The organism is Flavobacterium sp., assembly GCF_046153165.1.
Taxonomy (GTDB): Bacteria; Bacteroidota; Bacteroidia; order Flavobacteriales; family Flavobacteriaceae; genus Flavobacterium.
This window is the reverse complement of sequence record NZ_JBJXEN010000010.1, coordinates 1-57,671: the sequence shown is the minus strand read 5'-3', so window position 1 is coordinate 57,671 and position 57,671 is coordinate 1. Positions and strand designations below refer to the sequence as shown.

Annotated in this window: 52 protein-coding genes (1 of these 52 running past the window's edge); 27 read left to right on the top strand and 25 right to left on the bottom strand. The window is 31.5% G+C overall.

The window, feature by feature from the left end; translation table 11 throughout:
- The 14 genes from ACKVOV_RS01545 to sucD form a co-directional block, all read left to right on the top strand.
- On the top strand, positions 1 to 1,517 hold the final stretch of the coding sequence (locus ACKVOV_RS01545) for a translocation/assembly module TamB domain-containing protein (RefSeq protein WP_409205016.1). Its footprint begins 3,007 nt before the window's first position; the window shows 1,517 of its 4,524 coding nt (coding positions 3,008–4,524); its start codon lies beyond the left edge, outside the window; the stop codon is at positions 1,515 to 1,517.
- 126 nt (positions 1,518 to 1,643) lie between these two features.
- Positions 1,644 to 2,630: a 6-phosphofructokinase gene (gene pfkA, locus ACKVOV_RS01540; RefSeq protein WP_409205015.1), complete on the top strand. Its 987-nt coding sequence runs from the start codon at positions 1,644 to 1,646 to the stop codon at positions 2,628 to 2,630.
- Between the two features lie 51 nt (positions 2,631 to 2,681).
- Positions 2,682 to 3,686 carry a type I glyceraldehyde-3-phosphate dehydrogenase gene (gene gap, locus ACKVOV_RS01535; protein ID WP_409205014.1) on the top strand — a complete coding sequence of 335 codons (1,005 nt, stop codon included), beginning with the start codon at positions 2,682 to 2,684 and terminating at the stop codon, positions 3,684 to 3,686.
- A gap of 230 nt (positions 3,687 to 3,916) precedes the next feature.
- The gene (locus ACKVOV_RS01530; protein ID WP_409205013.1) at positions 3,917 to 4,768 is read left to right on the top strand and encodes a BadF/BadG/BcrA/BcrD ATPase family protein; all 852 of its coding nucleotides are present in this window, start codon (positions 3,917 to 3,919) and stop codon (positions 4,766 to 4,768) included.
- A gap of 3 nt (positions 4,769 to 4,771) precedes the next feature.
- Positions 4,772 to 5,140: a methylglyoxal synthase gene (locus tag ACKVOV_RS01525; protein ID WP_348075237.1), complete on the top strand. Its 369-nt coding sequence runs from the start codon at positions 4,772 to 4,774 to the stop codon at positions 5,138 to 5,140.
- A gap of 74 nt (positions 5,141 to 5,214) precedes the next feature.
- Positions 5,215 to 5,832 (top strand): hypothetical protein, encoded by a 618-nt coding sequence (locus tag ACKVOV_RS01520; RefSeq protein WP_409205012.1) that lies wholly within the window; start codon positions 5,215 to 5,217, stop codon positions 5,830 to 5,832.
- 113 nt (positions 5,833 to 5,945) lie between these two features.
- Complete coding sequence (locus ACKVOV_RS01515) at positions 5,946 to 7,181, top strand: HD domain-containing protein (protein ID WP_409205033.1); 1,236 nt, start codon at positions 5,946 to 5,948, stop codon at positions 7,179 to 7,181.
- 33 nt (positions 7,182 to 7,214) lie between these two features.
- Positions 7,215 to 8,234 carry a UDP-3-O-(3-hydroxymyristoyl)glucosamine N-acyltransferase gene (gene lpxD / locus ACKVOV_RS01510; RefSeq protein ID WP_409205011.1) on the top strand — a complete coding sequence of 340 codons (1,020 nt, stop codon included), beginning with the start codon at positions 7,215 to 7,217 and terminating at the stop codon, positions 8,232 to 8,234.
- A gap of 2 nt (positions 8,235 to 8,236) precedes the next feature.
- Complete coding sequence (locus ACKVOV_RS01505; protein ID WP_409205010.1) at positions 8,237 to 9,625, top strand: bifunctional UDP-3-O-[3-hydroxymyristoyl] N-acetylglucosamine deacetylase/3-hydroxyacyl-ACP dehydratase; 1,389 nt, start codon at positions 8,237 to 8,239, stop codon at positions 9,623 to 9,625.
- A 4-nt stretch (positions 9,626 to 9,629) separates the two neighbouring features.
- The gene (gene lpxA / locus ACKVOV_RS01500; protein WP_409205009.1) at positions 9,630 to 10,412 is read left to right on the top strand and encodes an acyl-ACP--UDP-N-acetylglucosamine O-acyltransferase; all 783 of its coding nucleotides are present in this window, start codon (positions 9,630 to 9,632) and stop codon (positions 10,410 to 10,412) included.
- Between the two features lie 87 nt (positions 10,413 to 10,499).
- Positions 10,500 to 11,063 carry an elongation factor P gene (gene efp, locus ACKVOV_RS01495; RefSeq protein WP_409205008.1) on the top strand — a complete coding sequence of 188 codons (564 nt, stop codon included), beginning with the start codon at positions 10,500 to 10,502 and terminating at the stop codon, positions 11,061 to 11,063.
- A 6-nt stretch (positions 11,064 to 11,069) separates the two neighbouring features.
- Positions 11,070 to 11,999 (top strand): UDP-3-O-(3-hydroxymyristoyl)glucosamine N-acyltransferase, encoded by a 930-nt coding sequence (locus ACKVOV_RS01490; protein ID WP_409205007.1) that lies wholly within the window; start codon positions 11,070 to 11,072, stop codon positions 11,997 to 11,999.
- A complete protein-coding gene (locus ACKVOV_RS01485) occupies positions 11,996 to 12,364 on the top strand; it encodes a nuclear transport factor 2 family protein (protein ID WP_409205006.1) in 369 nt (122 codons plus the stop codon). The genes ACKVOV_RS01490 and ACKVOV_RS01485 overlap by 4 nt, the downstream gene beginning before the upstream one ends.
- A 111-nt stretch (positions 12,365 to 12,475) precedes the next feature.
- On the top strand, positions 12,476 to 13,348 hold the full coding sequence (sucD, locus tag ACKVOV_RS01480) for a succinate--CoA ligase subunit alpha (protein WP_409205005.1): 873 nt from the start codon (positions 12,476 to 12,478) through the stop codon (positions 13,346 to 13,348).
- 68 nt (positions 13,349 to 13,416) lie between these two features.
- On the opposite strand, the gene ACKVOV_RS01475 is transcribed toward sucD, so the two are convergent.
- Positions 13,417 to 13,737, bottom strand: a complete 321-nt coding sequence (locus tag ACKVOV_RS01475; RefSeq protein ID WP_409205004.1) for a YbaB/EbfC family nucleoid-associated protein — start codon at positions 13,735 to 13,737, stop codon at positions 13,417 to 13,419.
- 144 nt (positions 13,738 to 13,881) lie between these two features.
- On the opposite strand from ACKVOV_RS01475, the gene ACKVOV_RS01470 reads away from it, so the two are divergent.
- Both ACKVOV_RS01470 and ACKVOV_RS01465 read left to right on the top strand, forming a co-directional pair.
- Entirely contained in the window at positions 13,882 to 15,942 is a 2,061-nt protein-coding gene (locus tag ACKVOV_RS01470; RefSeq protein WP_409205032.1) for a S9 family peptidase, read from the top strand.
- Between the two features lie 76 nt (positions 15,943 to 16,018).
- On the top strand, positions 16,019 to 17,059 hold the full coding sequence (locus tag ACKVOV_RS01465) for a PLP-dependent cysteine synthase family protein (protein WP_409205003.1): 1,041 nt from the start codon (positions 16,019 to 16,021) through the stop codon (positions 17,057 to 17,059).
- A gap of 49 nt (positions 17,060 to 17,108) precedes the next feature.
- On the opposite strand, the gene ACKVOV_RS01460 is transcribed toward ACKVOV_RS01465, so the two are convergent.
- The 3 genes from ACKVOV_RS01460 to ACKVOV_RS01450 form a co-directional block, all read right to left on the bottom strand.
- Complete coding sequence (locus tag ACKVOV_RS01460) at positions 17,109 to 17,582, bottom strand: hypothetical protein (protein ID WP_409205002.1); 474 nt, start codon at positions 17,580 to 17,582, stop codon at positions 17,109 to 17,111.
- 14 nt (positions 17,583 to 17,596) lie between these two features.
- Complete coding sequence (locus tag ACKVOV_RS01455) at positions 17,597 to 19,381, bottom strand: ABC transporter ATP-binding protein (protein WP_409205001.1); 1,785 nt, start codon at positions 19,379 to 19,381, stop codon at positions 17,597 to 17,599.
- 130 nt (positions 19,382 to 19,511) lie between these two features.
- Complete coding sequence (locus tag ACKVOV_RS01450; protein WP_409205000.1) at positions 19,512 to 20,639, bottom strand: cysteine desulfurase family protein; 1,128 nt, start codon at positions 20,637 to 20,639, stop codon at positions 19,512 to 19,514.
- Positions 20,640 to 20,707: 68 nt separating this feature from the next.
- On the opposite strand from ACKVOV_RS01450, the gene ACKVOV_RS01445 reads away from it, so the two are divergent.
- Entirely contained in the window at positions 20,708 to 21,202 is a 495-nt protein-coding gene (locus ACKVOV_RS01445) for a metallophosphoesterase family protein (protein ID WP_409204999.1), read from the top strand.
- Between the two features lies 1 nt (position 21,203).
- Here the strand turns inward: ACKVOV_RS01445 and ACKVOV_RS01440 are convergent, their stop codons facing one another.
- From ACKVOV_RS01440 to ACKVOV_RS01425, 4 genes are all read right to left on the bottom strand, one after another.
- Complete coding sequence (locus ACKVOV_RS01440; protein ID WP_409204998.1) at positions 21,204 to 22,895, bottom strand: ATP-binding protein; 1,692 nt, start codon at positions 22,893 to 22,895, stop codon at positions 21,204 to 21,206.
- Positions 22,896 to 22,968: 73 nt separating this feature from the next.
- Entirely contained in the window at positions 22,969 to 23,253 is a 285-nt protein-coding gene (locus ACKVOV_RS01435) for a hypothetical protein (RefSeq protein ID WP_409204997.1), read from the bottom strand.
- Positions 23,254 to 23,272: 19 nt separating this feature from the next.
- Positions 23,273 to 23,941 (bottom strand): response regulator, encoded by a 669-nt coding sequence (locus ACKVOV_RS01430; RefSeq protein ID WP_409204996.1) that lies wholly within the window; start codon positions 23,939 to 23,941, stop codon positions 23,273 to 23,275.
- A 159-nt stretch (positions 23,942 to 24,100) separates the two neighbouring features.
- Complete coding sequence (locus ACKVOV_RS01425) at positions 24,101 to 24,511, bottom strand: DUF4293 family protein (RefSeq protein ID WP_409204995.1); 411 nt, start codon at positions 24,509 to 24,511, stop codon at positions 24,101 to 24,103.
- Positions 24,512 to 24,690: 179 nt separating this feature from the next.
- On the opposite strand from ACKVOV_RS01425, the gene rho reads away from it, so the two are divergent.
- On the top strand, positions 24,691 to 26,412 hold the full coding sequence (rho, locus tag ACKVOV_RS01420; protein WP_409204994.1) for a transcription termination factor Rho: 1,722 nt from the start codon (positions 24,691 to 24,693) through the stop codon (positions 26,410 to 26,412).
- Between the two features lie 52 nt (positions 26,413 to 26,464).
- Here the strand turns inward: rho and ACKVOV_RS01415 are convergent, their stop codons facing one another.
- The 12 genes from ACKVOV_RS01415 to ACKVOV_RS01360 all read right to left on the bottom strand — a co-directional run bounded on the left by ACKVOV_RS01415 (position 26,465) and on the right by ACKVOV_RS01360 (position 38,744).
- Positions 26,465 to 27,214 (bottom strand): Asp/Glu racemase, encoded by a 750-nt coding sequence (locus tag ACKVOV_RS01415; protein WP_409204993.1) that lies wholly within the window; start codon positions 27,212 to 27,214, stop codon positions 26,465 to 26,467.
- A gap of 15 nt (positions 27,215 to 27,229) precedes the next feature.
- A complete protein-coding gene (locus ACKVOV_RS01410) occupies positions 27,230 to 27,523 on the bottom strand; it encodes a hypothetical protein (protein ID WP_409204992.1) in 294 nt (97 codons plus the stop codon).
- 2 nt (positions 27,524 to 27,525) lie between these two features.
- On the bottom strand, positions 27,526 to 28,434 hold the full coding sequence (locus tag ACKVOV_RS01405) for a fumarylacetoacetate hydrolase family protein (protein ID WP_409204991.1): 909 nt from the start codon (positions 28,432 to 28,434) through the stop codon (positions 27,526 to 27,528).
- A gap of 202 nt (positions 28,435 to 28,636) precedes the next feature.
- Entirely contained in the window at positions 28,637 to 29,086 is a 450-nt protein-coding gene (locus tag ACKVOV_RS01400) for a hypothetical protein (protein ID WP_409204990.1), read from the bottom strand.
- Between the two features lie 75 nt (positions 29,087 to 29,161).
- Entirely contained in the window at positions 29,162 to 30,280 is a 1,119-nt protein-coding gene (locus ACKVOV_RS01395; protein ID WP_409204989.1) for a cupin domain-containing protein, read from the bottom strand.
- Positions 30,281 to 30,292: 12 nt separating this feature from the next.
- Entirely contained in the window at positions 30,293 to 31,273 is a 981-nt protein-coding gene (locus ACKVOV_RS01390; RefSeq protein WP_409204988.1) for a carbon-nitrogen hydrolase family protein, read from the bottom strand.
- A 7-nt stretch (positions 31,274 to 31,280) separates the two neighbouring features.
- A complete protein-coding gene (locus ACKVOV_RS01385; protein WP_409204987.1) occupies positions 31,281 to 31,898 on the bottom strand; it encodes a hypothetical protein in 618 nt (205 codons plus the stop codon).
- A gap of 13 nt (positions 31,899 to 31,911) precedes the next feature.
- The gene (locus ACKVOV_RS01380) at positions 31,912 to 32,340 is read right to left on the bottom strand and encodes an acyl-CoA thioesterase (RefSeq protein WP_409204986.1); all 429 of its coding nucleotides are present in this window, start codon (positions 32,338 to 32,340) and stop codon (positions 31,912 to 31,914) included.
- Between the two features lie 152 nt (positions 32,341 to 32,492).
- Positions 32,493 to 34,073: an FMN-binding glutamate synthase family protein gene (locus ACKVOV_RS01375; protein ID WP_409204985.1), complete on the bottom strand. Its 1,581-nt coding sequence runs from the start codon at positions 34,071 to 34,073 to the stop codon at positions 32,493 to 32,495.
- 6 nt (positions 34,074 to 34,079) lie between these two features.
- A complete protein-coding gene (locus ACKVOV_RS01370; protein ID WP_409204984.1) occupies positions 34,080 to 35,669 on the bottom strand; it encodes an AMP-binding protein in 1,590 nt (529 codons plus the stop codon).
- 15 nt (positions 35,670 to 35,684) lie between these two features.
- Positions 35,685 to 37,970: a bifunctional salicylyl-CoA 5-hydroxylase/oxidoreductase gene (locus ACKVOV_RS01365; protein WP_409204983.1), complete on the bottom strand. Its 2,286-nt coding sequence runs from the start codon at positions 37,968 to 37,970 to the stop codon at positions 35,685 to 35,687.
- Between the two features lie 168 nt (positions 37,971 to 38,138).
- Entirely contained in the window at positions 38,139 to 38,744 is a 606-nt protein-coding gene (locus ACKVOV_RS01360; RefSeq protein WP_409204982.1) for a flavin reductase family protein, read from the bottom strand.
- Between the two features lie 259 nt (positions 38,745 to 39,003).
- Between ACKVOV_RS01360 and ACKVOV_RS01355 the strand changes: the two genes are divergently transcribed.
- The 8 genes from ACKVOV_RS01355 to acs all read left to right on the top strand — a co-directional run bounded on the left by ACKVOV_RS01355 (position 39,004) and on the right by acs (position 49,809).
- Entirely contained in the window at positions 39,004 to 39,423 is a 420-nt protein-coding gene (locus ACKVOV_RS01355) for a helix-turn-helix domain-containing protein (protein WP_409204981.1), read from the top strand.
- A 104-nt stretch (positions 39,424 to 39,527) separates the two neighbouring features.
- Complete coding sequence (locus tag ACKVOV_RS01350) at positions 39,528 to 40,835, top strand: DcaP family trimeric outer membrane transporter (RefSeq protein WP_409204980.1); 1,308 nt, start codon at positions 39,528 to 39,530, stop codon at positions 40,833 to 40,835.
- A gap of 27 nt (positions 40,836 to 40,862) precedes the next feature.
- The gene (locus ACKVOV_RS01345) at positions 40,863 to 42,401 is read left to right on the top strand and encodes an MFS transporter (RefSeq protein ID WP_409204979.1); all 1,539 of its coding nucleotides are present in this window, start codon (positions 40,863 to 40,865) and stop codon (positions 42,399 to 42,401) included.
- Between the two features lie 12 nt (positions 42,402 to 42,413).
- Positions 42,414 to 42,629, top strand: coding sequence for a DUF6814 family protein (locus ACKVOV_RS01340; RefSeq protein WP_348074472.1), 216 nt, complete (start codon positions 42,414 to 42,416; stop codon positions 42,627 to 42,629).
- Positions 42,630 to 42,879: 250 nt separating this feature from the next.
- Complete coding sequence (locus ACKVOV_RS01335; protein ID WP_409204978.1) at positions 42,880 to 45,585, top strand: ATP-binding protein; 2,706 nt, start codon at positions 42,880 to 42,882, stop codon at positions 45,583 to 45,585.
- Entirely contained in the window at positions 45,582 to 45,947 is a 366-nt protein-coding gene (locus ACKVOV_RS01330; RefSeq protein WP_409204977.1) for a response regulator transcription factor, read from the top strand. The genes ACKVOV_RS01335 and ACKVOV_RS01330 overlap by 4 nt, the downstream gene beginning before the upstream one ends.
- A gap of 28 nt (positions 45,948 to 45,975) precedes the next feature.
- Complete coding sequence (locus ACKVOV_RS01325; protein ID WP_409204976.1) at positions 45,976 to 47,883, top strand: AMP-binding protein; 1,908 nt, start codon at positions 45,976 to 45,978, stop codon at positions 47,881 to 47,883.
- A gap of 18 nt (positions 47,884 to 47,901) precedes the next feature.
- Positions 47,902 to 49,809, top strand: coding sequence for an acetate--CoA ligase (gene acs, locus ACKVOV_RS01320; protein ID WP_409204975.1), 1,908 nt, complete (start codon positions 47,902 to 47,904; stop codon positions 49,807 to 49,809).
- A gap of 87 nt (positions 49,810 to 49,896) precedes the next feature.
- Here acs and ACKVOV_RS01315 read toward each other — a convergent pair whose 3' ends face one another.
- Together ACKVOV_RS01315 and ACKVOV_RS01310 are read right to left on the bottom strand one after the other, a co-directional pair.
- A complete protein-coding gene (locus tag ACKVOV_RS01315) occupies positions 49,897 to 50,757 on the bottom strand; it encodes a bestrophin family protein (RefSeq protein WP_409204974.1) in 861 nt (286 codons plus the stop codon).
- 15 nt (positions 50,758 to 50,772) lie between these two features.
- Positions 50,773 to 52,737: a KUP/HAK/KT family potassium transporter gene (locus ACKVOV_RS01310; RefSeq protein ID WP_409204973.1), complete on the bottom strand. Its 1,965-nt coding sequence runs from the start codon at positions 52,735 to 52,737 to the stop codon at positions 50,773 to 50,775.
- 121 nt (positions 52,738 to 52,858) lie between these two features.
- Between ACKVOV_RS01310 and ACKVOV_RS01305 the strand changes: the two genes are divergently transcribed.
- On the top strand, positions 52,859 to 53,911 hold the full coding sequence (locus tag ACKVOV_RS01305; RefSeq protein ID WP_409204972.1) for a WD40/YVTN/BNR-like repeat-containing protein: 1,053 nt from the start codon (positions 52,859 to 52,861) through the stop codon (positions 53,909 to 53,911).
- A 61-nt stretch (positions 53,912 to 53,972) separates the two neighbouring features.
- On the opposite strand, the gene ACKVOV_RS01300 is transcribed toward ACKVOV_RS01305, so the two are convergent.
- From ACKVOV_RS01300 to ACKVOV_RS01290, 3 genes are all read right to left on the bottom strand, one after another.
- On the bottom strand, positions 53,973 to 56,180 hold the full coding sequence (locus tag ACKVOV_RS01300; RefSeq protein ID WP_409204971.1) for a TonB-dependent receptor: 2,208 nt from the start codon (positions 56,178 to 56,180) through the stop codon (positions 53,973 to 53,975).
- A gap of 70 nt (positions 56,181 to 56,250) precedes the next feature.
- Complete coding sequence (locus ACKVOV_RS01295; RefSeq protein ID WP_409204970.1) at positions 56,251 to 56,601, bottom strand: hypothetical protein; 351 nt, start codon at positions 56,599 to 56,601, stop codon at positions 56,251 to 56,253.
- Between the two features lie 106 nt (positions 56,602 to 56,707).
- Positions 56,708 to 57,671: aspartate-semialdehyde dehydrogenase (locus tag ACKVOV_RS01290; RefSeq protein WP_409204969.1), on the bottom strand; the 964-nt coding region annotated here is incomplete at its 5' end.

The window sequence follows — 57,671 nt, the reverse complement described above, 5'->3', positions numbered from 1 at the left end:
AAAATAATTCGATTGTAGATGTAACAGAAAACCAATTTTCTTTTAGAAACATAAGAATTAATGATTCTAAATATGGTACAAAAGGAATTTTGACAGGAGGAATTCGCCATCATAATTTTGGAGATTGGTTTTTAGATTTAAATCTTTCTTCAAATAGAATTGTAGCTTTAGATACTAAAGACTCTGAAGATGCCTTGTATTACGGAACTGCTTATATAGATGGAGAAGCAACTATAAAAGGGCCAACAAACGGATTGGTAATTAATGTAAATGCAAAATCTGAAAAAGGAACTTCTTTAAAAATTCCTATTACAGATTCTGAAACTTCCTCCGAAAATGATTATATAAAATTTAGATCGGCAAAAGATGATCTCGCGGATAAAACAAAAAGTAGAAAACGAAAAACTTATAACGGAGTCGAACTTAATTTTGAACTTGATATCACTAAAGATGCTGAAATAGAAGTTATTATAGATAAAAATTCAGGACATTCACTAAAAGGAAGAGGAGCGGGAAGTTTACTGATGGAAATTAACACCCTAGGTAAATTTAATATGTGGGGAGATTTTCAGGTGTATTCTGGAATCTATAATTTTAAATATGGTGGAATTATAGACAAAAAATTCGATATAAAAAAAGGAGGTTCAATCTCATGGGATGGAAACCCTCTGAATGCTACATTAGACATGGAGGCAGTTTATACAACAGAAGCAAACCCAGGAATATTACTAGAAAATTCATCATTTAATAAAAAGATTCCTACTGAAGTGATTATAAAACTAACAGATAAGTTAACGAGTCCAACTCCTGATATATCTATTAATTTTCCAACACTTAGTTCAGTATTAAAATCTGAAATAGAATATAAACTAAGTGATAGCGACAAAAGACAAACGCAAGCAATGGCATTATTATCATCCGGTAGTTTTTTAAGTGATAAAGGTGTAGGGGAAAATATAATAACAGGTAATCTTTTAGAAAAAGCAGGTAGTTTATTTCAGGATATTTTTTCTAATGAAGATGATAAATTAAAAGTAGGACTAAATTATGTGCAAGGGGACAAACGAAATCTAGATTCTCAAACTGATGGTCGTTTTGGATTAACTCTTTCTACACAGATAAGTAATAAAATCACTATAAATGGAAAACTTGGTGTGCCTGTAGGTGGCGTTTCTGAATCGGCAATAGTTGGAGATGTAGAAATCGAGTTGCGCCTTAATGAGGATGGTTCACTAAAAGCCAGAGTTTTTAATCGTGAAAATGATACTAAATATATAGGAGAAGGAATAGGTTATACACAAGGACTTGGGATTACTTACGATGTCGATTTTAATACTTTCAAAGAACTTATTTCAAAAATTTTGTCAAAAAAAGATAAGAAAGAAAAAGATTCTAAAAAGGAGGATGTTCCAGATTCAGATTTAACACCAGAGTTTATTCAATTTACGGAACAACGTCAAAAAAAGGCAGCCGAAAAACCTAAAACTACTCCAGAAACAGTTCCGGATTTAAACTAAAGTTATTCAATTTCAAAAAACTTATTAACGAAAACGTTTGAGATTTTAATAAATTATTAAATTTTATTAAAATATTCACTTGTCTAGTTATTACTTTACTAATTTTACAATTCAATTATTGCATTAATGTCAAAAACAATTAAAAAAATAGGGGTTTTAACTTCTGGTGGAGATGCTCCTGGAATGAATGCGGCAATCCGTTCGGTAGTTCGTACTTGTGCTTATCATAACATAGAATGTATAGGAATATATCGTGGTTATCAGGGAATGATAGAAGGCGATTTTAAAGAATTAGGACCACGTTCAGTAAATAATATCGTTAATAAAGGAGGAACAATCCTAAAATCAGCACGTTCAAAAGAGTTTATGACTGTTGAAGGACGTCAAAAAGCACACCAACATTTACTAAATTCTGAAGTAGATGCACTTGTTGTTATTGGTGGAGATGGAACTTTTACAGGAGCCGAAATTTTTAATAATGAATTTAATTTTCCAGTAATGGGGATTCCTGGAACTATCGATAATGATATTTTTGGTACGAGTCATACATTAGGTTACGATACAGCATTAAACACAGTTGTAGAAGTTATAGATAAAATTAGAGATACCGCAAGTTCCCACAACCGATTGTTTTTTGTAGAGGTTATGGGACGTGATGCAGGACATATAGCACTAAATGCAGGAATTGGAGCAGGAGCAGAGGAAATTCTTATTCCAGAAGAAGATTTAGGACTAGATAGGTTATTAGAATCACTTCAAAAAAGTAAAGCATCAGGTAAATCATCAAGTATTGTTGTAGTTGCCGAAGGTGATAAAATGGGGAAAAATGTATTTGAACTCAAAGATTATGTCGAAGAACATATGCCAGAATATGATGTTCGTGTTTCGGTTCTAGGTCACATGCAAAGAGGAGGCGCGCCATCTTGTTTCGATAGAGTTCTTGCTTCAAGATTAGGTGTAAAAGCTGTAGAATCATTACTTGAAGGTAAATCAAATTTTATGGTAGGAATGTTAAGCGATAAAGTATCATTAACACCATTAGAAAAAGCTATCAAAGGAAAATCTGAAATTGATAAAGAATTATTAAGAGTTTCAGATATCATGTCGACTTAATTAAAATTATAATATTTAAAAAGTTAATTAAAATATCAATAAAAAATAAAAATGTCAAAAGTAAAATTAGGAATAAACGGTTTTGGAAGAATAGGAAGAATAGTTTTTAGAGAAACCTATAATAGAGATAATGTAGAAGTAGTAGCTATAAACGATTTATTAGATGTAGATCATTTAGCATATTTATTAAAATACGATTCAGTTCATGGTCGTTTTGCAGGAAAAGTAGAAGTAAAAGAAGGAAAACTTTTTGTAAACGATAAACACATAAGAGTAACTGCCGAAAAAGACCCAAAAACATTAAAATGGGACGAAGTAGGAGCAGAGGTAGTTGCAGAATGTACAGGGATTTTTACTACTTTAGAAACTGCTCAAGCTCACATTGATGGAGGCGCAAAAAAAGTAGTTATTTCGTCACCATCAGCAAATGCGCCCATGTTTGTAATGGGAGTAAATCATGATAAAGCAACATCAGCGAATACCATTGTATCAAATGCGTCATGTACAACAAATTGCTTAGCACCATTAGCAAAAGTTATTAATGATAATTTCGGAATTGTAGAAGGCTTAATGACCACAATACACGCAACAACAGCCACTCAACTTACTGTCGATGGACCATCACGTAAAGATTTCCGTGGCGGAAGATCAGCACTATTAAACGTGATTCCATCTTCAACAGGAGCTGCAAAAGCAGTAGGAAAAGTAATCCCAGAACTTGACGGAAAACTAACAGGAATGTCAATGCGTGTACCCACTGCCGATGTCTCTGTAGTAGATTTAACCGTAAAATTAGCTAAAGAAACTACTTACGAAGAAATTATGAAAGTATTAAAAAATGCTTCAGAAACTTCTATGAAAGGAATACTTGGTTACACTGAAGATGATGTTGTTTCTCAGGACTTTGTGTCTGATTCACGCACATCAATCGTAGATGCAAAAGCAGGAATTGGATTAAATTCTACTTTTTTCAAAATTGTGTCTTGGTATGATAATGAGTACGGATATTCAAGTAAATTAATAGATTTATCAGTACATATTGCTAGTTTAAAATAAAAAATCATATATTTAATTCCCATTAATATCAATATTAATGGGAATTTTTTTTTGAAGCTATTTCCCGCTATCCGCTTTTATCTTTTTGTTTTTAAAGAAAAAACAAAAAGGATAACCGCTTCTATCGGGGCTAGAAACAAACTAATCGAAACTATTTTGCATTTTAGTAAATCTAAAATCTAACCCGAGCGTCAGCGAACTGGCGTAGCAAATTAAAATCTAAAAAATAAATGAAACTACTCGTAGATAGCGGCTCTACAAAAGCCGATTGGATTGCCATAGATGAAGCTGGAAAAGTACTTTTTACCACACAATCATTAGGATTAAATCCAGAAGTTTTAACAAAAGAAGAAATAATAAATCGTCTTGAAGATAGATTCGATATAGCACATAATAAAAACCAAGTATCTAACTTATTTTTTTATGGAGCAGGTTGCGGAACCGATAGAATGAAAAATTTTTTAACAGAAGTGTTTCAAAATTATTTTCCAAATGCAAAAGTAACGGTTCACGAAGACACTTATGCCGCAGTTTACGCCACAACACCCAAAAACGAAAAAGCCATTGTTTGTATACTAGGAACGGGCTCGAATTGTAGTTATTTTGACGGAAATGTGCTGCATCAAAAAGTACAATCATTAGGCTATATCGCTATGGATGATTGTTCAGGAAATCGCTTCGGAAGACATTTACTTAGAGGTTATTATTTTAATAAAATGCCAGCGGATTTGGCAAAAGAGTTTGAGACCACTTACAATGTAGAACCAGATCCAGTAAAGAATAATTTATACAAAGAACCCAATCCAAACGCATATTTAGCAACGTTTGCTAAGTTTTTAATAAAACATAAAGACACCCAATTTTGTCAAAACTTCATTAACGAAGAAATGGAATCTTTTGTAGAAAACTATATCAAGCAGTTTGATAATTACAAAGAAGTTCCAGTACATTTTATAGGTTCGATTGCTTTTTATTTAAAAGATGAGTTAGAGAAAATTTTAAATAAACACGAAATAAAGTTAGGAAATGTATTGCGCCGACCAATAGATGGTTTAATCGAATACCATGTTTTAAACAAATAATAAATGGAAATTGCTATAATTGCTCACGACCGGATGAAAGCTGATTTAGTTCAGTTTCTAAATAAAAATGCATCAATTCTTCATGCAAAAAATATTTCCTTAATTGCAACAGGAACAACAGGGACTAAAGCAGAAAATGCTGGTTTTCAAGTTACAAAAATGCTCTCTGGGCCTATGGGAGGGGATGCTCAAATTGCAGCCCGTGTTGCTGAAGGAAAAACACAGATGGTTTTGTTTTTTAAAGATCCAAACTCAAGTCACCCGCACGAAGTAGATATAAATATGCTTATTCGTGTTTGCGATGTTCATAATGTTCCTTTAGCTACAAACGAAGCCACCGCACAATTATTGTTAAATGCTATCTCTAAGTAAAATTTATAACATTTTTTTAATTTTGATGGTTCAAATAAATTTGTATATTGCTGTACCAAAAACACACCCAAATTATGAAAAAAATAGCCTTATTTACTTTACTTCTATGTTTCGGAAATATATACAGTCAAAAGAAAAAGAAACCTGAAGCAGTTATTCCTAATGTTGTAATTGCAAAAAGTGGAAATGCTTCGGCGGAAATGAGTAAAAATAACTTTTATTTTTTTATTTCAAATGGTGCAAAAAAGGACACCTTATTACTAAAAAAGTATGATGTAAAAGCAATGCCTACTTTATGTAGTATAAAAAGTTATACAACTAAAGGAACTCCAATGTATTATGTAACTTGGACGGAAAGTAGTATTGTAGAAACCAAACTAAAAAAAGAAGAAACTACTACTGTAGAATCTCAAATATGGAATCCTGCAACTAAAACATTGTTAATAGGAAATACACAAACTGCTGCAAAAATTAAGGAAATTGTTTTTTTAGACAAACTCAAAACAGCTTCTGAAACACAAGAAAGAACAAGAAAATCTGGATATGAATTTGTATTTTTAGGAGAAGATTTTTCGTTAAGAGATAAATCTTCAGATACAAAATATACTTATAATGTAACCTCGATGAGGTATGAAGTTGCAAAACCTACTAGTCCAGCAGGTACTAAACCAACGAAAAAGAAAAGAAAATAACATTTATAGAATATTAAAAATCCCTTTTTGAACATTTTCAAAAAGGGATTTTTAATTTCTACAAATTATGAAATCGTATCTTATCTTTTCTATATTTGTATAAATTGAAAAAAGTGGACAACACAAATAAGTTAAAAATATTCAACGATCCAATTTACGGATTTATAACTATTCCCAATCCGTTAATTTATGATTTAATTCAGCATCCATATTTTCAGAGACTGCGAAGAATTTCTCAGATGGGATTATCATACCTAGTTTATCCAGGAGCCAATCATACAAGATTTCATCATGCTTTAGGTTGTTTGCATATTATGCAGAAAGCTATTCAAGTACTTAGATTTAAAAATACGATAATTTCTCCCGAAGAAGAAAATGCTTTGTACATAGCAATTTTATTACACGATATTGGTCATGGTCCTTTTTCCCACGCCATGGAACATAGTATTGTAGAAGATGTGCATCACGAAGAAATTTCTTTATTATTTATGAATAAATTGAATGTCGAATTCGGCGGACAATTAAGTTTAGCTATTCAGATTTTTAAAGGAGAATATCATCGAAAATTTATGCTGCAACTTATTTCTAGCCAATTAGATATGGATAGAATGGATTACCTGAAACGTGATAGTTTTTATTCAGGTGTCGAAGAAGGGAAGATAAATTCAGATCGATTAATTCAGATGATGAATGTTGTTGATGATGTCTTGGTTATAGAAGAAAAAGGAATTTATTCGGTCGAAAAATTTCTAATGGCACGACGACTAATGTATTGGCAAGTATATTTACATAAAACAAGTTTAGTTGCCGAATTAACTCTAACAAATATATTAAAAAGAGCCAAAGAATTATATCAAAAAGGAATCCCAATTACATGCAGTGAAAACCTATTTTACTTTATTCAAAATAAAATAAGTTTAGCAGATTTTAATGATGATATTCTTGATAAATTTGCTCAATTAGATGATACTGATATTGTTGGAGCGATAAAACAATGGCAATCACATCAGGATTTTACATTAAGTTCATTAAGTAAAATGATCATTAACAGAGATTTGTTAAAAATTAAAATGAATGAGGATAAATTCTCAAAAGAACAAGTTCAAGACTTAACTGAACAGTTTTCGAAAGAAAATAATATAGGAATACATGAAGCAAAATATTTTGTTTTTAAAGGGAAAATAAGAAATCAAGCCTATAGTAAATCGGCTGAGCCTATAAGAATACTCAAAAAAGATGGAGTTATAGAAGATGTGGCATTAATCTCAGATCAGTTAAATCTAAGAGCATTATCTAAACAGGTAACTAAATATTTTATATGTTTTCCAAAACAACTCAATAAAATATAATGTTTCTTTTTAAATTTTTATATTTTTGTCACGATGAAATTTACAGCCGAACAGATAGCCGGAATATTAGAAGGAGAAATTGTTGGGAATCCAGCAGCAGAAGTTTCTAAATTATCTAAGATAGAAGAAGGTACCGAAGGTTCCTTAACTTTTTTAGCAAATCCTAAATATGCAAACTTTATATACGAAACAAAAGCAACAATAACTATTGTAAACAATACGTTTGTTCCTGAAAATCCAATAACAACCACATTAATAAAAGTGGAGGATGCATATAAATCTTTTGCAAAATTATTAGAGTTTTATAATCAAGTAAAAAATAATAAAGTAGGTATCGAAATTCCTTGTGTGCTGCCTGAATCGACAAAACACGGAATTAATTTCTATTTAGGAAGTTTTAGTTACATTGGCGAAAATGTAATTATTGGCGAAAATGTAAAAATTTACCCTAATAGTTTCATAGGTGACAATGTGAAAATTGGAGATAATACAATTATTTTTGCAGGAGCTAAAATATATTCAGAAACCGAAATAGGTAGTAATTGTACAATTCATTCTGGAACAACAATAGGTGCTGATGGTTTTGGTTTTGTGCCAAACGAAGAAGGAGTTTATAGTAAAGTTCCTCAAATTGGAAATGTAATTATCGAAGATAATGTAGATATTGGAGCTTGTACCACAATAGATAGAGCAACTCTAGGTTCTACAATCATTAGAAAAGGGGTAAAGCTAGATAACCAAATTCAAATAGCTCACAATGTAGAAATTGGTGAGAATACTGTAATTGCAGCGCAAACAGGTATTGCAGGATCTACAAAAATTGGGAAAAGCTGTATGATAGGAGGTCAAGTGGGAATAGCAGGACATTTAACCATTGGTAATAATGTAAGAATACAAGCACAATCTGGAGTTGGTAAAAATATTAAAGACAATGAAACCTTACAAGGAAGCCCGTCATTTGGGTATTCAGAATATAGTAAATCATATGTGCATTTTAAAAACCTTCCGAAAATTGTAGGTGAATTAGAAGAATTAAAAAAAATAATAAAATAATTATGGTCAAACAAAAAACCATCAATAACGAAATTTCTCTTACAGGAGTTGGACTTCATACTGGTAATGAAGTAAAAATAACTTTTAAACCAGCACCAATAAATAGTGGGTTTACTTTTGTTAGAGTAGATTTAGAAGGTTCGCCTATAATTGAAGCTGATGCAAATTATGTTGTAAACACGCAACGTGGTACAAATTTAGAAAAATTAGGAGTAAAAATTCAAACACCAGAGCATGTTCTAGCCGCATTAGTAGGTTGCGATTTAGATAATGTTATTATCGAATTAAATGCTTCAGAACTTCCAATCATGGATGGTTCTTCTAAATATTTTGTAGAAGCTATCGAAAAAGCAGGAATTGCAGAACAAAATGCTGAAAGAAATGTTTATGTTGTAAAAGAAGTTATTTCTTATATAGATGAAGCAACAGGAAGCGAAATAATTGTTATGCCAGCTGAGGAGTACTGTGTAACTGCTATGGTAGATTTTGGTACAAAAGTATTAGGTACTCAAAATGCAAGCATGAAAAGTATTAGCCAGTTTAAAACTGAAATTGCCGATTGCCGAACTTTTAGTTTCTTACACGAATTAGAAACATTATTAGAAAACGGATTAATAAAAGGAGGAGATTTAAATAATGCTATTGTTTATGTAGATAAAGAAATTTCTGCCGAAACGATGGATAGATTAAAAATAGCTTTTGGAAAAGATAAAATTTCTGTTACACCAAATGGAGTTTTAGATAATCTAACTTTACATTATCCTAACGAAGCAGCTCGCCACAAATTACTTGATGTGATGGGAGATCTGTCACTAATAGGGACAAGAATAAAAGGGAAAGTAATTGCTAATAAACCAGGACATTTTGTAAACACTCAATTTGCAAAAAAAATGTCTAAAATTATTAAAGCTGAACAACGCAATTATGTTCCGGTTTATGATTTAAACAAAGAACCTCTGATGGATATTCATAAAATTATGAGTATTTTACCACACCGTCCACCATTTTTATTTGTAGATAGAATTATCGAAATGACAGATAGCTACGTTGTAGGTTTAAAAAATGTAACAATGAACGAAACGTTTTTTGTTGGTCATTTTCCAGGAGCTCCAGTGATGCCAGGTGTAATTATTGTTGAGGCAATGGCGCAAACAGGCGGAATTTTAATTTTAAGTTCTGTTCCAGATCCAGAAAATTACCTTACTTATTTTATGAAAATAGATAACGTAAAGTTCAAGCAAAAAGTACTACCAGGAGATACATTAATATTCAAATGTGATTTGATAACACCAATACGAAGAGGAATTTGTCACATGCAAGCCCATGCTTATGCAAACGGAAAATTAGTTGCCGAAGCAGAATTAATGGCGCAAATTGCTAAAAAACAATAAGAATATGAATCAACCATTAGCATATGTACATCCAGGCGCAAAAATTGCCAAAAATGTAGTTATAGAACCATTTACAACCATACATAATAATGTAGTTATTGGCGACGGAACTTGGATAGGTTCTAACGTAACTATTATGGAAGGAGCACGAATAGGTAAAAATTGTAATATTTTTCCTGGTGCAGTAATTTCTGCAATACCACAAGATTTGAAATTTGGAGGAGAAGATTCACTTACCGTAATTGGAGATAATGTTACAATTAGAGAATGTGTTACTGTAAATAGAGGTACAATTGCTTCAGGGCAAACAACTATTGGTGACAATTGTCTAATTATGGCAACGGCACATATTGCACATGATTGTCATATAGGAAAAAATGCTATTGTGGTAAATGGTGTAGCACTTGCTGGTCACGTTACAGTTGGTGATTTTGCAATCATTGGTGGCTTAGCAGCCATTCATCAATTTATATCTATTGGAGATCATGCTATGGTTTCAGGAGGATCTCTAGTAAGAAAAGATGTTCCGCCTTATACAAAAGCAGCAAAAGAACCTTTATCTTATGTAGGTATAAATTCTGTAGGGCTAAGAAGAAGAGGATTTACTACCGAAAAAATCAGTGAAATTCAAAGTATATACAGAACCCTATATCAAAAAAATTACAATACTTCTCAAGCCTTAGCAATTATTGAAGCAGAAATGGAAGCTACTCCAGAAAGAGATGAAATTTTAGGTTTTATAAGAAATTCCTCTAGAGGTATTATGAAAGGATATACGGGAGTATAGATCTTCTCATTTAATCGTTAATTAGGTCAACCGATTAAAAAATAACGATTAAACAAATTAATAAATAACAGAATAAACAAATAAAAAATGGCATCTACATCAGATATAAGAAACGGATTGTGTATCAAATTTAATCATGATATTTATAAAATTATCGAATTCCTACATGTAAAGCCTGGTAAAGGACCAGCTTTTGTTCGTACAAAACTAAAAAGTTTAACAAACGGAAAAGTATTAGATAATACTTTTTCTGCGGGGCACAAAATAGATGAAGTTCGTGTAGAAACACACACTTATCAGTATTTGTATGCTGAAGGAGATCAATTTCATTTTATGAATATCGAATCTTTTGAGCAAATTACCTTAGATAAAAAAATACTTGACGCTCCAGATTTACTAAAAGAAGGAACAAATGTAATGGTACAAGTAAATACCGAAACAGATTTACCGCTTTCTGTAGATATGCCAGCATCAATAATCTTAGAAGTTACTTATGCTGAACCAGGAGTAAAAGGAAATACCGCTACAAATGCTACAAAATCTGCTACGGTAGAAACAGGGGCTTCTATAAATGTTCCTTTGTTTATAAATGAAGGAGATAAAATAAAAATTGATACCGCTTCAGGTTCTTATATGGAACGTGTAAAATAATTTTTGATGAAATTTCCCCAAAAACAAACTCTTGCAGCAATTGCAAATATTATTAACTGCGAATATGTAGGTGATGATAATTTTGCTGTTTTAGGTATGAATGAAATTCATGTAGTAGAAGCAGGAGATATTGTGTTTGTAGATCATCCCAAATATTATGATAAAGCATTACAATCGGCTGCAACGATTATTTTAATAAATAAAAATGTAGTTTGTCCTGAAGGTAAAGCATTGTTGATTTCTGATGACCCGTTTCGGGATTTTAATAAATTAACAAATCATTTCAGACCTTTTCAAGCATCAAATGTTGCTATTTCGGCTTCTGCCAAAATAGGAAAAGGAACCGTTATTCAACCCAATTCTTTCATTGGAAACAATGTTGTAATTGGCGAAAATTGTCTCATTCATTCTAATGTTTCAATTTACGATAATACTATTATTGGAAATGACGTGATTATTCACGCAGGAACAATTCTAGGTGCGGATGCTTTCTATTACAAAAAACGTCCAGATGGTTTCGATCAATTAATTTCTGGTGGCCGTGTGATTATTGAAGATAATGTAGGCATAGGAGCACTTTGTACTATCGACAAAGGAGTTACTGGTGATACAACTATTGGTGAAGGAACAAAAATTGACAATCAAGTTCACGTAGGACATGATACCATCATTGGAAAAAAATGTTTAATTGCTTCACAAACAGGAATTGCTGGTTGCGTAATTATTGAAGATGAGGTTACACTTTGGGGACAAGTAGGTACAACTAGTGGAATTACAATTGGCGCAAAAGCAGTTGTTATGGGACAAACAGGGGTTACTAAATCTATTGAAGGAGGGAAATCTTATTTTGGTACTCCAGTAGAAGAATCTCGAGAAAAACTAAAACAATTAGCCAATATAAAACGAATTCCAGAAATCATAAATAAACTTAAATGAAGATGACCGCAAAAGAATTAGTCAAAGATTTTTATAAGTCTAATGTTTTTCTAGATAGTACTTTATTGGATACCTATATGCATCCGGATGTTTCATTAGATTGGAATAGTAGCAAAGGTTTTCTTCAAATGAATAAAGAAGAAATGGTAAATATTGTTAACCAGATGGGCAAAGCATATCATTCTTCTAGAGTATATATTACACATTTATTAGAGGATAATAACAAAGTTACAGTAAGATATAGCCATTATATAAAGACAATCGAGAATCCAAGAGAAGAAATGATTCTGGCACATTTTATAGTTATTTGGGAATTAAAAGACGGAAAATTATATCGCGGATTTCAAATGAGTCAGTTGTCATAAAAATATATAAATTTAGCAAAAGGACTTAAAAAACTAATTGCTAATTGCTAATTACTAATTACTATTTCATACTTTTGCAACACAATAAAAAAATAACATAAAAAATATATCATGAGTGTTTTAGTTAATAAAGATTCAAAAATAATAGTTCAAGGATTTACAGGAAGCGAAGGAACTTTCCACGCTGAACAAATGATCGAATACGGAACAAATGTTGTAGGTGGTGTAACACCAGGAAAAGGTGGAACTACGCATTTAGATCGTCCAGTTTTTAATACTGTAAAAGATGCTGTAGAACAAGCAGGTGCAGATACAACTATTATTTTTGTGCCACCAGCTTTTGCTGCTGATGCTATTATGGAAGCTGCTGATGCAGGAATTAAGGTAATTATTACAATTACTGAAGGTATTCCTGTGGCAGATATGATTAAAGCAAATGATTATATTAAAGGAAGAAACTGTCGTTTAGTTGGACCTAACTGTCCGGGAGTTATTACACCTGGTGAAGCAAAAGTAGGTATTATGCCAGGTTTTGTTTTCAAAAAAGGAACTGTAGGAATTGTTTCTAAATCAGGAACATTAACTTACGAAGCTGCTGATCAAGTTGTAAAACAAGGATTAGGAATAACAACAGCAATTGGTATTGGAGGAGATCCAATTATTGGAACTACAACAAAAGAAGCTGTTGAGTTGTTAATGAATGACCCAGAGACTAATTGTATCGTAATGATTGGAGAAATTGGAGGTCAACTAGAAGCTGATGCAGCACATTGGATAAAAGCTGATGGTAACCGTAAGCCAGTTGTTGGTTTTATTGCAGGAGTTACTGCTCCAGCAGGAAGAACAATGGGGCATGCAGGTGCAATTGTAGGTGGAGCTGATGATACGGCTGAAGCAAAAAAACGTATTATGAGAGAATGTGGTATTCACGTAGTAGATTCTCCAGCAGAAATTGGTAAAAAAGTAAAAGAAGTTTTAGGATAAATCTTAAAATAAATTCATAAAAAAAATCGAGCTCAGAAATGGCTCGATTTTTTTTATGAATTTGGTTTTTATTTAAACATATCTTCCATACCAGGAATCATAGGCATGTCTACTTTTGCAACAGCGTCTAATTCGGCTTGGTTTACTTTTGCAGCTTTTTCAATAGCTTTGTTCATGACTAAAATTAGATAATCTTCTAATTGCTCTTTATCTTCTAATAAAGAATCTGCAATAGAAATATTTTTTATAGTGCTGTTTGCTGTCAGAGTTATTTTAAGTAAACCATCAGTACTTTGCTCGTCTATAAGAACAGTATCTAAACGTTTTTTTGTATCTTCTATTTTTTGTTGGGTTTCTTTTAATTTTCCCATCATTCCCATTAAATCCATTATTGTAATTTTAAAATTATTTACTGCAAATTTACTAAATTGCAAGTTATAAATTCAATTTCATTTATTATGAAAAAGATACTTACTTTAAGTGTTCTTTGTCTTATTTTTGTACTTCCAAATAATAAAATTTACGCTCAAGAAATGCATAAAAAAATAAATCCACCTCAAGCTCTTATAAAACCTCATACTTTAGAAATACATAATGATATAAGAATTGATAATTATTATTGGCTTAATAATCGTGAAAATCCAGAAGTTATTGATTATCTGAATAAAGAGAATGCATATTATAATGAAATGACTGCTGATACGAAGGATTTTCAGAAGGAATTGTTCGAAGAAATGAAGTCTAGAATCAAAGAAGATGATCAGTCGGTACCTTATTTATATAACGGTTATTATTATATTACTCGTTTCGAAAAAGGACAAGATTATCCTATATATTCTCGTAAAAAAGAGAATTTAGAAGCAAAAGAAGAAATTTTGTTCAATTGCAACGAAATGGCAAAAGGACACTCTTATTTTCAGTTGGGTGGATTAACAGTTAGTCCAGATAATAAATTAGCTGTTTTTAGTTCGGATGTTGTAGGAAGAAGGATATATACCATTCAAATAAAAAATCTAGAAACAAACGAAATTTTATCGGATAAAATAGAAAACACATCTGGTTCTGCTGTTTGGGCAAATGATAATTTTACTATTTTTTATTCAACACAAGACGAAGTTACGTTGCGTTCGGACAAAATTTTTAAGCATAAATTAGGCTCAAAATCGGCAGAAGATGTTTTGGTTTATTTCGAAAAAGATGAAACTTATAATGTAGACATTGCTAAATCAAAATCTAAAAAATATTTAGCAATTGAGTCTGGAAGCACACTTACAACTGAATATCAAATTCTTGAAGCCGATAATCCTGATGGAAAATTTAGAATGTTCCAAAAACGTGTTCGTGGTTTAGAATATAGTATCAATCATTACGGTGATAGTTTTTATATTATGACTAATAAAGATGAGGCAGAGAATTTTAAATTGATGAAAACATTAGAAACGTCAACATCAAAAGAAAATTGGACAGAAGTTATTCCGCATCGTTCATCTGTTTTGTTAGAAGATATCGAGATTTTTAAAGATTATTTGGTCGTTGAAGAACGCGAAAATGGCTTACATAGAATAAGAATTATGCCATGGAGTGGTGAAGGAGAATATTATCTACCTTTTGATAGTGAAACCTATTCGGCATCAACAGGTGCTAATGTAGATTTTGACACCGAAATACTTCGTTACGGTTATCAATCTTTAACTACACCATCTTCGGTTATCGATTTTAATATGAGAACAAAAACTAAAGAAATTAAAAAAGAACAGGAAGTTTTAGGCGGAAAATTCGATAAGAATAATTATATAGAAAAAAGACTTTGGGCTACAGCTGGTGACGGAATTAAAATTCCTATTTCGATGATTCATAAAGTAGGAGTGAAACTCGATGGAAGTAATCCATTGTTACAATATGCTTATGGTTCTTATGGTTACTCTATGGATTGCACGTTTTCAACAACTAGATTAAGTCTTTTAGATCGTGGATTTGTTTTTGCCATAGCACACATTCGAGGAGGAGAAGATTTAGGAAGACCTTGGTATGATGATGGAAAATTATTGAAAAAGAAAAATACATTTACAGATTTTATAGATTGTTCTAAATATTTAATTTCTAAAAAATATACATCACCTAAACATTTGTATGCCGAAGGTGGTTCAGCAGGTGGATTGCTCATGGGAGCAGTAATAAACCAAGCACCAGAATTATATAACGGAATTATTGCTCAAGTTCCTTTTGTAGATGTAATTACCACAATGCTCGATGATACTATTCCGCTAACAACAGGAGAATATGACGAATGGGGGAATCCTAATATAAAAAAGTATTATGATTATATGAAATCCTATTCGCCATACGACAATGTTGTGGCACAAAAATATCCAAATATGCTAGTAACGACTGGACTTCATGATTCACAGGTACAGTACTGGGAACCAGCGAAATGGGTAGCGAAATTAAGGATTTTAAAAACAGATGATAACTTACTTTTTTTAGATACAAATATGGATGCAGGCCATGGAGGAGCTTCTGGACGCTTTGAGGCACTCAAAGAAGTTGCTAAAGAATTTAGTTTTTTGTTAGATTTAGAAGGAATTAAGAAATAATTAAATTTTTTTTTATAAATTTGCAGAGTTTTGGAGTTATTAAATTTTCAAAAATAATGCCTCGATTAACTATTATATGAAACAAAATATACAAGCATACAATAACGTTTTAGAACTAATAGGTAACACACCACTTATTAAAATCAATAAAATTACCGAAGATTTAAAAGGTAACTTTTATGCTAAAGTGGAAGCCTTTAATCCTGGACATTCTACTAAAGACCGAATTGCGTTATACATTATCGAAGAAGCGGAAAAACAAGGAATACTCAAGCCTGGAGATACAATTATAGAAACGACCTCTGGTAATACAGGATTTAGTTTGGCTATGGTTAGTATTATAAAAGGCTATGATTGTATACTTGCAGTAAGCTCTAAATCATCTGCCGACAAGATTGACATGTTGCGTAGTATGGGAGCAAAAGTATATGTTTGTCCAGCTCATGTATCTGCTGATGATGAGCGTTCTTATTATAATGTAGCAAAGCGTTTACACGAAGAAACAAAAGGCTCAGTATATATCAATCAATATTTTAATGATTTAAATATTGAAGCACATTATAAAAGTACAGGTCCAGAAATTTGGGAACAAACGAACGGAAACATAACACACTTAATTGCTTGTACAGGAACAGGAGGAACACTTTCTGGTGCTGCAAAGTTTTTGAAAGAAAGAAATCCAAATATTAGAATTTTAGGAGTAGATGCTTATGGTTCTGTGATAAAAAAATACCACGAAACAAAAGAGTTTGATAATGATGAAATTTACCCATACAGAATAGAAGGTTTGGGAAAAAACTTAATTCCTACTGCTACTGATTTTGATTTGATTGATAAATTTGTCAAAGTGACCGATGAAGAAAGTGCTCACATGACAAGAAATATTGCAAAAACCGAAGGACTTTTTGTAGGATATACTTCAGGAGCAGTTATGCAAGCTATTTTGCAGTATGCCGAAGAAGGAGAGTTTAATGAAAACAGCAATGTAATTGCTATTTTTCCAGATCATGGTTCTCGTTATATGAGTAAAGTATTTAGTGACGAATGGATGAGTGCTCAAGGCTTTTTTGATAGTGTAAATGCTGAAGAGGTTCAAAAAATAGAATATATCAAATAAAAATTTTTCTATTTGATACAAAAAACTCCAGATTTCTCTGGAGTTTTTTTTAGTCTGTTAGAAAATTATCATAATATGTTTCACAATATATTGCTATAAAAAAGAAATGATCTTCACAATTATCTAATTTTGAATTCATAATATATTCGGTTCTAAACTTTTTCCAATTAAATTTACGTTTTACTTGAATAATCACTTTTCCTTGATAACTTAATGGTTGACCTTTTCTAAATAATAAGCCGCTTTGATTTAAAGTATATGTTTTTTCATTTTCAAAATTGACTATTGTAAAACGACAATTTTGTTTTATTTTTATTCCAAAAATATTTTTTTGATTATGAATAATTTTAAATTCATGTTTAAAAAAGGTACTCTCGTTAATAACATAATAATTATTTACTTTAGTCTTATATATAGCAAATGACAATCGTTGGTCTTTGTATATTAGATTGCCAATTTCAATGTCATTTTCAAACAAACTATAATTGCAAGATGAATTATATTTTACATTTATTGTTCTCATAAAATGATTTGTTTCTAAAAATCCCTAAACTGCAAATTACTTAAATTCTTATAAATACCATTTTCTATTTCTATTAGCTCTTTATGTGTTCCTTGTTCTGCAACAACACCATTGTCAAGAACTAAAATTGTATCGGCATTTCTAATGGTTGATAATCTGTGTGCTATAATGATACTAGTCCTTCCTTCCATTAATGTTTCTAGTGCTTCTTGAACTAGTTTTTCACTCTCGCTATCTAATGATGAGGTAGCTTCATCAAGAATCAAAATACTAGGGTTTTTTAGTAAAGCTCTAGCGATAGCAATTCGTTGACGTTGTCCTCCAGATAATTTGATACCTCGTTCTCCAACAATAGTTTCAAATTTCTCAGGGAATCCATTTACAAAGTTAAGTGCATTGGCTTGTTTAGCAGCATTCATAATTTCTTCTTCGGTAGCATCTGGTTTTCCGTAAGCAATGTTTTCTCTAATACTTCCACCAAATAAAATCACATCTTGTGGTACAATGCTCATATTACCACGAAGATTTTCTAAATCATAATCATAAATATTTTTATCATCTATTAATATAGAACCACTCTCTATATCATAAAAACGAAGTAATAAGGAGGATATAGTCGATTTTCCAGCACCACTTGGACCTACAATGGCTATTTTTTGACCAAAAGTAGCTTTGAAACTGACATCTTTCAATACCTGAATTTCTTTTCGAGAAGGATATGTAAATGCCACATTCTGAAAAGTTACTTCTCCTTTTATTTTTTCTTTAATTGATGATTGAACTGTATTTATTCTTTCGGGAGTTTCTTCTAATAATTCGAAAACACGTTCTGTTGCTCCAACTGCTTTTTGAATTTGAGTGTATAATTCGGCAATTCCTCCAGAAGATGCACCTACATAAGTTGAATATAATACAAATGAAATTAATTCTCCCACAGTCATTTCCCCATTAATACTTAATGTTACGCCATACCAAACAACAGCTACAATGGTTCCGAAAAGGCAAAAAATGATAAAAGAAGCAAAATATCCACGGTAATTCCCACCTTTTATGGCCACTTTAACAACTTCGTTAATTTTGTTTTTGTAACGAGCAATTTCGTACCATTCGTTTGCAAATGCTTTTACAATACTAATTCCTTGCATCGATTCGACAACGATTTCTTGGCTCTCCGCAACTTGATCTTGTACTTTTTTCGCATATTTTCTGATAAATCTCCCAAAAAAAACTGCAGCAACTGCTACTAATGGAACGACAGACAACATCATTAAGGTAAGTTTAATGTTAATGCTTGCTAGCAATGCAAAACTTCCAATAATTAGAATAAATTGACGTAAAAATTCAGCTATTGTACTAGTTAATGTATCTTGAATTTGAGTTATATCAGTACTTATACGGCTATTTAGCTCTCCCACACTTTTCTGAGTAAAAAAACTCATAGGAAGTTTTACTAAATTACTATATAAGGCTAATCGTAAATTGGCTAGTGTATTTTCGGTAAAGTTTACAAACAATGATATTCTGAAGAAAGAAAAGAAAGATTGAAATAATAATATACCAACTAATCCTAAAGCAATATTGTTTGCTTGTGATAAATTTTTGTTTTTTACACAATCTACTAACATTCCCATTAACTTAGGAAATGCTAATGCAGTTGCGCCTGTTAGCAATAAAAATACTAGTCCGACATAGAATTTCCATTTATGATTTCCAGCATATTTGAATATTAATTTTGCCTTGTTTAATGAACTTGCATTTATTTTTGATTTTGGTAAATCGTTTTCTACGTACCTAGCCATTTGGTTTTATTTTAATACAAAAGTAGGTATTAATCATAAAATTAGGTTAAAGCCAAATTCGAACTTTAGTTAAAATAAACATAAAAAAGTATATGTTAAATGGAATAAAATATACGGAAATTAAATTATCTTATAATAATTTTAAATTTTCAATCAAATAATCTATTTCTTCTTTTGTATTATAATGGCTAAAAGAAATTCGTAAACTTGGCTTTTTTAAATCTTCTTCCGATAAAATTTCTGCCAAAACATGAGACGGTTTTATACTTCCTGACTGGCATGCGCTTCCGCGTGAAACGGCAATTCCTTTCATATCTAAATTAAATAAAATCATCGAAGTTTTTTCTTCAGAAAACGGTAAAATAATATTTAATATATTATAAAATGTATCTTTCGTATTTCCATTAAATTTCACTCCTGAAAAATGAAATTCTAATTGTGATATTGTATATTCTTTGAGTTCAGTAATATGTTTTCTTTCTTCTTCTAAATACAAATAAGATAACTCTAAAGCTTTAGACATTCCTACAATATTATGTACACTTTCTGTTCCTGCTCTCATTCCTTTTTCTTGCTCGCCTCCTAATAATATTGGATTTAAAACAATTCCTTTTCGTATAAATGCAAAACCAATTCCTTTTGGGCCATAAAATTTATGTGCGCCCGCAACAAGAAAATCTATTGGTATTTCTTGCAAGTCAAATTTTATTTTCCCAATAGATTGTACAGTGTCAGTATGAAAATATGCTTGGTATTGTTTGCATATTTTTGCCACTCTACTAAGATTAAGAACAGTCCCAATCTCATTATTTACATGCATTAAACTTACTAAAGTCTTATTTTCCGATGCTAATAAATGAGAAAGATGAACTAAATCTATTTCTCCAGAATCTAAAATATTTACATAATTTACCTGGATGTTATATGTTTTTTGCAGAATTTGAATCGTGTGTAAAACAGCATGATGTTCTATTTTACTTGTAATTATCCTTTCTATTTTTAGATCTCGAATGCAAGACTGAATAATAAAATTATTTGCTTCAGTTGCACATGATGTAAATATGATTTCTTGTCCAGAACAGTTAAGATTTTTTGCAATACTTTTTCTAGAAAGCTCTATTAAGTTTTTTGAATGTCGGCCAAATGCGTGAGTTGATGACGGATTTCCGTAATCATTCATTAAAACTTGAACCATTTCTTCAATAACTTCTGGACGAAGTGGCGTTGTAGAAGCGTTATCTAAATATACTTTTTTCATTGTGACAAATATACTAATTTTAAATATTTAGTATAGCTTTGTAAGCTAGTTTCAAACAAAATTCTCTTTTGAAAAAAATTCTCTTACTTTCCGATACACATAGTCACATTGACGAGGCTATTTTAAAATATGTAAATCTTGCAGATGAAATATGGCATGCAGGTGATATTGGTAATCTCGATGTAACTGATGCTATTAAGAAAATAAAACCATTAAAAGCTGTTTTTGGTAATATTGACGATGCAAAAGCAAGACTCGAATTTCCTCTACACAATCGTTTTATGTGTGAAGATGTTGATGTTTGGATAACTCATATTGGTGGTTATCCTGGAAAATATAACCCAAATATTAGAGAAGAATTACAACAAAATTCGCCAAAATTATTTATCTGCGGACATTCTCATATACTAAAAGTACAATTTGATAAAAAACTTAATTTATTGCATATGAATCCTGGAGCTTGTGGAAAGAGTGGTTTTCATACTGTGAGAACCATGCTGCGTTTTGTTATTGAAGGGGATAAAATAAAAGATTTAGAAATTATAGAGTTGGGAAATAAATAATTTAAAGGATACTAACTTTTATATTAATTACAGTTCCATCTCCAATTTTTGATTTGATTTTCATATCACCTTTCATATTTCTTATCCTTGCTCGAATTTGAGTGATACCAAAACCATTAGATACACTAATGTTTTTTGCATTAAAACCAATGCCATTATCTGTAATAATAATGTATAAATTTCCTTCAATTTCTTCGAGTGATAATTTAGATTTTGAAGCTTTGCTATGTTTCATGACATTGTTTAGCAATTCTGAAACTATAAAAAATATTTTTGTTTCAAATTCAGGATTGTATCTTCTGTCTTTTGCAAGAGTCGAGCGAAAATTAAATGAGATTAGTGAGTTAGAATTATTTGCACATAATTCTTTTAAAGCGAATGGCAAACCAAATTTAACTAATAATGGAGGAACTAGTTCATGCGATAAATCTCTCACTTTGTCATGAGCGTCTTTTAGCAAAGATCGCGTTTTCTTCAAATCGCTAATTTGATCTTTTGTCAAACCACTTTCAAAAGCTGATAGATGTAATCCTACCGATGATAAAACGGCACTCACATGATCATGTAAAACACCTGATATTTTGTTTCGCTCTTGATCTTGTCCATCAAGTGTAGCGCTAATAATTTTGTATTGTAGTTTGTTATCAATATCTTTTAGTTTGCTTTTTTGTTTTAATAATAAATTTTGATAGTAGAAATAAAAAATAAATCCAGCTAAAATAAACAATGAAGCAAATAATAACAATAACTTTTGATTTTTGTCTTGTTTCTCATTGATTGTCTTTTCTTTTTCTTTAAATTCTTCTTCAACTTTATTTATGGCATACTTTATTTCAAGTTCTTGATTAGATTTAGCTAATTTACTTGTATATTTTTCGTCTTGTAATTCTAAAAACTTATTGTTATATAAGTAAGCGTTTTTATAATCCCCTAATTTTTCGTAAGCGTAAGATATATTCAAATAAGCATTAGAAAGAGCAGTTGAGTTTTCCTTGTTAGGGAACATTTTTATAATATCGAGGTATTGTTGTTTACCTTTTTTAAAATCCTTCTCTACAGTCATATAATAAACACCTAAGTTGTTTTTAGAACTGGAGATTAAAGTTTTGTCTCCTATTTTTAATGCAATACTATAAGAACTATCTAAATATTTTTTTGCCTTTATATTATCGTTTTTTGAAGTATAGTATGAATAAAAATTAGCTTGAGTGCCAGCAATTTCAATTGGACTTTTTAGTTTTTTAGTATAATAATCTGTTTTGTTTAAATAGTATAAAGCACTATCAGATTCAGTCTCCATGAATATTTTAAAAAGACCTTGATTCACTTTTATTAATAAACTGTTGTCGTTTAGTTTTAAAGCTATTTTATTAGCTTTATGTAGGTATTTTTTTGCTTTACTGTATTCGAAAATTATTCCATTAACATTACCAATAGCTCTATATATTAATGCTTGCTTTTCTAATAAGTTATTTGTTTCAGCAATATTTCTTGCTTCATAAAGTATTTTTATTGTATTCTCGATATCATTAAGCCCTCTATAAATCTCAGATTTTTGAATCATGATGTCGCAATAAGCATTATAATTTTTAGTGGCTAAATAATTTTCTGATTTTTTGTGAGCATAGTTTAATGCTTTTATAAAATTATTTTTTTCTATATAATAAGACACAGAATCTGTTTTGGTTTTCAAACTTTGAAAACCAAAACAGAACTGACTAGCAGTTAAAAAAATTAAAGCTAATGTCTTATTATATGTGGTTTTATTAAAAACCAATGGTGATATTTGGCTTTTTAATTGTAACCCCAGATTTTTGATATTGTTCAAAATTTGCTGTTGCTTTTTTGTTAATGATCACAGAAGTTTCTTTACAATTTACAAAATTTTTAGAAGGTTCGTTTTGTCCTGGATTTAATTTTATAGCAATTGTGCATACTCCTGCAGCAGCAGTGAATTCATAATTACAATTGTCAGGAATTTCAAAAGAAAGCTGAAAATTTTCGGTGTTTACTTCGTCAAAAGAAAACACTCCTAGCATGTCATAGGTCATAGTATTACGTTTTTATTGGTTACTTTTCTATTAAATTATGTTTGGTTGCAAAAACAACAAGTCCGATAGAACTTTTTACATTAAGTTTTTTCATTAAGTTTTTGCGATGCGTTTCAACTGTGTTTACACTAATATTTAGTAAATCACTAATGTATTTCCCGCTTCTTTCTTGACTAATTAGGTTTAGGATTTCTAGTTCTCTAGTAGTTATGCTAGAAATTAAATCATCAATATTTAATGCTTGATTGTGGTCGTTATTATTTCCTGTATAAATATTAAAAATCTTATCTTTTATAACATCAGAAAAATACTGATTGCCATAAGCAACTGTTGTTATAGCATCAATAATGTTTTCACCAGCACATTGTTTTGTAAGATAACCACTAGCTCCTAATTTAATTACTTCTTTAATTAGTTTGGCATCATCGTAACTAGATAAAACAATCACTTTACAAGTAAATCCTACTTCATTCATTTCTCGTAATACTTGTATACCGTCTTTTTCGGGCATATTTATATCCATGATTAGGATATCGGCTTTGTTTCTTGCCACCCTTTCTACTAGACCTTCTCCATTTAAAGAGAATCCAACTACTTCAAACATTGAGTTTGTTTTTAGTACTGCCAGTATACCATCTATAAGTACCTGGTGGTCATCTGCTAAATGTATTTTAATTTTATTTTCCATTGTGATATTAAAGTTTTCAAATATATATGAATATAAATTTACGTGAAATACCTAGAATTAATGATTTTCATCTAACTAAATTCAGTTAGATGAAACAAAAAATCCGTTTCAATTTCTTGAAACGGATTTTTCTCGCACTAATAAACTAAGATGAAAGGTTTATCTTAATCGATCCACAGATTTTACGAGATCTTCATCCTTTTTGATGGCTTTATTGGCCAAAACCAATAAAAAGATAGCTACAATAGGAAGAAACATCCCAATACCCTTCTCCGAAACCGTAGTTTCTCCAGATACAGTTAGTGTTCGATACACAAATAATCCTAGTAAAATTAAGTTTAATATTATATTCAATCTGTTCATCACAAATTGTTGTTGTCTTTTTTTAAACGTAAGTAAACTAAGTAAAGATAAGACAGTACTTAATCCAAATAATATAGTATAAACTATATTACTCATAAAATAAACTGTTTCTCCGTTTTCTAATTTCCATAAATGAAAAACGAAAGTAAGCGCACCAGTTACTATAAATGCAAGTAATAAATATATACTCTGTATTCTCTGAATCATTATAAATCTTATATTATTAACACAAAAATATATTTTCTTTTTATAAAAAACTATTGTTTACTGAAATAAAATTTGTAATATTGCAATAGGAATCCGTAAGCACTTCATACTTCGGAAAATAAGATTCAAAAAAAGTCATTCTCATTTATATTCTCAATAATTAATTCACACATCATTTTATGTTTGATATTTCTGTTTTAAAAGAAATGAAGCTCCCTGAGCTACAAGAAATTGCTAAAATTGCTAAAATTGCTAAATTCAAGACGCTAAAAAAAGATGAGCTTGTTTATCAAATATTAGATTATCAAGCAGCAAATCCTGAAAAAATCGCTCCAATCGCACAAGAAATTGTTCCAGTTGTTGAAGAAAAGCCCAAGAGAACAAGGATTGTTGAAGCTAAAGTTTCAAAACCAATTACCCCAAAACCAGTAGTAAATAAGCCAGTTCAGCAAGAAATAATTTCTTTTGAAGAACCTAAAATTGAAGCTGTATCTATACCAAGTGAACCAGTTGTTGAAGTAATACAAAAACAACGCCCACCAAAAGTGATTCGTTTTACAAAAGACGAAAATAATGTGACTAAAGTAGATAATTCACATAGAAATAAAAAAGCAGTTAAACCTGTAGTTGCCCCAACAAATACAGAAGAAGTAGTTTCGGAAACACTAGAAAATGCAGAGCCAGTTCAAAAAGAAAAACCTGTAAATCCGAATCAAAAAAATCAAAATCAAAACCCTAATCCTAACGCAAAACATAAAAATAATTTTAGAGAACCAGATTATGAGTTCGAGGGAATTATAGAAAGTGAAGGTGTCTTAGAAATGATGCCTGATGGTTATGGTTTTTTGCGCTCATCAGATTATAATTACTTGGCTTCACCTGATGATATTTATTTATCAACTTCTCAAGTACGTTTGTTCGGTTTAAAAACAGGAGACACTGTAAAAGGGGTGGTTCGTCCTCCAAAAGAAGGAGAAAAATATTTTCCTTTAGTTAGAGTTCTAAAAATAAACGGACATGATCCGCAAGTAGTTCGTGATAGAGTTTCTTTTGAACACTTAACACCAATATTTCCAACAGAAAAATTTCGTTTGGCAGAAAAAGGAAGTTCTATTTCTACCCGTATTATCGATTTGTTTTCTCCAATAGGGAAAGGACAACGTGGTATGATCGTAGCACAACCAAAAACTGGTAAAACAATGTTACTTAAGGAGATTGCTAATGCAATTGCAGCCAATCATCCAGAAGTATATTTAATAGTATTACTAATAGATGAACGTCCAGAAGAAGTTACAGACATGCAACGTAGTGTGCGTGGAGAAGTAGTTGCTTCTACTTTTGATAGAGAACCACAAGAGCACGTGAAAATTGCTAATATCGTGTTAGAAAAAGCAAAACGTTTGGTCGAATGTGGACATGATGTTGTTATTCTTTTAGATTCAATTACACGATTAGCAAGAGCTTATAACACAGTGCAACCAGCATCTGGAAAAGTATTAAGTGGAGGTGTAGATGCTAATGCATTGCAAAAACCAAAACGCTTTTTTGGAGCGGCTCGTAATGTAGAGAATGGAGGTTCGTTAAGTATTATTGCAACAGCACTTACAGAAACAGGTTCTAAAATGGACGAAGTTATCTTCGAAGAATTTAAAGGAACTGGTAATATGGAATTACAATTGGATCGTAAAATTGCAAATCGTCGTATTTTTCCAGCAATTGATCTTACTTCTTCTAGTACACGTCGTGATGATTTATTACTTGATGAAAAAACAATACAACGCATGTGGATTATGAGAAAATATCTTGCCGATATGAATCCTGTAGAAGCAATGGAATTTATAAATGATAGATTCAAAAAAACCAGAAATAACGAAGAATTTTTGATTTCGATGAATGACTAAAAAAAAATCCTGAAGCTTCAAAAACTTCAGGATTTTTTTTAATAATTATATTTTAATATTTTCCGCTTAATAATTCGCCACCAATAGCAGATTTAGCTTCAATACCTAATTTTTTCATCATTTCATACGTAGTACAAACTGCAGCAGAAGTAACTGGAATTCCAATTTCCTTTTGAATTAAATCAATCGCTTCTAATGATGGCATTTGTACACAAGCTGAAGCAACTAAAACATCAACACCTTCCAAGTTTAAACGTTTGTAAATTTCTAATAAATTCATTGGATCTTGAGCGGCGACTTCTAAATTATCTGGAATTTCCAAAGCAATTGAATCAACAACTTCAAATCCTTGATGTTCTATATAATCGACAACCATATTTGTTAACGGACGCATATACGGTGTAATAATAGCTACTTTTTTTGCCCCTAAAACTTTTAATCCATTGATTAATGCTCCAGCAGAAGTCACAATTGGAGTAGGGAAGTCGTTCGCTACAGTTTCTTGATGTAAATTTATTTCCGAAACGCAATGATAACCGCGACCCATACTCATAATGGCAACCAAACAAGCATAACCCATAACATCCACATGTGCATCAGATAATTCCTGAGCACATTTAAGACTCATGGCATCCATAGCTTCGAGCTCTTCTTTGGTCACTTTTTTCATTCTCATTCTGCTTGAATGAAAAGTAAATCGTTCTGGTAAAATGGTTTCACGTGAGCGAAAGATAGCCGGTATTTCGGTTTCCATCGTTACGTTTGATGATGGAACTATTTGTCCTATTCTGTATTTTTTCATTTTAAAAATAATGTGTTAATGTAGCTCAATTTCCCAATCTTCAAAAGGTTTATCAATAACAAATGAATTGTCACAATATTGTTTTAAATAATTTGTTGCTCTTATTTCAGCATATTTTGCATTTAAAACTTCACCTTTCTCATTCATTTCAATAACATTTGCAAAAATTGCAAAAACTTGTTCTATCGCACTTGGTTCATTTCCATAAAGTTCTAAATAATTTATTCCCTTTAAATTGTAATGAGTACCACTTGCCATAAAGTATGAAAATGTCCTTAAAGCTCCGCTAAATGAATTGCTTAATTTCATTTCTAAATCTCCTTAACTGTATTCACAATTGTTCCAATTCCTTCTACAGTGGCTTCAACCACATCACCATCATTCATAAATTCTTGTGGGCTTCTTCCTGCTCCAACGCCTGATGGTGTTCCTGTAGCAATAATATCACCTGGTTCTAAAGTGAAAACGATACTTAAATCTTCAATCAAATCATTGATATTGAACAATAAGAATTTTGTATTCGAATTTTGTTTTTCAACACCATTTACTTTTAATGATAAATTCAAGTTGTGTGGATTCTCGATTTCGTCTTTGGTTACTATAATTGGACCCATTGGCGCAAAAGTATCTTGCCCTTTTGATACAATCCATTGTCCTTCTCGACGACAATCACGTGCAGAAATATCGTTAATTACCGTGTAACCAAACACATAATCTAATGCGTCTTCTTTAGCTACATATTTTCCTTTTTTACCAATAACAACAGCCAATTCGACTTCCCAATCTAATTGTTCGGTCAATTTAGTGTTTTTAATAATGTTAGTATTTGTTCCAGTTACAGTTGTAGTAGGCTTAGAAAAAATAATTGGTTTTGTAGGTAATTTTCCTGTTGTATCTAATGTTCTAGCGCTTTCGGCAACGTGTTCGGTGTAATTTAAACCAATTCCGATGATGTTTTTTCTTGGTTTTTCGATAGGAGCAAGGATGGTAATTTCATCAAAAGCATAACTAATTTCATCGATTTGTTTTTGACTTGTTTCTGAAATCATATCATTTATTTCTGCAATAATTTCAAATCCCATATCAATTAAATCCAACATATCATTTGGTAATGGGAAATTAGAAATATCTCCAAAATCTTCCATATCAATAACTTGATTGTTATGAATAAATCCTAATCTTGGCTCTGTTTCTGATGTTTTGTAGGTAAGTAGTTTCATGTTTTAAGGTTCTAAGTTGCAAAGGAACTAAGGTTCTAAGGTTTTTAATATTGATTGTTGAAATTATTATTGAATATCCCGTCAGTTACTGAAGGTGAGGATTAATTATCCAAAACTATCGATTTATAAGTGATTTTCCAAACACAAAGCCAACATCAAATTTAGACTTTAACTTACAGTAAACGATTTTTATTTGCAATGCTTATTCTTCCTCAATTAACTTGCCGTTTATCTTTATAGTTTTATTTCTAATTTTCTCAATATTTTGCTCTATAAAATCACAGTATAGCAAATTATCCTCAGATGTCTTTCTGCCACTTACAATAGTAATTCTAACATTATATGTTTTGTTTTTGAGCAATTCTAATAAGCCTTTGGATACTTTACAATTATCAAATTTTATTTCACTCTGTTTGGTTACTTCAATTATTTTTTTCCCAATTGTAACTTGTCCGTTTTCATCGTAATATTCATATTTATATTTTTCAGTAATTTTTGATTCAGGAGTTCCTATAAATTCAACATCAACTAAAATAGTTTCATTTTCCTTTTTTAAAGTTCTATTTGCTTTGTCCGAAAACTTTAACTGAATTTTAAAAGGTGGAACTTTTATAGAATCTTTATTAACTGTTAATGGCTTCATATGTTCCATATTCTCATGTTTAGAATTGCAAGAAATTATAGTTAATAGAATTAAATATAGATATATTGTATTTTTAAACATTTTTTATAGTATTATCGTAACTTCTTGATATCCTTTATTTTCCTCATATATTTTTTCTTGATATAATCCTAAAGATTGAATTACAGGTAAATCATTAAACGAAAACAAACAAGCATCTTCCGTTTCAGATAAATTGTGATGTTCGTGCCAAGCCCAAGATGGAACACAGAAAATATCACGTTCTTTCCAATCGTATCTTTTTCCGTTAATGATAGAATAACCTTTTCCTTTAGCACATTGATATACGATTGAACCTGTATGTTTGTGTGCTTTTCCTTTGAAACCAGCTGGCAATAATTGCATCGATGCTCCCATAGTTTGCATTACGTGGCCGCCAGTTAATGGATTGGAATATTGCATAAAAATTCCATCAAAAGGATTCACTTCTGATACTTTTTGAGCTTCTAAAAGTGCTGGATATACGTTCTTCCAAGAATATTTAAATAATGGTGAATAGGGTTTGTCCCAAGTTTTATCGGCTGGGATCAAACCAGCTCCCCCATATAATATTGGAGAATAATTAACAGGAACTGTTAGAGGTTGTTTGCCATCATAAACGGCATAATCATTGGCTTCAAGCGCATTTACTAAAGGAATATCTAAACCATCTTGCCAAATGCATGTTTTTCCACCTTGTTCAACTCCGTGTTCGTGCCAAGTCGAATTAGGTGTAATTACAAAATCGTTTACTTCTAGCATGATTTTATTACCATCTACAACAGTATATCCGCGTTCGCCTTCCATGATAAAGCGTAAAGCAGAAGCACGATGACGATGCGCCGAAGTACTTTCTCCAGGTCGAGTCACTTGTATTCCAGTATACAACCAACCCACAGCTGCAGAAACATCTTTACGTTTATCGTTTACTAAATAAACTACACGTCTTCCTGCCTGTTCTGGTGTAACTAATTCCGATGATTTTAAAACTAATTCACGTAAATCGTCATATTTCCAAAGCATTGGAACAGATGATGATCTTGGTTCCCAAGGTTCAATGTCGTTAGCCACTGTCCATAATGCACCAGCGCCAAGCGTTTCTAACTCTTTGTAATACGCTACTAATTCTGGCGAATCTTGTACTCTTGCACGACCAATTTGGTCATCTGAAAATTTATCTTCCATAGTATTTTAATGCTATCTTTTATTAAATTCCTCGTGATTGTCTATAAACGTGATTTTTCGAGTTGGAGCAATGTTTACACGCAAATCAAAGATATCAAATCTATTATAATGTCCGAGAATGTCGTGCATTTGTTTTGGTTGAATGCATTTTTCTAAATCGATATCGGCATACACCATTCCTTCGTCGTCAATTAATGGCTCGCCGATTACAGCGCCATTTGGACCAATAAAGCCTGAAAAAGCGGAGTTCTTACGAGTTAATAATTCTTCCACATTCGGAACATCATCTTTTAACGCTTCCATAATTTCTTTAGAAATCGTTGAACACGAAACAATCGTAAACAATTTCCCTTCGAAAGAATGTGCCGCTGCACGAATTTTTATCGCTTCCGCCATATTATAATCTGGTGGTGCCACTGGCAACGAAATATAATTCGCAATGTGAATTAATTCCCCTTGAGATAGTAATGTGAAACGCGCTAAAGTATTCGTGTTTTCACCACAAGCCAAAGTTCCAATGGGACCAATTTCTGTATTATATACTTTTAATGAAGAACCATCTCCAGAAGTCCAAGTAAGTTTTTCTGCCCAAGTGGGTACTAACTTTCTGTGTTTTCCGATTAAGTTTCCGTGATTATCAATGATTAAATTAGTATTGTAAATTTCACCATAAGAATCACCACGTTCGTTAATTCCGATTACAATGTGAATGTTGTTGTCTTTTGCTGCTTGAAACAAAGGTTGCATGGCTTCATCGTCTGTTTTGACAGAACATTTGTATAGTTTTTCGTACCATTTGCTACCTTGAACTGGTGTTATAATCCAATTCCAATACGGATAACCTGCCACAAATACTTCTGGAAAAGCAATTAATTGCGCTCCATTTTGACTGGCTTCTTTGATAAATGTAATCGCTTTTTCAACTGTTTTTTCAACGTTTAGAAAAACAGGTGAAGTTTGAACGGTTGCTGCTTTAAATTTTTTGAATTCCATTGTCGATTTAATTTAAAATAAATAATGAAAGAAAAACAGCAGTGCCAGCAATAAGCATATATACACCGTGAACTCTATCAGATTTTGAGTAAATATATTTTTTTGAACCATCTGTCATAGTTCTTTTTCCAGTTAATAAGAATATTGCAATTCCAATTCCCGCTAAGCCACCCATTATACAAAAACCGTAACCCATAATAAGGGTTAATGAATTTGATTTTTCAGGTTGTTGGGATTTAATTTCTTTTTGAAGTTGTTTGTCAATAATTTCGGAATCTTCAACGGTTATACTCTCATTTTTTAAAAGATGCTTAGCCAATTTAACATCTAAAGGATGCCATTCATCATAATTTTTCACAACATCTTTTAGTTCATCTATAGTGAAAGAAAAAAGTGGATGAAGAGAATCAATTTCATTAATATTAAACTGCATGTTCTCATCCAGTATTCTAGAAGCTTTATCAAAATCATTGGGATTAAGCATAATAAGTATAGAATCCTGTGCTGTATTATTAGCAAAAGTAGCATCAAAATCTTTTGACGTATCCTGTATTTTGAAAGCAATTTTATTTACTTTCAAAATCTGAATCATTTCTTCGGCAACAGAAGAATCAGTTAAACTCATAAATGTTTTAAATTCAATCATTTTGAATGAAATTTGAAATTTTTTCTTTCATTTCCTCGTTAAAAGGTTCTGCTTTGATATCGTTTTTATTTTCCTGAAAAACAATATTTACCAAAGTAACCTCACCTTCTAAACAAGTTTTTCCTTGTTCATCTTCAAATGAAAATCCACATAAAATTGATGCGCTACCAAGATTTTTTACCCATAATTTTTTGGTTAGAATTTCTCCTAATCGGGCCGCTTTTTTAAATTGTACTTTCAAATCGACCGTTGGAATTCCATTGGTTTCGTGCATTTTAGAAAATGGTCTGTCTAATGCTTCTTCGAACCAATCTTCTACTAAGTCATTTAGCATTTCTAGAAAACGCGGATAGAAAACTATTCCTGCGTAGTCGATGTGTTTGAAACGGATTTTTTCTTGTTTTATAAACGGTTGGTTCATATTCTTTATTTTTTGCCACAGATTAGACTGATTAGCACAGATTTTATTTAATCATTGTTCTTTACTAAAATTTTAGCCCAGATTGAAACGGAAATCCTTTTTATTTTTTCTTTAAAAATAAAAAGATTGCAGTGTAAAGCTGGAAATAGCTTCTAAAATTTATCTACACTTGCTTTTTTCCAAACTTTAAAAAGTTCATTGGGAACGGTACTTCCGTCTAATAATGAGCCTGTTTTTATTTCTGGATATGTTTCTTCAAAAGTTTGTGTTTTACCAAGATGAACTCTTGTGCTGACAACTGATCGGTCGACTTTGTCTGGATGATCTATTCCGGCTGATGCCATTAGATCCATCGCGCTTTTTACGGTTTCGTGCTGAAATCTTGCTACTCGAACGCTTTTCTCTTCTGGAACTAATCCTTTCATTAATTCTGGATTTTGTGTAGCAACACCTGTCGGACAAGTATTTGCGTGACATTCTAGTGCTTGAATACAGCCGAGTGCAAACATCATTCCACGCGCCGAATTACATAAATCGGCACCAAGAGAAAGATTTCTGATGATGTCAAATCCAGTAATAACTTTTCCGCTACAAATAATTTTGATTTGGTCTTTTATTCCGTACCCGTTTAGAGCATCATAAACAAAGGCTACGGCATCACGTAAAGGCATTCCTACGTGGTCTGAATATTCTTGTGGTGCTGCTCCAGTTCCACCTTCGCCACCATCTACAGTGATAAAATCGAGATAGGTTTGGGTTTCGACCATTGCTTTACAAATAGACAAAAATTCTGATTTATTGCCAATGCAAATTTTCATTCCAATTGGTTTTCCGCCAGAACCTTTTCGTAGTAATTTTACAAAATCCATTAATTCTAAAGGTGTTGTAAAAGCAGAATGACTAGGTGGTGATAAAATATCCTGACCTTTAGAAACTAAACGTATAGCAGCAATTTCGTCAGTTACTTTTTCTTTGGGTAAAATTCCGCCATGACCAGGTTTTGCACCTTGCGAGAATTTTATTTCGATCATTTTTACATTATCTAAAGTGGCTCTTTTTATATATTCATCATAGTTAAATTTGCCATCAGGTGTACGACAACTAAAGTAACCAGTTCCAATATTCCAAACTACATCACCACCTTGTAAATGATAAGGAGATAATCCGCCTTCGCCTGTATTATGATAAAACCCTCCTTGTTTTGCGCCATTATTTAACGCTAAAATGGCATTTTTACTTAATGAACCGAAACTCATCGCGCTGATATTAAACAAACTAGCATCATAAGGTTTTGTACATTGAGATGATCCAATATGAACTCTCGGGTTTTCGTTTACTTGCGAGAAAGGTATAGAACGAATACTATGATTAATCCATTCGTAACCTTCTTGATACACATCAAGTTGTGTCCCGAAAGGCATAGAGTCAGTTTCTTTTTTACTTCGGTGGTATACTAAATCTCGTTGTAAACGATTAAATGGTTTTCCATCTAAATCGGTTTCAATGAAATATTGACGCATTTCAGGACCAATCGATTGTAATAAATAACGCATTCTTCCTAAAAGTGGGAAGTTTCTGCGAATAGTAATTTTAGACTGAAACATATCATATAATCCCATTATAATTAATGGAATAAATATCAATAATAGAAAACTAAACTTCCAATTTACGTAAATTAATATTCCTGTTAATGATAAAATGGTGATACTTATGACTAAAAATGCTTTTCTCATTATTGTTTATTTTAATTTAAATCGTTGTATTTTTCCAGTTTCAGTTTTTGGCAATTCTTCTACAAAATTAATTACTCTTGGATATTTATATGGAGCAGCTACTTCTTTGAACCATTGTTGAATAGTTTTAGTTAATTCATCGTTTGCTTTGTCATTTTCTTTTAAAACAATGTGTGCACAAACTAGCATTCCTCGTTCTTCATCTGGTAATCCTACTACTGCACATTCTAGAATATCTTCGTGGGTTAAAAGTACACTTTCTACTTCAATTGCAGCAATATTATACCCCGAAGAAATAATCATATCGTCACCGCGAGCCACAAAATAAAAATAACCTTCTTCATCTTGACGGAAAATATCTCCAGTGATGTTCCAACCGTTTTCTACATATTCTCGTTGTTTGTCTTCTCGGTTTAAGTATTTACAACCAGTAATTCCACGAACGGCTAATCTTCCTGGTTCATTTCTTGAAACTTCATCACCATTTATATCAATAATTTTAGCTTCATAACCAGTAATTGCTATACCAGTTGATCCTGGTTTCATATTTTCTTCGTTAGATGAAATAAAAATATGTAGCATTTCGGTAGCACCGATTCCGTCTATGATTTTTAATCCTGTAGCATTATACCAATCTTGCCAAACTTTTAAGGGTAATGTTTCTCCAGCAGATATACATTTGCGTAAGCTGGAAACATTAAATTTATTCACTTTTGTAGTGATAATTCTCCAAGCTGTTGGAGCTGTAAAACAAATCGTTATTTTGTATTCTTCAATGACTTTTAAAAGTAAATCTGGACTTGGTTTTTCGATTAAAAATGTGGAAGCGCCAAAATACATGGGAAATAAAACCAATCCGCCTAATCCGAACGTAAAACCTAGAGGTGGACTTCCTGTAAAAACATCGATTTCAGTTGGTTGTAATGAATATTGTGGGAAAGCTTCACAAATATTAAGAATATCTTTGTGATAATGTGCTGTCATTTTAGGCAGACCTGTAGTCCCTGAAGTGAAACCAATTAGGGCAACTGAATCTGCTTTGGTATGAAAATTATGAAATGTTTTTGGTTTAGTTTCCATCAACTTCTCTAAATCGGAATTTTTATAATAACAAACCTTTTTTAGAAAACTAGACTTTACTAAGTTCATTTCATCAGATAAATTGCTATCGCAAAAAGCATGAGAAATTTCGGCGCAATCTATAATTGTAGTTAATTCTTTGGAACGTAACAAAGGCATAGTTGCGACAACAATTCCGCCAGCTTTTAACACTGCAAACCAGCAAGCGACCATCATTGGATTATTAGCCGAACGAATCAATACACGATTTCCTGATTTTAAACCTAAATCTTCGACTAAAACATGTGCTATTTGATTGGCTTTTTCGTATAAATCCTGATATGTCCAAGTTTCCTCGAAAGTTCTGATGCAAATGTTGTTTCCACGACCTTCAGCTATATGATTGTCGAGTAATTTTTCCACACAATTAAGCATTTCTGGACGATTGAATTGTGGTAAACCCAAGAATTTATATTCTGGTTGTAAGTCCAAACTTGGTAAACTATTGTGAGCGAAATTATCTTCGTAATGTTTCATAATTTCTAATTACTTCTAATTACTCTTTGGTTTCAATGCCTTTTTCATTCCTTCAACCTGTTTTCTTTCAGAGGCTTTTAACGGATACAAATGTGAAATTCCCATTTTGTATTGATTTGGAATATCAGTTGGTTGAAATTGTTCGTAAGCTTGAGCATTTCTTACAAAATTCGCATCTAATAATAAAGGTCTTCCTAAAGCTACTAAATCTGCTCTTCCGTTTAGAATTATCGTATTTATTTGATCAATATCTTGAATATAACCAGCCGTTATGGTTGGAATATGAACTGTATTTCTCACCGCATCTGAAAAAGGTGTTTGCCACATTCTTCCTGTTTGAGTTTTTTGATTGGCCACTGTATTTCCAGTAGAAACATTTATAATATCAGCACCAGCTGATTTAAAAGCTTCAGAAATTGCAATTACATCTGCTGATGAAATTCCGTTTTCTGCCCAATCTGTTGCTGAAATTCGTACAGACATTGGTTTTTCTTTTGGGAAAGCGTTTCGCATTTCTGTAAAAACGCGTAATGGAAATTTTAATCGGTTTTCGTTACTTCCACCGAATTCATCAGTTCTGTTATTTGTTAATGGAGATAAGAAAGAAGCTAATAAAAATCCGTGATGTGCTTGTAATTCTATCATATCAAAATTAGCATCATTAGCATTTTTTGTTGCTTGTACGAATTGAGAAATTATCAAATCCATATCGGCTAAAGTCATCGCTTTTGGAGTTAGTGCACTTTCGTTAAAAGGAATAGCAGAAGCGGAAAGTAATCCCCAACTTGTTCCAGTAAAAGTATCTTCCCAAGGTTTTTTTGTAGCGCCTTTTCGTCCAGAATGTCCTAATTGAATTCCGATTTTTGTTTGTGTATGTTGATGAATGAAATTGTTAATTCGTTTCCATTCTTTAATTTGATTATCAGTATAAATTCCGGCACAACCTTCTGTAATTCTTCCTGTTTCAGAAATGGCTGTCATTTCTGTTAAAATTAAACCTAAACCACCAATTGCTCTTGAAGTGTAATGTTGGAAATGCCAGTCGTTTACCAATCCGTTTTCAGCAGAATATTGTCCCATAGAAGACATTGCAATTCGGTTTTGTAAGTCTAAATCACGAAGTTTAAATTTTGAAAATGCTGCTGGTTGGATTTTGTCATCAACATGATTATTGTTATTAAATTCTTCTAAAACTTTGTCTGTAAATGATTTATCTCGTAAACACAAATTTTCGAAAGTTACTTTTTTAGAACGTGTCATGCATCCGAAAGCAAATTGTTGAAAAGGATGTTGGTTATTTCTATCCATATTTTCGAACCAGTCTAGCGACACTAATGCCGCATATTGAATCATTTCGACTGTATTTCTCCTAGTTTTATCATATTGTTGAAATGCAGTTTGCACATCATTTGGATTTGCAATTACCGCATCAGAAAGTCCGATGGCGCAATCCATAGCTAATTTTGTTCCAGAACCGATGGAATAATGCGCTGTGGCTTTGGCATCACCTAACAAAACGATATTTTTATGATACCAATTCTCATTGGTTACATGTGGAAATTGACGCCAATGTGATTTATTTGAAATTAGTGGATGACCATCTAATTCATCTTTAAAGATTTCTGAAATTTTAGCAATAGTATCTTCTTCATTGGTGACTTCAAAATTAAATTTTTGCCAAGTTTCATCGGAACATTCAAAAATCCAAGTACTCATTCCTTCTTCATATTGATAGGAATGTGCTACAATAGTTCCGAATTCTGTAGTTCTGAAGAAATAAGTAAAAGCGTCTAAAGGTTTTGTAGATCCTAGCCAAACGAAACGATTTTTTTTCATTTCTATTTTTGTACCAAAATCTTTTTCATATTTAGTACGAATTCCACTTGCAATTCCGTCGCAAGCCACAATAATATCGGCATCTTCGAATTGTGATAAATCATCGACATTTTGTTCAAAATGAAGGTTTATACCTTCTTCAAGACATCTTTGTTGCAGCAACTGTAGAAGCGTTTTTCTAGAGCAACCGCAAAAACCATTACCAGCAATACTTACAGATTCTCCATCACGTGCTACAACAATATCGTCCCAATAGGCAAATTTACTACGAATTAATTCATACGATTGCATATCGCGTTTTAAGAATTCTCCTAATGTCTCATCGGAAAACACAACGCCAAATCCAAAACTATCGTCCGCTTTATTACGTTCATAAATGTCTATTTGCCAATGAGGCATCGCTTTTTTAGTTAATATCGAAAAATAAAGTCCTCCTGGACCACCACCAATTACTGCTATTTTCATATTTTTAATTGAACGCGGATAAAACGGATTCGCAAAAGCGAAGACGCAGATTCACACGGTTTTTTATTGTTTATGTTTTTTTTATCACCGATTAAAGAATTAGAATAATTTTTGAAATTTGTCAGATTTCTCTAATTGGTGTTCCTTCTTTTATGTTTTTTTTAAATGCTAACTTCTTTTTATTGAAAATATTTCCCCTATTTTGCTATAATTTGAACCTGCTAAACGAGCTACAGGTTTGTAAGTATTCATATTTATTTTGTAATTATCTAGTAAGACACTTTCATCAATGTGCATCATTATTATTTTACCAACAATCATCGTAGCTCCGCCAAATTTGTGATTTTCTAATGAGTAGTGGTGAACTAATTCACATTCGAAAGTAATAGGACTTTCTTTAACACGCATTGGTTTTACTTTTACGGAAGCAATAGGAGTAAGACCAGCTAGTTCAAATTCACTTTCATCAGATGGAATTGATTGTGAGGTCATATTCATTTGTTCAACTAACTCTTCTGTAACCATATTAACTACAAACTGCTTAGTAGATAATACGTTATTTAAGGTATCCTTATTCGTATTATTTCCTCTGACTGTTGAAAACATGACATGAGGAGGATCGTCTCCAATCGCATTAAAAAAAGAAAAAGGAGCAAGGTTGTTTATTCCATCCTCACTTACACTAGATATCCAACCAATAGGCCGTGGAATGACAGCTCCTGTAAGTAATTTATAAATAGCTGATTGTTCAAGATTTTCTGGATCAAATTCCATATAAAGCGATATTGTTATACTACAAATTAAACGAAATAATAAGGATATATATAAATCAGTTATTAAAAATTATTAACTTTTAACAAAAAAGCATCTTAATAACCTGTAAATGATTTAGAAAGCTAAATTTTAATAAAATTATTATAAATGTAATTTTTTACTAGTAAAATTGACTACTACATAATTTTTAATGAACAAAAACAATAAAAATGTTTTATTATAATTGCTAATTTAATATATTTATGCAAAATTTATATATATGGAGATTTTAGCTTGCCCAAAATGTCAAAATAATACTATTGTAAAAAGTGGTGTGATCAATAATAAACAAAGGTATTTATGTAAAAAATGTAATTATTATTTTACAGTCAATAAACTAGGTAAAAAGATAGATAATTATTATGTTATCAAAGCTATGCAGCTCTACCTAGAAGGGCTTAGTTATCGAGAAATTGAACGTATTATTGGGGTTTCTCATGTTACAGTAAGTAATTGGGTAAAAGAATATAAAATAAAGAAGCCATCTCATGGCGATTACCATCCTACTTATAAGATATTTAATCATTTAGAGCTTGTAGAATATGTTAAAAATAAAAATTTATTATCTGGAGCAGGTATGGTTATAACCGAACTTGGGGATAAATTTATGCTTATAAAATGGGAACGTTTTAAAGATTAGCTATATTAGTTTACATATATATATATCATTATTTTTTTTCTTGATAAAAAGTTACAATTTGGCAGTGTTAAAACCAACCAACTAATAACCAAATTGTATCTATTATGAAAAAACATTATTTAATTCTTTTATTAGGAATGGCTTCCATAAAAGGATTTTCACAAACACCAGCCACAGAAACAATTCCTATTGTTCCTACTCCTGTACCTGTAGAAAAAGAATGGGATGTTAGCCTTTATGGTTTTATTAGAACTGACTTCTTTTATGATACTAGAAAATCTGCACAAGTAAGAGAGGGTGAATTAAATCTTTATCCATTAGATTCTCCAGTTTCTGGCGATGATTTTAATGATGTTCCTTCATCAAACTATTTATCAGTAATCTCAAGACTTGGAACTAAAGTAAAAGGACCAAATGTATGGGGTGCAAAAATGAGCGGGACATTAGAAGGCGATTTCTTCGGAAATGTAGAAGGTTCTTCAATTGGGCTTTTTAGATTAAGACATGCTTATGTTAACATGGATTGGTCAAAAACTTCATTGACAGTCGGGCAAACTTGGTATCCAACATTTATTCCAGAGGTTTTTCCAGGTGTAGCAAATTTTAACACAGGAATTATGTTCAACCCATTTGGTTGGGCAACTCAAATAAAATTAAAACAAAACTTCACTAAAGAATTATCTTTTGCTTTAACAGTATATAAAGAGAGAGAGTTTGCTGCAACAACAGCAACAATTGGAACCCAGAACTCAGGTACAATTAATTCTGTGATGCCTACTTTACACGGACAATTTCAATATAAAAATAAAAACTGGATTGCAGGTATGGGAGCGGAATTTAAATCTATCCAACCCTTAACCGATTTTACTTTAGCTCCATCAGGGACAAAAGTTTTAACGACTGAAAAAGTAAATAGTTCGTCTGTTGTGGGATATGTTAAGTATTCTAATGATAAATTTTCTGTTAAAGCTTACGGAATTTCAGGTTTGAACATGCAAAATCAAGTCATGTTAGGAGGTTTTGCTGGTTATACTGCAGTAAATGAAGTTGAAAAATACGAAGCATCAAAAGCAACTGCTTTTTGGCTAGATGTAGCGAGTAATGGTAAAAAAATTGCTCCAGGTTTGTTTTTTGGTATGACAACTAATGATGGAACAGGTCGTTCTTTAAATCCAGGTGAAACAGTAAAATATTATATGAGAGGTGTTTCTGGAACTAGAGTTGTTGATCAGGTAATGAGAGTTGCAGGAAGAGTAGATTTTAAACAAAATAAATTCAGAGTAACTCCAGAAGTTGAATATACAGCAGCGACTTGGGGTGATTTAAATGCTAATGGAAACGGATCAGCCGATTTAAACTCTAGAGATGTATCTAATGTTAGAGTAATGGTTTCTTGCGCTTATTCATTTTAATAAAAATAAATTTAAAAAGTATACTATATGAAAGAAAAATCAACAAAAGGAATCTGGAAAGTAATTTCAGCCTCCTCAATGGGAACAATGATAGAATGGTATGACTTCTACATCTTTGGAAGTTTAGCAGTGGTAATTTCTACTAAATTTTTCCCTTCAGATAATCCTACAGCTGCCTTCTTATCTACATTAGCAACATTTGCAGCAGGTTTTGTAGTTCGCCCTTTTGGAGCATTATTCTTCGGTCGTTTAGGCGATTTGATAGGAAGAAAATATACATTTATGGTTACATTATTATTAATGGGTGGAGCCACTTTCCTAATAGGTTGTATTCCGAGTTATGAAAGCATTGGTTTTTTTGCTCCATTATTAGTTTTAGTATTGCGTTTGTTACAAGGTTTAGCGCTTGGTGGCGAATATGGTGGAGCTGCAACTTATGTAGCAGAACATGCACCAGCTGGTCAAAAAGGTTATTGGACTTCATGGATTCAAACTACAGCAACAGTTGGTTTGTTTATTTCATTGATGGTAATTCTTATAACAAAAAGCGTTTTATCTAAAGAAGCTTTTGACGAATGGGGATGGAGAGTACCGTTTTGGGTTTCAATCATCATGGTATTTGTATCGTATATGATTCGTAAAAATATGGATGAATCTCCTGTATTTGCAAAAGCAAAATCAGAAGGAAAAACATCTACAAATCCTCTAAAAGAAAGTTTTGGAAACAAATACAATTTAAAATTTGTTTTGCTTGCATTGTTTGGTGCCACAATGGGACAAGGAGTTGTGTGGTATACAGGGCAATTTTATGCGATGAACTTTATGAAAACCGTAATGGGTGTCGATTCATCTCAAGTAGATATGTCATTAGGAATAGCTTTAATTTTTGGAACACCATTCTTTATCGTGTTTGGTTGGTTGAGTGATAAAATAGGTAGAAAATACATTATGATGGGAGGAATGTTATTAGCAATTTTGCTATACAGACCAATATACAAAGCCATGTATCAAACTACAGATTTAGCTTTAAAAACTGAAATTGTAGAACAAACTAAAGTGGTTCCATCTATCAAAGAAATTGATGCTACTAAATTAGATTCTATTTATACTACTACAAAAGCATATGTAGATGGAACTACCGTAGAAGAGATAAAAACCATTCACATAGAAAACGGAAAAGTATTAGTAGATGATAAAGGAAAAGACAAAGTAGATACTAAAGTGACTAAAACTATTAATAGCAGTGATCGATGGATGCTTATTTTTCTAGTCTTTATTCAAGTAATTTTTGTAACGATGGTCTATGGTCCAATTGCAGCTTTCCTTGTCGAAATGTTCCCTGTAAAAATTAGATATACATCAATGTCATTACCATATCACGTTGGAAACGGTATTTTTGGAGGATTACTTCCTGCGATATCTACTTATTTCGTAACTTCGGCTAAAGATGCTGGAAACCCAGAATTTTATTTAGAAGGATTATGGTATCCAATAGGAATTGCAGCAGTTTGTTTCATAATTGGAATGATTTACATTGATAAAAAAATTAATACACTTCACGACTAAAACATAAAAATTATGAACACAATAAAAAAATATTTAGGAATAGTTTGGATTGCTTTATCTATCGTGATTGCTTACTATAGTATCGGAATATTTGGAGGAAAGTTGACCTCAGGAAAACAAGATGACTTGGTTTTTGGAATAATTATATTTTTTATTTTATTACCTTTAATTGTTACAGGTTTGACTATTTTTGGATGGTACTCATTAACAAACGAATATGAAGATTAATTAATAATTGTATTAAATCTAAAGCTCTTGAATTTTCAAGGGCTTTAGGTTTTTTAATTAAATATGAAAAAAAGACACCAACAAAAATTAGTAATTGTATCTATAGTTTTACTCATAGGGCTTAATCTTCCTATAGTTTTGCTATTTGATTCTTCTACAAATGTATTGGGATTTCCTGCCATTTATATTTACTTTTTTTCTATTTGGCTGCTTTCCATTTTAGTTTCCTTATTAATTGTAAAACGATACAATGAGTAGTATAATACTTCTAATGATATTGTCTGTCTATTTAGCAGTTCTTTTTTTCATTGCACATTGGGCAGAGAAAAAAGGGAATAGCAAATGGACAAACAATCCTTATGTATATACATTGTCATTGGCGGTTTATTGCACGGCTTGGACTTATTACGGGAGTGTAGGTGTGGCTGCTAAAAGCGGATTAGGTTATTTACCCATTTATTTGGGTCCCATAATTATTGCACCTTCTTGGATTTTAATTCTAAAAAAAATTATACGAATCTCAAGAGTAAATAAAATTTCAAGTATTGCCGATTTTATTTCTCTTCGCTACGGAAACAGTCGATTTTTAGGAGCTATTGTTACTGTTATTTGTCTTACAGGAATTTTGCCTTACATTGCCTTACAGCTCAAATCGATTTCTGAAACTTTTCACGTAGTTACTAAAACGGCTACCAATTCGTTTATTTTAGACGATACAACAACTTATGTCGCAGTAGCATTAGCATTATTTGCTTCATATTATGGAACTCGTTACGTAGATGCTTCCGAAAAAAGAAAAGGAATAGTGACTGCTGTTGCCATGGAAAGCGTTTTGAAACTTGTTTTCTTCGTCATTATTGGAATTTATGTTACTTATTTCGTTTTTGATGGTTTTGATGATATTTATCAAAAAGCTTCTTTATTAGAAAATTTTAAAGAAAAAAATGCAATTGGTGGTTTACCACAAGCCATCAACTGGTTTTTGTTATGTATATTATCTATGTTTGCGATTTTCTTATTACCTAGGCAATTTCAGGTTTCTGTTATCGAAAATAATCGAGAAAATCATATCAATACAGCGGTTTGGTTATTTCCATTGTACTTACTAATCTTCAATCTTTTTGTATATCCAATCGCCTGGGGAGGTAATATTTTATTTGACGGAAAAGAGGTAAATTCGGATACTTATTCCTTGTTAATTCCACAGCTTTTCAACAATAAAGCAATGACTGTTATTGTTTTTCTTGGCGGATTTTCAGCAGCAATATCCATGATTGTCGTTTCTTCTATTGGTCTTTCTACGATGCTAACTAACAACGTTTTAATTCCTTATAACTTATTAGGAAAATTAAAAAGTGATGAGCAAACTATTAGTAGCCGTAAAATCGTAAACAGTCGAAAATTCGGAATTTTTATACTTATTATTCTAGCTTATTTTATCTATCGTTTTTTTGCATTAGATTATAGTTTGGTTTCTATAGGTTTAGTAGCTTTTGTTATTATAGCCCAATTATCACCTGCTTTTTTTGGAGCTTTATTCTGGAGAAGAGGTTCAAGATTGGGTGCCATTTATAGCATTATTGTTGGGTTTTTAATCTGTATTTATACATTGTTAATTCCTTATGCTATTGGAATAAGTAACGTAGAAATATCTTTTATTTCTAAAGGATTTATGGGAATCGAATTATTAAAACCTTTTCAATTATTTGGGTTAGATTATTTGCAACCTGTTCCACATGCCTTATTTTGGAGTTTATTGTTTAATTCGTTCACTTATTTTGCAGTTTCAGTAAGTTTCAAAGGAAATTATCGGGAACGCAATTATGCCGAAATGTTTGTTGATATCAATAAATATATTACCAATCATGAAAATGCGTTTATTTGGAAAGGAACTGCCTACCGAAATGATATTGAAAAAGTACTAATTCGTTTTCTGGGAGAAGAACGAACCAAACGAGCCATGAATATCTTCAATGTCAAATATAATGTAGATAAAAATCAAGAATTGGCTGATGCTCGATTAATTAAATTTTCCGAGAATTTACTCACAGGTCATATCGGAACGGCATCTGCCAGAATATTGATTTCTAGTGTGGTAAAAGAAGAAAAAATTAGTTTGCCAGAAGTTTTAAAAATCCTGGAAGAATCGAAAGAGAATATTATTATCAATAAAAAACTAACCGAAACTTCTAAAGAATTAAAAGAAATTTCAGCCAAATTACAAACAGCAAATAGTTCTTTAATTAAAAAAGACCAGCAAAAAGACGAATTTCTAGATACTGTAACGCATGAATTGCGAACTCCAATAACAGCAATAAGAGCAGCAAGTGAAATTTTGCATGACGATGATGAAATCCCTGAAGATTTGAGAAAGCAATTTCTTCAAAATATTATTTCAGAATCAGATAGATTAAACAGATTAATTGATAAAATTCTTGATTTAGAGAAATTTGAAACAGGAAAACAAACTATTAATCCATCAAAAAATAATTTGGTAAATACTATCGAAAAAGCGATTGATCCTTTACAACAGTTAATTAAGAATAAGAATATTACGATTCATATAGAAAGTAAGCATAAAATTAATGCTTATTATGATGAAGATAGAATTTTTCAGGTAATTACGAATTTGGTTTCTAATGCTATAAAATTTTGTCCTGAAAAAGAAGGATTAATTACCATTCAAGTTTCTGAGAAAGAAGATTTTATTCAAACAGTAGTACAAGATAACGGCAAAGGAATAAATACAAATGATTTTGAAGTAATTTTCGATAAATTTTACCAATCAACCAATCAAAATATAAAAAAACCAGTAGGCAGCGGACTAGGATTAGCTATTTGCAAACAGATTATTGAACATCACAAAGGAAAAATTTGGGCGCAAACTAGTCTAAAAGGAGCTTCCATCGCTTTTACATTACCTAAAAATAAGAATATTGAAATAAACACCCAATGAAGAAGATTTTAATCGTAGATGACGAACCAAATATTGTAATGGCTCTTGAATATACATTCAAAAAAAATAATTATCAAGTATTTATTGCCCGCGACGGACAAGAAGCATTAGATATTCTAAAAACAAATTATCCAGATGTTATTATTTTGGATATTATGATGCCCATGGTTGATGGTTATGCTACCTTAGAACAAATAAAAAAAGAGGATAATCTGAAACATACCAAAGTCATTTTTCTTTCGGCAAAAAATAAAGAAAGTGATATAGAAAAAGGATTATCTCTTGGTGCCGATGCTTATATGACAAAACCTTTTTCTATAAAGAAAATTGTAGATCAAGTAAGTGAGCTTTTAGAAAACTGATTCAATAAATATAAACATCACAATAACAATGAATTATTCAGAATTATATAAAAAGAGTATCGATTTTCCTTCAGCTTTTTGGGAAGATCAAGCGAATCAAATCGAATGGTATAGTAAACCATCAAGAATTTTATTAAAAGATGAAAATGATTATCCTCTTTGGTTTAAAGATGGAGAATTAAATATTTGCTATCTAACTTTAGATAAACATATTCAAGATGGATATGGAGATAATATTGCCCTAATTTATGATTCGCCAGTAACACAAACTATAAAGAAATATACCTTTAATGATGTAAAAACTGAAGTAGCAAAATTGGCAGGAGGAATGATTTCACTAGGATTCAAAAAAGGAGATACAGCGGTAATATATATGCCAATGATTCCTCAGGCGGCATTTGCTATGTTGGCTTGTGCTAGAATTGGAGTGACACATTCGGTAGTTTTTGGTGGTTTTGCACCACACGAATTAGCTATTAGAATAGATGATTGTAAACCAAGAGGTATTATTACTGCTTCATCAGGAATAGAAGTAGATAGATTAATAGCCTATAAACCACTAGTTGATGAAGCTATTGAATTGTCGTCACATAAACCAAAAAAAGTTATCGTTTTCAATAGAAAATTAGGCGCTAGAGTTCCTTTCAAAAAATATGATGTAGATTATGATGCACTGGTTTATGGTTCTGAAGAGATACCATGTGTTCCCGTAAATGCAACTCATCCATTATATGTTTTATACACTTCTGGAACAACTGGAAAACCTAAAGGTATAGTAAGAGATACAGGCGGATATGCTACAGCACTTAAATTTTCAATGCAATATATTTATGGGGCGAAACCAGATGAGGTTTTTTGGGCTGCATCCGATGTAGGCTGGGTTGTAGGTCATAGTTTTATTATTTATGGTCCATTAATCAACAGAAATGCTACCATTATTTTCGAAGGAAAACCAATTAAAACACCAGATGCATCTACTTTTTGGCGAATCATTGCAGAACATAAAGTAAAAGTAATGTTTACAGCTCCAACAGCAATTAGAGCTATCAAAAAAGAAGATCCAAATGGTGCCTTTATCAAACAATATGATTTATCATGTCTTCGTACTCAGTTTTTAGCAGGAGAGCGTTGTGATGTAGCTACTTTAGAATGGTACAACGAACATATTCCTGTTCCGGCAATAGACCATTGGTGGCAAACCGAATCAGGCTGGCCTATGATTGCTAATATGATGGGAGTAGAAGTTTTACCTGTAAAACCAGGTTCGGCTGGAAAAGCAGTTGCAGGTTATGATATTCGAATATTTGGAGAAAATGGGCAAGAATTGGGTCCAAATCAAGAAGGATATGTTGTTATAAAATTGCCATTGCCTCCTGGAACAATGCTTGATTTATGGGGTGATACCGAGCGTTTTAAAATGGGTTATTTGAATAAATTTCCTGGTTATTATTTTTCTGGTGATGGAGGTTTTAAAGACGATGAGGATTATATATTTATTACAGGTAGAGTTGATGATGTTATTAATGTAGCAGGACATCGTTTATCTACTGCCGAGATGGAAGAAATAGTATCTTCTCATCATTCGGTTGCTGAATGTGCAGTAATAGGAATTAATGATGACTTAAAAGGACAAGTTCCATTAGCATTAGTAGTTAATAAATCAGGTGAATCTATCGAGCATTTTCAATTAGAACAAGAGATTGTAAAACTGGTAAGACAACAAATAGGCGCCGTTGCTTCCTTACGAAATGTTGTCATAGTACAAAGATTGCCTAAAACTCGTTCAGGAAAAATTCTTCGAAAATTAATTCGAAGTATAGCAGATGGTGAAAATTTCCAAATTCCGTCAACCATCGATGATGAAGTAATTGTTGAAGAAATTATCGATGTTTTAAAAAAATATGAAATAGGTGTTTATAATAAAAATAAGAATTAATAAATAATAAGAATAGTTATGAGTTATTACAAAATTGACAATTTAGAACAATACTTTAAACATTATAACAAATCAATTAGAGAACCGAGAAAATTTTGGGGAAAAATTGCTTCCGAGAATTTTACTTGGTATCAAGAATGCGAAAAAGTAGTAGAATTTGATATGGCCGAAGCCAAAATAGAATGGTTTAAAGGAGCAAAAGTTAACATTGTAAAAAATTGTATCGATAGGCATTTAGTACGTCGAGGTGAAAAAACAGCTATTATTTTTGAACCAAATAATCCAAATGAAGAAGCACAACACATCTCGTACAACGAATTATATGTACGTGTTTCTAAAATGGCAAATGTATTGAGAGAACAAGGCATCGAAAAAGGAGATAGAGTTTGTATTTATTTACCAATGATTCCCGAATTAGCCATTGCAACATTGGCTTGTGCTAGAATTGGCGCCATCCATTCAGTAGTGTTTGCTGGGTTTTCTTCTTCAGCAGTAGCGTCAAGAATTAATGATTCTGAATGTAAAATGGTCATCACTTCTGATGGTGGTTTCCGTGGCGAAAAAACTATCGATTTAAAAGGAATTATAGATGAAGCTTTAGAAAAATGTCCTTGTGTTGAAAAAGTATTGGTAGCCAAAAGAACGAATACTCAAATTAATATGAAGGAAGGCCGAGACCAATGGTTACAACCTCTTTTAGACCAAGCATCAGACAATAATGTAGCTGAAATCATGGATGCTGAAGATCCTTTATTTATTTTATATACTTCAGGATCAACAGGGAAACCAAAAGGAATGGTACATACTACGGCTGGTTATATGGTATATTCTGCTTATACTTTCAAAAATGTTTTTAATTATGAAGAAAATGATGTTTTTTGGTGTACAGCCGATATTGGTTGGATAACAGGACATTCTTATATTCTTTACGGTCCGCTTTTAAATGGAGCTACGACTGTAATTTTTGAAGGAGTTCCATCTTACCCAGATTTCTCTCGTTTTTGGGAAGTGATTGAAAAACACAAAGTGACGCAATTTTATACCGCTCCAACAGCCATTCGAGCTTTGGCAAAAGAGAATTTATCATACGTTCAAAAATTCCCATTACAATCCTTGAAAGTAATTGGCTCTGTTGGAGAACCTATCAATGAGGAAGCTTGGCACTGGTACAATGACCACGTAGGAGGTAAGCGTTGTCCCGTTGTAGATACGTGGTGGCAAACAGAAACTGGAGGTATCATGATTTCACCAATAGCTTTTGTAACACCAACAAAACCAACGTATGCCTCATTACCATTGCCTGGAATTCAACCAGTATTAATGAATGAAAAGCGTAACGAAATTGAAGGAAATCAAGTGACAGGAAGTTTGTGCATCAAGTTTCCATGGCCAGGAATTGCAAGAACAATTTGGGGAGATCATCAACGTTATAAAGAAACGTATTTTTCTGCTTTTCCAGGTAAATATTTTACTGGAGATGGTGCTTTGCGTGACGAAGTAGGTTACTATAGAATTACAGGTCGAGTAGATGATGTCGTAATTGTTTCTGGTCATAATTTAGGAACAGCTCCCATAGAAGATGCCATAAATGAGCATCCCGCTGTTGCAGAATCTGCCATTGTTGGATTTCCTCATGATATAAAAGGTAATGCTTTGTACGGTTTTGTAATTCTAAAAGAAAGTGGAGAAACCCGTGACAAGAATAATTTGGCTAAAGAAATAAATCAACATGTTTCAGATCATATCGGACCAATTGCTAAATTAGATAAAATTCAGTTTGTTTCTGGTTTACCTAAAACACGCTCTGGAAAAATTATGAGACGAATTTTGAGAAAAATTGCTGAAGGAGATTTTAGTAATTTTGGAGATATCACCACTTTATTAAATCCCGAAATTGTCGATGAGATAAAGAACGGAAAGTTGTAGATAAAAAGAAGGAGAAATCTAATATTAGATTTCTCCTTTTATATTTAAGAACAGAGTATGTTGTAAAATATTTTTTTCTATAATATTTTATAAAATTTCGTCAATATTTTTTTTAATATTTTCTGCAATTCGTGCAGTTGGTAAGTCATTTTCATCATTTCCAAAAGGCTCTTCAATTTCTTCTGCAATAAGCTCTAAGCTTGCCAGAACATAAAATATAAAGATGACAACAGGTATAGTATAAAAACCTAAATTAAAGACATAACCAAAAGGCAATGTCATTACATAAAAAAATATAAATTTTTTCAAGAAAACACTATAAGAAAAAGGAATTGGTGTATTTTTGATTCGCTCACAAGCACCACAAATATCGGTAAATGATATTAGCTCTTGATTAATAAAAAGTAATTGTTCTCCAGTTATTTTGTTATCGATAAACAACTCGTTTATTTTTTTAAACATTAATTTTATAACCTGATTTGGTTTGTGCTTAGTCTCAATTTTCATATTAAATTCCTCAAAAAGTTCTTGACTAATATTCTGGTTTTTAAGATGTAAGTTTAAGACTTGTGAATAATAAGGGATAATTTTTTTAAAAAATAATTTATCTTCTTTTTCAACTAAAATCACAGAAAGTTTTAATGCTAAGTTTCGGCTATTATTAACTAACGCGCCCCATTGTTTTCTGCCTTCCCACCAACGATCATACGCTGTATTTGTTCTAAAAACTAATAATAAAGAAATGACAAAACCAAGCATGCTATGCATGATAGTTATGTTTTTTAGATGATGATTATCATCTAAATGAAAATAGTCTTGTATAAAATAAACAATAATTGCACTATAGATTGATATACCAATAATTAGTGGAAGTAATGTTCTAAATGTATCCGCTTTATGAAATCTAAATATAAAGGTGAACCACTCTTTTGGATTATATGAAATCATAAAAAAATAATATTATTATTCAACTCGACACAACTCTATTTTTTCTGGAGCATGAAGTACCATTGGAAATTTCTCTACTTTTACAGAGCTACTATCGAGACCAAATGCTTGTTCTTCAGATAAACTTAATTTTTTAATAAAAAAGTAAGTGTTCATAACTAGTTTTTCATGCCAATGCATAAAACTGTCATTCGATAAGAATTTTTCTGACAATACAAACTTAAAATCACCAATAATATTGTTCTTACTTAATGATTCGTAGCGGCTTGTAATATCTACTTCACCTTTTTTAACCATATCTTTAAGAACTTCTTTAAACATGAGGTTTATTTTTGTAGGCTCTCTAAAACCAAGATTAAAATCGATTCTAAATAAATCATCTTTTATAATCTCTGTAACTTTATATTCTTTTCTATATGGTTCATTTGTAATATTTACGTGTACAAACCAATACAAATCGGCTCTTTTTGGGCGTTTTTGTAAAATTGAATACATTACTTTTTCCTCAATTTCATCTACACGATTGGCATTTGTCATATAAACCAAATGAGTTGCATATTTAGGTATAGATAAATCGACACTTAATTCTGCAAGAACTTTTTTGTAATGGTCTATTTTTACAATTTTTGTGTAGGTTTTGCTAATTTTTTTAGCAGTAAACCAAATTGACATTATAAAAATTAATATTGAAGCAATAATTAAAGTTACATAACCACCATGAGGGAATTTATCTAGATTAGCAATTAAGAAACTAAACTCTATAACTAAATATAATAAAATTAATGGCGCAATTATAAACCAAGAAACACGTTTAAGTATCATGAAATAAGTAAGTAATATGGTTGTCATAATCATACATAAAACTATAGCAAGTCCGTATGCAGCTTCCATTTTACCAGATTCTTCAAAATGCAATACAATACCTATACAACCCAAAAGAAGTAACCAGTTAATTGAAGGAATATATATTTGTCCTTTTAAATCTGTTGGGTATTTAATTTTAACTTTTGGCCAAAAACTCAATCTCATAGCTTCATTTATTAATGTAAATGAACCACTAATAAGTGCTTGAGAAGCAATGACAGCAGCCATTGTAGCAATTATAATTCCGAATGGTTGAAACCAGTCTGCCATAATTAAATAAAAAGGATTTCCATTATTAGCATTTATGCTGTGTAATGTTTGCCCTTGGTGCTTAATCAAATATGCACCTTGTCCAAAATAATTTAAAAGCAAAGCTATTTTAACAAAAATCCAACTAATACGAATATTTTTTCGTCCACAATGCCCCATGTCAGAATACAATGCTTCAGCTCCAGTTGTACATAAAAAAACAAATCCCAGAACATAAAATCCATCAGGGTGAACACTTAATAATTGGTAAGCATAAAACGGATTTACAGCACACAATACACTAGTATTTTGAGTAATTTGTAATATCCCTAAAATTGCTAACATACCAAACCAAACCATCATCATTGGAGCAAAAAATTTACCAACTAATTTAGTACCAAATTGTTGTATCGTAAAAAGTACAACTAAAATGGCAATTACAATTGGGATTGTATTTATGTCTGGATAATATGTACGAACACCTTCAACAGCTGATGCAACCGAAATAGGAGGAGTAATAATACCATCAGCTAATAAGGCACTTCCTCCAATAATAGCAGGAATTATTAGCCATTTTACTTTAGTACGTTTTACTAATGCGTATAATGCAAAAATTCCACCTTCACCATGATTATCTGCCGAAAGCGTTATTAACACATATTTTAATGTTGTTTGTAATGTAAGTGTCCAAAAAATAGCAGAAATTCCACCTAGAACAACTTCTGTATTTATTGTGTGTAAACCAATAATCGATTTCATTACATATAAAGGAGAAGTCCCAATATCTCCATAAATAATTCCTAATGTTACTAAGATTCCCCCAAGGGATAATTTACTATGAAGATCGTGATGTGATGAAGCACTCATTATTTTATATTTGAAAAAGAGGACAAAATTAAAATATTTAATCCGATTTGAATGTAATTTTTATTAAAATTATGCCACGTTTTATACAAAAAATAGTAATTTAGAATCTTTAAATTGTAGTATGAAAAATATATTTTTTAGTTTACTGATTATTAGTGTTTTATGTTCGTGTAGTGTAAATAAAAATACAATATATAATTCACAATTTACACAAGTTTCAATTGATACATTATTGAATGAAAAAATAAGTTGTAGAGCAATCCTTGTCGATAATAATAAACTTTGGTATGCAGCTAATAATGGCAATTATGGTTTTATTTCTCTCAATTCTTCTGAAAAATTTCAAGCAAATATTAATAAAGAGAATTATAAAATCGAATTTAGAAGTATAGCACAAACTTCAAAAGATATATTTATTTTATCGGTAGGAAATCCAGCATTATTATATCGAATTTCAAAAGAAGGAGACAAATCGGAATTAGTTTACCAAGAAAATAATGACAAAGTATTTTATGACTCAATGCAGTTTTTTAATGACAATGAAGGCATTGCAATAGGTGATCCAACTGAAGATTGTCCATCAATGATAAAAACTAATGATGGTGGTAAGACTTGGAAAAAAATCCCTTGTGATAAACTGCCAAAATTTGCAGATGGTGAAGCTTTTTTTGCCGCAAGTAATACAAATTTAATAATAAAAAAGAATAATGTATGGATGGTTTCTGGAGGTAAAAAATCTAGAGTTTTTTATTCAGCAGACAAAGGAAATACTTGGGAAATATCTGAAACTCCAATCGTTCAAGGTCAAACGATGACGGGATCTTTTACTGCCGATTTTTATAATGAAAATATTGGTTTTATTGCTGGCGGAAACTACGAAAAATTAGAACAAAACTTTCAGAATAAAGCTATTACAAACGATGGAGGTAAAACATGGAAGCTAATTGCCGAGAATGAAGGTTTTGGTTATGCATCATGTCTTCAATATTTGCCTAATAGTGACGGAAAATCGATAGTGACTGTTGGTGCAACAGGAATTTATTATTCAAGTGATGGAGGCGAAAAATGGAAGCAATTATCTGCCGATAAAGATTTATATACTATTAGATTTATAGATAATAAAACCGCAATTGCTGCTGGGAAAAATAAGATTGTAAAATTAAATTTTAAATAAGTTATAACCATCAATCTTGTTTAATGGTCATAACTTATTTTTTATAAAGATATTATTTGATTTATAGTAAGAAACTAACACTTAAAACAATATTTCTTCCAATATTAGGAATACCATCAGTTTTTAGTCTAGAAAGATGTGAAATATAGCTTTTGTTAAGCATATTATTTGCATTAACAGATACATCAAAATTTGCTTTGTTAATGTTTACATTTCCACCTAAACCTAGATTTACTAGAGTATAGCCATTGCTTTTTGTTTCAAAAGTACTATTGTTATTTTGTTTGAAAATACTTTCAATATTTACTGCCGCAAATCCTTTTTTAATCCAATTATTGATATTAAATTCTGTACGAATATTATTATTCCATTTGTTTGCAGGAATAAGAGGCAAATATTCTCCATTTTTTTTCTGACCAGTTACAGTTTCAAAACTACTAGTAATATGCAACCAATCTAAAGGATGCGGATGAAAATGAATACCAAATTCTCCTCCATACAATTTTGCATTGGCTTGCACATAATCGTACACATCGTTTCCATCGATTATATTTCCGTTTGGAGAAATAAATATATAGTTGTTAATGTGATTGTAAAAACCATTTGCGAAAAATTCAAAATGTGAGTTTCCATATTCTAGATTTAAATCAGTTTGAATATTCTGTTCATTTTTTAGGTTAGAATTTCCAATCTCGTATCGATTACTTCCTTCATGAACACCGTTTGAGGTCAATTCTGCCAAATTTGGAGATCTAAATCCTGAGGCAACATTTAATCTAAAAGATAAATTGTCTGTTAGTTTTGTTTTGTAACCCAAAGAGGCATTAAAACTATTAAATTTTTTGTTGATGGATTCAAAATAACCTTCATCGCCTAGAACTCCATGAGTTTCGGTATTAATTTTTCTTGTGTCATAACGAAATCCAGCTTGTATGACATTCGAATTCCATTCGTAATTTGTTGTTGCCAAAGCACCAATATCATTTGTATTGGCATCAGGGATTAATAATTCTGAACCAGAATTTCTATTAGTTTGGCTCATTCCTTGTACACCAACAATAGTTTCTAATTTTCCAATCTTTGGCAAATAATATTTTAAATCATAGTTTAAAGTGTTCAAATTCATATCTAAAACAGGAATTGTACTGTCTGCAAATTCCTTACGGCTATTGGAGATATAGCCGAAATCAGCATCAAATTTCGAGTTTTTGAAATAAAAATTATTATGCAAACTTAAAATATGATTAACAACACCTTGTCTAGGATAGTCTGGATCCCTCTTTCTAGTTTGTAAACCTATTTGTTCAGGAATTCCTAAATTTAAATTATTTAGATTATATCGTAAAACACTAGAGAATTTAGAATTGCTAAAACCAACAGCTGTTTTTACATCAGCTTCTTCAAAACGTGTATTGGTAACCAAACTATCACTTGGCATTTTGTAATCTCCATGGTTATTATAACCACCACGAATTAAAAATTTCCAATTTTCGGAAGATGATTTCAGTCCAAATGAAGTATTACTTCCCTGTGTGTTTGAAAAGAATTTTTGACTAAAATCTGCCGAATAAGAATTTGGTTTGGCAAATTTTTCAGGGTTAAAGTACAAAACACCACCCAACGCATCCGAGCCATAAAGTAATGAAGCAGGTCCTTTTATAACTTCGACACTTTCTATTCCGCTATCGCTAAGTCCCAAACCATGTTCTTCACCAAATTGCTGATTTTCTAATCGAACACCTTGTGTGTAAACCAAAACCCGATTGCCACTTAACCCACGAATAACAGGTTTTCCTATAGATGTTCCTGTAGATACTTGCGCAACTCCAGGAATTGAAGACAATCCTTCCATTAACGTTGCGGCTCCTTTTTGTTGCAATTCTTTGATGCTTTTGTGTTCAATTTTCATCACATTTTGCGATTGAATTTTGTTAAAAGCATTGGAAGATATTTTAACTTCTTCTAAGTGATTTGATGAGGATTCTAGTTGAATATTTAAATTAATTTCTTTTTGATTTATAGAAACGGAAACTAATTTTTCATCATAACCAACAAGAGAAAAAGATATTTTAAAATTACCTTTTGGTAAATCTAAAAAAGAATAATTTCCATTGGTATCGGAGGTTGTTTCTTTATTTAATTCAGGAATAGAGACCAAAACAGTTTCTAGATTTTTATTTTCGGAATTGGTTATAGTACCTGTAATTTTGTTTTGTGCATTGCAAAACATTGTAAACCCAAAGAATAGGGCAACTAAAAATGATTTCATATTAAAATGATATTTTATTGTTTAAAATAAGTTGATTGTACTACTGAAATAATATTTCAGTAATAATAAATTAAACGATAAAACTGGGGGGAGCTCGAAGTGCAAAAAGACTTCCTTTAAAAAAGTTGGTTATTTCTCTAGAATATAAAAAAGAATATCCAGTAGAAATTGATTTTTTTATAAATTGAAAATGAGAAATATTGGAGTTAATAAATCCACCTAGAGTAAAATTACAAACAAAACAGTGATCAAAATTATGGTGTTGGTGGGTAATTTGTTGACCAGAAGTTGGTTTGTGATGGCAATGTTTTTCGGAAATTTGCTTTACCAAATGCTCATAACTATGCACCGATTGAAATAGTATCGAAAACAATACTACAATCGCTAATAATGAGTTTATGATGACAAATTTCTTTTTCATGCAAGACAAATGTAATAAAGCAAAAAAGAAAATCCGTTTAAATTTAACAAAATTTATGATTTGCTAAGTTTAAACGGATTTTAAAATATAAAAATTTGGATTCTATTTACACCAAACTGTTCTTAACCAAATACTCGGCGATTTGTACAGTATTTGTAGCAGCACCTTTACGAAGATTATCAGCTACAATCCACATATTTAGTGAGTTGGGTTGGCTTTCGTCACGACGAATTCTTCCCACAAAAACATCATCTTTTCCTTGCGCATACATAGGCATTGGATAGGTGTAAGTATCATTGTTATCTTGCACTACAACTCCTGGAGTGTTGTGTAAAAGCTGACGAACTTCATTTACATCAAAATCATTAGAAAACTCCACATTTACGGCTTCGCTGTGTCCACCAACGATAGGCACACGAACAGCAGTAGCAGTAACAGCAATAGTTTTATCATCAAGGATTTTTTGAGTTTCACGAACCAGTTTCATTTCTTCTTTGGTATAACCGTTTTCTTCAAAACTATCACATTGCGGAATAGCATTTCTGTGAATAGGATATTTATACGCCATTTCTCCAGAAATTCCAGCGTATTCATTTTCTAGTTGTTGTACTGCTTTTACACCAGTTCCTGTGATAGACTGATAAGTTGAAACAATGACACGTTTAATATTGTATTTTTTATGCAATGGTGCTAAAACCATCACCAATTGAATAGTCGAACAGTTAGCGTTTGGAATAATTTTATCTTCTTTTGTTAATATGGAAGCATTTATTTCAGGAACAACCAGTTTTTTAGTTGGATCCATTCTCCAAGCCGATGAATTATCTATTACAGTTGTACCAGCTGCTGCAAATTTTGGTGCCCATTCTAAAGAAGTTTCTCCACCAGCAGAAAATAAAGCAATATCTGCTTTCATATCTACAGCGGTTTGCATTCCTACTACTTTATATTTTGTTCCTTTAAATTCTATTTCTTTTCCTATAGATCGTTCTGAAGCAACAGGAATTAATTCGGTTACAGGAAAATTTCTTTCGGCTAAAACTTGAAGCATTACTTCTCCAACCATTCCG

Bases quoted from the DNA above. Each gene is read 5' to 3' on its own strand.
- ACKVOV_RS01395 (WP_409204989.1), bottom strand. From the start codon at position 30,280: ATGGAAGATAAATTTTCAGATGACCAAATTGGTCGTGCAAGAGTACAA.
- ACKVOV_RS01315 (WP_409204974.1), bottom strand. From the start codon at position 50,757: ATGATTTCATATAATCCAAAAGAGTGGTTCACCTTTATATTTAGATTT.
- ACKVOV_RS01530 (WP_409205013.1), top strand. From the start codon at position 3,917: ATGAAACTACTCGTAGATAGCGGCTCTACAAAAGCCGATTGGATTGCC.
- ACKVOV_RS01460 (WP_409205002.1), bottom strand. From the start codon at position 17,582: ATGAGAACAATAAATGTAAAATATAATTCATCTTGCAATTATAGTTTG.
- ACKVOV_RS01410 (WP_409204992.1), bottom strand. From the start codon at position 27,523: ATGAAATTAAGCAATTCATTTAGCGGAGCTTTAAGGACATTTTCATAC.
- ACKVOV_RS01485 (WP_409205006.1), top strand. From the start codon at position 11,996: ATGAAGATGACCGCAAAAGAATTAGTCAAAGATTTTTATAAGTCTAAT.
- ACKVOV_RS01425 (WP_409204995.1), bottom strand. From the start codon at position 24,511: ATGATTCAGAGAATACAGAGTATATATTTATTACTTGCATTTATAGTA.
- ACKVOV_RS01490 (WP_409205007.1), top strand. From the start codon at position 11,070: ATGAAATTTCCCCAAAAACAAACTCTTGCAGCAATTGCAAATATTATT.
- ACKVOV_RS01505 (WP_409205010.1), top strand. From the start codon at position 8,237: ATGGTCAAACAAAAAACCATCAATAACGAAATTTCTCTTACAGGAGTT.
- ACKVOV_RS01380 (WP_409204986.1), bottom strand. From the start codon at position 32,340: ATGAACCAACCGTTTATAAAACAAGAAAAAATCCGTTTCAAACACATC.
- pfkA (WP_409205015.1), top strand. From the start codon at position 1,644: ATGTCAAAAACAATTAAAAAAATAGGGGTTTTAACTTCTGGTGGAGAT.
- ACKVOV_RS01520 (WP_409205012.1), top strand. From the start codon at position 5,215: ATGAAAAAAATAGCCTTATTTACTTTACTTCTATGTTTCGGAAATATA.
- ACKVOV_RS01295 (WP_409204970.1), bottom strand. From the start codon at position 56,601: ATGAAAAAGAAATTTGTCATCATAAACTCATTATTAGCGATTGTAGTA.
- lpxA (WP_409205009.1), top strand. From the start codon at position 9,630: ATGAATCAACCATTAGCATATGTACATCCAGGCGCAAAAATTGCCAAA.
- ACKVOV_RS01325 (WP_409204976.1), top strand. From the start codon at position 45,976: ATGAATTATTCAGAATTATATAAAAAGAGTATCGATTTTCCTTCAGCT.
- ACKVOV_RS01365 (WP_409204983.1), bottom strand. From the start codon at position 37,970: ATGAAAATAGCAGTAATTGGTGGTGGTCCAGGAGGACTTTATTTTTCG.
- ACKVOV_RS01350 (WP_409204980.1), top strand. From the start codon at position 39,528: ATGAAAAAACATTATTTAATTCTTTTATTAGGAATGGCTTCCATAAAA.
- ACKVOV_RS01465 (WP_409205003.1), top strand. From the start codon at position 16,019: ATGAAACAAAATATACAAGCATACAATAACGTTTTAGAACTAATAGGT.
- ACKVOV_RS01385 (WP_409204987.1), bottom strand. From the start codon at position 31,898: ATGAGTTTAACTGATTCTTCTGTTGCCGAAGAAATGATTCAGATTTTG.
- ACKVOV_RS01415 (WP_409204993.1), bottom strand. From the start codon at position 27,214: ATGAAAAAATACAGAATAGGACAAATAGTTCCATCATCAAACGTAACG.
- ACKVOV_RS01405 (WP_409204991.1), bottom strand. From the start codon at position 28,434: ATGAAACTACTTACCTACAAAACATCAGAAACAGAGCCAAGATTAGGA.
- gap (WP_409205014.1), top strand. From the start codon at position 2,682: ATGTCAAAAGTAAAATTAGGAATAAACGGTTTTGGAAGAATAGGAAGA.
- lpxD (WP_409205011.1), top strand. From the start codon at position 7,215: ATGAAATTTACAGCCGAACAGATAGCCGGAATATTAGAAGGAGAAATT.
- ACKVOV_RS01330 (WP_409204977.1), top strand. From the start codon at position 45,582: ATGAAGAAGATTTTAATCGTAGATGACGAACCAAATATTGTAATGGCT.
- sucD (WP_409205005.1), top strand. From the start codon at position 12,476: ATGAGTGTTTTAGTTAATAAAGATTCAAAAATAATAGTTCAAGGATTT.
- ACKVOV_RS01400 (WP_409204990.1), bottom strand. From the start codon at position 29,086: ATGGAACATATGAAGCCATTAACAGTTAATAAAGATTCTATAAAAGTT.
- ACKVOV_RS01450 (WP_409205000.1), bottom strand. From the start codon at position 20,639: ATGAAAAAAGTATATTTAGATAACGCTTCTACAACGCCACTTCGTCCA.
- ACKVOV_RS01470 (WP_409205032.1), top strand. From the start codon at position 13,882: ATGCATAAAAAAATAAATCCACCTCAAGCTCTTATAAAACCTCATACT.
- ACKVOV_RS01355 (WP_409204981.1), top strand. From the start codon at position 39,004: ATGGAGATTTTAGCTTGCCCAAAATGTCAAAATAATACTATTGTAAAA.
- ACKVOV_RS01430 (WP_409204996.1), bottom strand. From the start codon at position 23,941: ATGGAAAATAAAATTAAAATACATTTAGCAGATGACCACCAGGTACTT.
- ACKVOV_RS01475 (WP_409205004.1), bottom strand. From the start codon at position 13,737: ATGGATTTAATGGGAATGATGGGAAAATTAAAAGAAACCCAACAAAAA.
- ACKVOV_RS01360 (WP_409204982.1), bottom strand. From the start codon at position 38,744: ATGGAATTTGATCCAGAAAATCTTGAACAATCAGCTATTTATAAATTA.
- ACKVOV_RS01340 (WP_348074472.1), top strand. From the start codon at position 42,414: ATGAACACAATAAAAAAATATTTAGGAATAGTTTGGATTGCTTTATCT.
- acs (WP_409204975.1), top strand. From the start codon at position 47,902: ATGAGTTATTACAAAATTGACAATTTAGAACAATACTTTAAACATTAT.
- ACKVOV_RS01305 (WP_409204972.1), top strand. From the start codon at position 52,859: ATGAAAAATATATTTTTTAGTTTACTGATTATTAGTGTTTTATGTTCG.
- ACKVOV_RS01345 (WP_409204979.1), top strand. From the start codon at position 40,863: ATGAAAGAAAAATCAACAAAAGGAATCTGGAAAGTAATTTCAGCCTCC.
- ACKVOV_RS01525 (WP_348075237.1), top strand. From the start codon at position 4,772: ATGGAAATTGCTATAATTGCTCACGACCGGATGAAAGCTGATTTAGTT.
- ACKVOV_RS01370 (WP_409204984.1), bottom strand. From the start codon at position 35,669: ATGAAACATTACGAAGATAATTTCGCTCACAATAGTTTACCAAGTTTG.
- ACKVOV_RS01335 (WP_409204978.1), top strand. From the start codon at position 42,880: ATGAGTAGTATAATACTTCTAATGATATTGTCTGTCTATTTAGCAGTT.
- ACKVOV_RS01375 (WP_409204985.1), bottom strand. From the start codon at position 34,073: ATGAGAAAAGCATTTTTAGTCATAAGTATCACCATTTTATCATTAACA.
- ACKVOV_RS01390 (WP_409204988.1), bottom strand. From the start codon at position 31,273: ATGGAATTCAAAAAATTTAAAGCAGCAACCGTTCAAACTTCACCTGTT.
- ACKVOV_RS01300 (WP_409204971.1), bottom strand. From the start codon at position 56,180: ATGAAATCATTTTTAGTTGCCCTATTCTTTGGGTTTACAATGTTTTGC.
- ACKVOV_RS01310 (WP_409204973.1), bottom strand. From the start codon at position 52,737: ATGAGTGCTTCATCACATCACGATCTTCATAGTAAATTATCCCTTGGG.
- rho (WP_409204994.1), top strand. From the start codon at position 24,691: ATGTTTGATATTTCTGTTTTAAAAGAAATGAAGCTCCCTGAGCTACAA.
- efp (WP_409205008.1), top strand. From the start codon at position 10,500: ATGGCATCTACATCAGATATAAGAAACGGATTGTGTATCAAATTTAAT.
- ACKVOV_RS01435 (WP_409204997.1), bottom strand. From the start codon at position 23,253: ATGACCTATGACATGCTAGGAGTGTTTTCTTTTGACGAAGTAAACACC.
- ACKVOV_RS01455 (WP_409205001.1), bottom strand. From the start codon at position 19,381: ATGGCTAGGTACGTAGAAAACGATTTACCAAAATCAAAAATAAATGCA.